Origin of the sequence: Streptomyces sp. RKND-216 (assembly GCF_004795255.1) — a bacterium.
GTDB lineage: Bacteria > Actinomycetota > Actinomycetes > Streptomycetales > Streptomycetaceae > Streptomyces > Streptomyces hazeniae.
In genome coordinates this window covers 390823-447235 of the sequence record NZ_SSBQ01000002.1, presented here as the reverse complement: position 1 = coordinate 447235, position 56413 = coordinate 390823, and the positions used below count along the sequence as shown (strand labels likewise).

Annotated in this window: 55 protein-coding genes, 1 tRNA gene and 1 pseudogene (2 of these 57 running past the window's edge); 42 read left to right on the top strand and 15 right to left on the bottom strand. The window is 73.2% G+C overall.

Annotation, left to right across the window (positions count from 1 at the left end):
- Together E4198_RS02220 and E4198_RS02215 are read left to right on the top strand one after the other, a co-directional pair.
- Positions 1–299, top strand: partial view of a hypothetical protein gene (locus E4198_RS02220; RefSeq protein WP_136181634.1) — the 3' end only. It extends 1579 nt beyond the left edge of the window; only the last 299 of its 1878 coding nucleotides appear in the window; its start codon lies beyond the left edge, outside the window; the stop codon is at positions 297–299.
- Positions 299–703, top strand: coding sequence for a hypothetical protein (locus E4198_RS02215; RefSeq protein ID WP_136181633.1), 405 nt, complete (start codon positions 299–301; stop codon positions 701–703). The genes E4198_RS02220 and E4198_RS02215 overlap by 1 nt, the downstream gene beginning before the upstream one ends.
- A gap of 53 nt (positions 704–756) precedes the next feature.
- Here E4198_RS02215 and E4198_RS02210 read toward each other — a convergent pair whose 3' ends face one another.
- Positions 757–1236: an ATP-binding protein gene (locus E4198_RS02210; RefSeq protein WP_247597515.1), complete on the bottom strand. Its 480-nt coding sequence runs from the start codon at positions 1234–1236 to the stop codon at positions 757–759.
- A gap of 163 nt (positions 1237–1399) precedes the next feature.
- On the opposite strand from E4198_RS02210, the gene E4198_RS02205 reads away from it, so the two are divergent.
- The 5 genes from E4198_RS02205 (at position 1400) to E4198_RS02185 (ending at position 5356) form a co-directional block, all read left to right on the top strand.
- Positions 1400–2245, top strand: coding sequence for a helix-turn-helix transcriptional regulator (locus tag E4198_RS02205; protein WP_136181632.1), 846 nt, complete (start codon positions 1400–1402; stop codon positions 2243–2245).
- Entirely contained in the window at positions 2242–2454 is a 213-nt protein-coding gene (locus tag E4198_RS02200; RefSeq protein WP_136181631.1) for a DUF397 domain-containing protein, read from the top strand. The genes E4198_RS02205 and E4198_RS02200 overlap by 4 nt, the downstream gene beginning before the upstream one ends.
- Before the next feature lie 5 nt (positions 2455–2459).
- The gene (locus E4198_RS02195; RefSeq protein WP_136181630.1) at positions 2460–2963 is read left to right on the top strand and encodes a GNAT family N-acetyltransferase; all 504 of its coding nucleotides are present in this window, start codon (positions 2460–2462) and stop codon (positions 2961–2963) included.
- Between the two features lie 142 nt (positions 2964–3105).
- A complete protein-coding gene (locus E4198_RS02190) occupies positions 3106–4389 on the top strand; it encodes a wax ester/triacylglycerol synthase domain-containing protein (RefSeq protein ID WP_136181629.1) in 1284 nt (427 codons plus the stop codon).
- A gap of 511 nt (positions 4390–4900) precedes the next feature.
- Positions 4901–5356, top strand: coding sequence for a hypothetical protein (locus E4198_RS02185; protein WP_136181628.1), 456 nt, complete (start codon positions 4901–4903; stop codon positions 5354–5356).
- 285 nt (positions 5357–5641) lie between these two features.
- Here E4198_RS02185 and E4198_RS02180 read toward each other — a convergent pair whose 3' ends face one another.
- Positions 5642–7219, bottom strand: a complete 1578-nt coding sequence (locus E4198_RS02180; RefSeq protein ID WP_136181627.1) for a Na+/H+ antiporter — start codon at positions 7217–7219, stop codon at positions 5642–5644.
- A 42-nt stretch (positions 7220–7261) separates the two neighbouring features.
- On the opposite strand from E4198_RS02180, the gene E4198_RS02175 reads away from it, so the two are divergent.
- The 10 genes from E4198_RS02175 (at position 7262) to E4198_RS02130 (ending at position 17975) form a co-directional block, all read left to right on the top strand.
- Positions 7262–7528 (top strand): UBP-type zinc finger domain-containing protein, encoded by a 267-nt coding sequence (locus tag E4198_RS02175; RefSeq protein ID WP_136181626.1) that lies wholly within the window; start codon positions 7262–7264, stop codon positions 7526–7528.
- Positions 7525–8547 (top strand): P1 family peptidase, encoded by a 1023-nt coding sequence (locus E4198_RS02170; protein WP_136181625.1) that lies wholly within the window; start codon positions 7525–7527, stop codon positions 8545–8547. Before E4198_RS02175 ends, E4198_RS02170 begins: the two co-directional genes overlap by 4 nt.
- Before the next feature lie 281 nt (positions 8548–8828).
- Complete coding sequence (locus E4198_RS02165) at positions 8829–9983, top strand: glutathione-independent formaldehyde dehydrogenase (RefSeq protein ID WP_136181624.1); 1155 nt, start codon at positions 8829–8831, stop codon at positions 9981–9983.
- A 182-nt stretch (positions 9984–10165) separates the two neighbouring features.
- Positions 10166–10741 (top strand): (2Fe-2S)-binding protein, encoded by a 576-nt coding sequence (locus E4198_RS02160; RefSeq protein ID WP_136181623.1) that lies wholly within the window; start codon positions 10166–10168, stop codon positions 10739–10741.
- Entirely contained in the window at positions 10738–13152 is a 2415-nt protein-coding gene (locus E4198_RS02155; RefSeq protein ID WP_136181622.1) for a xanthine dehydrogenase family protein molybdopterin-binding subunit, read from the top strand. Before E4198_RS02160 ends, E4198_RS02155 begins: the two co-directional genes overlap by 4 nt.
- Complete coding sequence (locus E4198_RS02150; RefSeq protein WP_136181621.1) at positions 13149–14006, top strand: xanthine dehydrogenase family protein subunit M; 858 nt, start codon at positions 13149–13151, stop codon at positions 14004–14006. Before E4198_RS02155 ends, E4198_RS02150 begins: the two co-directional genes overlap by 4 nt.
- Positions 14003–14977 carry a MoxR family ATPase gene (locus E4198_RS02145; protein ID WP_136181620.1) on the top strand — a complete coding sequence of 325 codons (975 nt, stop codon included), beginning with the start codon at positions 14003–14005 and terminating at the stop codon, positions 14975–14977. Before E4198_RS02150 ends, E4198_RS02145 begins: the two co-directional genes overlap by 4 nt.
- A gap of 5 nt (positions 14978–14982) precedes the next feature.
- Positions 14983–16158 (top strand): VWA domain-containing protein, encoded by a 1176-nt coding sequence (locus E4198_RS02140; protein WP_136185138.1) that lies wholly within the window; start codon positions 14983–14985, stop codon positions 16156–16158.
- Positions 16151–17254, top strand: a complete 1104-nt coding sequence (locus tag E4198_RS02135) for an XdhC/CoxI family protein (RefSeq protein WP_136181619.1) — start codon at positions 16151–16153, stop codon at positions 17252–17254. The genes E4198_RS02140 and E4198_RS02135 overlap by 8 nt, the downstream gene beginning before the upstream one ends.
- 7 nt (positions 17255–17261) lie before the next feature.
- The gene (locus tag E4198_RS02130) at positions 17262–17975 is read left to right on the top strand and encodes an SRPBCC family protein (RefSeq protein WP_136181618.1); all 714 of its coding nucleotides are present in this window, start codon (positions 17262–17264) and stop codon (positions 17973–17975) included.
- Between the two features lie 104 nt (positions 17976–18079).
- Here E4198_RS02130 and E4198_RS02125 read toward each other — a convergent pair whose 3' ends face one another.
- A complete protein-coding gene (locus E4198_RS02125; protein ID WP_136181617.1) occupies positions 18080–19048 on the bottom strand; it encodes an NADPH:quinone oxidoreductase family protein in 969 nt (322 codons plus the stop codon).
- A gap of 174 nt (positions 19049–19222) precedes the next feature.
- Between E4198_RS02125 and E4198_RS02120 the strand changes: the two genes are divergently transcribed.
- Positions 19223–19297: transfer RNA gene (locus tag E4198_RS02120), tRNA-Trp, on the top strand.
- A 15-nt stretch (positions 19298–19312) separates the two neighbouring features.
- On the opposite strand, the gene E4198_RS02115 is transcribed toward E4198_RS02120, so the two are convergent.
- Both E4198_RS02115 and E4198_RS02110 read right to left on the bottom strand, forming a co-directional pair.
- Positions 19313–21670 carry an excinuclease ABC subunit UvrA gene (locus E4198_RS02115; protein WP_136181616.1) on the bottom strand — a complete coding sequence of 786 codons (2358 nt, stop codon included), beginning with the start codon at positions 21668–21670 and terminating at the stop codon, positions 19313–19315.
- 187 nt (positions 21671–21857) lie between these two features.
- Positions 21858–22403: an MOSC domain-containing protein gene (locus E4198_RS02110; RefSeq protein WP_136181615.1), complete on the bottom strand. Its 546-nt coding sequence runs from the start codon at positions 22401–22403 to the stop codon at positions 21858–21860.
- A gap of 225 nt (positions 22404–22628) precedes the next feature.
- Between E4198_RS02110 and E4198_RS02105 the strand changes: the two genes are divergently transcribed.
- From E4198_RS02105 to E4198_RS02095, 3 genes are read left to right on the top strand one after another with little or no spacing between them, the layout of a single operon-like run.
- Entirely contained in the window at positions 22629–23156 is a 528-nt protein-coding gene (locus E4198_RS02105; protein ID WP_136185137.1) for a toxin-antitoxin system, toxin component, read from the top strand.
- Between the two features lie 4 nt (positions 23157–23160).
- Positions 23161–24348 carry an MAB_1171c family putative transporter gene (locus E4198_RS02100; protein ID WP_136181614.1) on the top strand — a complete coding sequence of 396 codons (1188 nt, stop codon included), beginning with the start codon at positions 23161–23163 and terminating at the stop codon, positions 24346–24348.
- Positions 24345–25787, top strand: a complete 1443-nt coding sequence (locus E4198_RS02095; RefSeq protein WP_136181613.1) for an FAD-dependent monooxygenase — start codon at positions 24345–24347, stop codon at positions 25785–25787. Before E4198_RS02100 ends, E4198_RS02095 begins: the two co-directional genes overlap by 4 nt.
- Here E4198_RS02095 and E4198_RS02090 read toward each other — a convergent pair.
- Positions 25759–26271 (bottom strand): helix-turn-helix transcriptional regulator, encoded by a 513-nt coding sequence (locus E4198_RS02090; RefSeq protein ID WP_136181612.1) that lies wholly within the window; start codon positions 26269–26271, stop codon positions 25759–25761. The two genes, E4198_RS02095 and E4198_RS02090, sit on opposite strands and share 29 nt — an antisense overlap.
- 225 nt (positions 26272–26496) lie before the next feature.
- Here E4198_RS02090 and E4198_RS02085 point away from each other — a divergent pair, with 225 nt between their 5' ends.
- Complete coding sequence (locus E4198_RS02085) at positions 26497–27381, top strand: GGDEF domain-containing protein (protein ID WP_168711351.1); 885 nt, start codon at positions 26497–26499, stop codon at positions 27379–27381.
- A gap of 252 nt (positions 27382–27633) precedes the next feature.
- Here the strand turns inward: E4198_RS02085 and E4198_RS02080 are convergent, their stop codons facing one another.
- From E4198_RS02080 to E4198_RS24750, 4 genes are read right to left on the bottom strand one after another with little or no spacing between them, the layout of a single operon-like run.
- A complete protein-coding gene (locus E4198_RS02080) occupies positions 27634–28044 on the bottom strand; it encodes a VOC family protein (protein WP_136181610.1) in 411 nt (136 codons plus the stop codon).
- Positions 28045–28051: 7 nt separating this feature from the next.
- Positions 28052–28552: a hypothetical protein gene (locus E4198_RS02075; protein WP_136181609.1), complete on the bottom strand. Its 501-nt coding sequence runs from the start codon at positions 28550–28552 to the stop codon at positions 28052–28054.
- Entirely contained in the window at positions 28552–29127 is a 576-nt protein-coding gene (locus E4198_RS02070) for a PRC-barrel domain-containing protein (RefSeq protein WP_136181608.1), read from the bottom strand. Before E4198_RS02070 ends, E4198_RS02075 begins: the two co-directional genes overlap by 1 nt.
- Positions 29124–29267, bottom strand: coding sequence for a hypothetical protein (locus E4198_RS24750; protein WP_168711350.1), 144 nt, complete (start codon positions 29265–29267; stop codon positions 29124–29126). Before E4198_RS24750 ends, E4198_RS02070 begins: the two co-directional genes overlap by 4 nt.
- A 183-nt stretch (positions 29268–29450) precedes the next feature.
- Between E4198_RS24750 and E4198_RS02065 the strand changes: the two genes are divergently transcribed.
- Positions 29451–31193: a pyruvate dehydrogenase gene (locus tag E4198_RS02065; RefSeq protein ID WP_136181607.1), complete on the top strand. Its 1743-nt coding sequence runs from the start codon at positions 29451–29453 to the stop codon at positions 31191–31193.
- Between the two features lie 70 nt (positions 31194–31263).
- Here the strand turns inward: E4198_RS02065 and E4198_RS02060 are convergent, their stop codons facing one another.
- Together E4198_RS02060 and E4198_RS02055 are read right to left on the bottom strand one after the other, a co-directional pair.
- Positions 31264–32157 (bottom strand): DNA-formamidopyrimidine glycosylase family protein, encoded by an 894-nt coding sequence (locus tag E4198_RS02060; RefSeq protein WP_136181606.1) that lies wholly within the window; start codon positions 32155–32157, stop codon positions 31264–31266.
- A 27-nt stretch (positions 32158–32184) separates the two neighbouring features.
- Positions 32185–32610, bottom strand: coding sequence for an OsmC family protein (locus E4198_RS02055; RefSeq protein ID WP_136181605.1), 426 nt, complete (start codon positions 32608–32610; stop codon positions 32185–32187).
- Positions 32611–32860: 250 nt separating this feature from the next.
- Between E4198_RS02055 and E4198_RS02050 the strand changes: the two genes are divergently transcribed.
- The 5 genes from E4198_RS02050 to E4198_RS02030 all read left to right on the top strand — a co-directional run bounded on the left by E4198_RS02050 (position 32861) and on the right by E4198_RS02030 (position 37185).
- The gene (locus tag E4198_RS02050) at positions 32861–33631 is read left to right on the top strand and encodes a GNAT family N-acyltransferase (RefSeq protein ID WP_136181604.1); all 771 of its coding nucleotides are present in this window, start codon (positions 32861–32863) and stop codon (positions 33629–33631) included.
- Between the two features lie 80 nt (positions 33632–33711).
- Positions 33712–34692 (top strand): lysophospholipid acyltransferase family protein, encoded by a 981-nt coding sequence (locus tag E4198_RS02045; RefSeq protein WP_247597514.1) that lies wholly within the window; start codon positions 33712–33714, stop codon positions 34690–34692.
- Positions 34693–34832: 140 nt separating this feature from the next.
- The gene (locus E4198_RS02040; RefSeq protein ID WP_136185135.1) at positions 34833–35087 is read left to right on the top strand and encodes a hypothetical protein; all 255 of its coding nucleotides are present in this window, start codon (positions 34833–34835) and stop codon (positions 35085–35087) included.
- 79 nt (positions 35088–35166) lie between these two features.
- The gene (locus tag E4198_RS02035; protein WP_136181603.1) at positions 35167–36291 is read left to right on the top strand and encodes an oxidoreductase; all 1125 of its coding nucleotides are present in this window, start codon (positions 35167–35169) and stop codon (positions 36289–36291) included.
- A 102-nt stretch (positions 36292–36393) separates the two neighbouring features.
- The gene (locus E4198_RS02030) at positions 36394–37185 is read left to right on the top strand and encodes an arylamine N-acetyltransferase (protein WP_136181602.1); all 792 of its coding nucleotides are present in this window, start codon (positions 36394–36396) and stop codon (positions 37183–37185) included.
- Here the strand turns inward: E4198_RS02030 and E4198_RS02025 are convergent.
- Positions 37166–39253: a hypothetical protein gene (locus tag E4198_RS02025; protein WP_136181601.1), complete on the bottom strand. Its 2088-nt coding sequence runs from the start codon at positions 39251–39253 to the stop codon at positions 37166–37168. The two genes, E4198_RS02030 and E4198_RS02025, sit on opposite strands and share 20 nt — an antisense overlap.
- A 255-nt stretch (positions 39254–39508) precedes the next feature.
- On the opposite strand from E4198_RS02025, the gene E4198_RS02020 reads away from it, so the two are divergent.
- The 13 genes and pseudogenes from E4198_RS02020 (at position 39509) to E4198_RS01960 (ending at position 53977) form a co-directional block, all read left to right on the top strand.
- The gene (locus E4198_RS02020) at positions 39509–40621 is read left to right on the top strand and encodes a LacI family DNA-binding transcriptional regulator (protein WP_136181600.1); all 1113 of its coding nucleotides are present in this window, start codon (positions 39509–39511) and stop codon (positions 40619–40621) included.
- On the top strand, positions 40618–41907 hold the full coding sequence (locus E4198_RS02015; RefSeq protein ID WP_136181599.1) for an extracellular solute-binding protein: 1290 nt from the start codon (positions 40618–40620) through the stop codon (positions 41905–41907). Before E4198_RS02020 ends, E4198_RS02015 begins: the two co-directional genes overlap by 4 nt.
- A 23-nt stretch (positions 41908–41930) precedes the next feature.
- Entirely contained in the window at positions 41931–42821 is an 891-nt protein-coding gene (locus E4198_RS02010) for a sugar ABC transporter permease (protein ID WP_247597513.1), read from the top strand.
- A gap of 6 nt (positions 42822–42827) precedes the next feature.
- Positions 42828–43703 (top strand): carbohydrate ABC transporter permease, encoded by an 876-nt coding sequence (locus E4198_RS02005; RefSeq protein ID WP_210732765.1) that lies wholly within the window; start codon positions 42828–42830, stop codon positions 43701–43703.
- Positions 43704–43770: 67 nt separating this feature from the next.
- Entirely contained in the window at positions 43771–44796 is a 1026-nt protein-coding gene (locus tag E4198_RS02000) for a glycosidase (RefSeq protein WP_136185132.1), read from the top strand.
- A gap of 29 nt (positions 44797–44825) precedes the next feature.
- Positions 44826–45029, top strand: a pseudogene (locus tag E4198_RS01995) (hypothetical protein); the annotation flags it as partial.
- A 76-nt stretch (positions 45030–45105) separates the two neighbouring features.
- Complete coding sequence (locus E4198_RS01990; RefSeq protein ID WP_247597512.1) at positions 45106–45513, top strand: MmcQ/YjbR family DNA-binding protein; 408 nt, start codon at positions 45106–45108, stop codon at positions 45511–45513.
- Positions 45514–45581: 68 nt separating this feature from the next.
- Positions 45582–46931 (top strand): FAD-dependent monooxygenase, encoded by a 1350-nt coding sequence (locus tag E4198_RS01985; protein ID WP_136181597.1) that lies wholly within the window; start codon positions 45582–45584, stop codon positions 46929–46931.
- Between the two features lie 162 nt (positions 46932–47093).
- A complete protein-coding gene (locus tag E4198_RS01980; protein WP_136181596.1) occupies positions 47094–47933 on the top strand; it encodes a S1 family peptidase in 840 nt (279 codons plus the stop codon).
- Between the two features lie 181 nt (positions 47934–48114).
- Positions 48115–49284, top strand: coding sequence for a CaiB/BaiF CoA-transferase family protein (locus tag E4198_RS01975; RefSeq protein ID WP_136181595.1), 1170 nt, complete (start codon positions 48115–48117; stop codon positions 49282–49284).
- Positions 49284–50426, top strand: a complete 1143-nt coding sequence (locus tag E4198_RS01970; RefSeq protein WP_136181594.1) for an acyl-CoA dehydrogenase family protein — start codon at positions 49284–49286, stop codon at positions 50424–50426. The genes E4198_RS01975 and E4198_RS01970 overlap by 1 nt, the downstream gene beginning before the upstream one ends.
- 93 nt (positions 50427–50519) lie before the next feature.
- Entirely contained in the window at positions 50520–51734 is a 1215-nt protein-coding gene (locus E4198_RS01965; protein WP_136181593.1) for an acetyl-CoA C-acetyltransferase, read from the top strand.
- A 47-nt stretch (positions 51735–51781) separates the two neighbouring features.
- Positions 51782–53977 carry a 3-hydroxyacyl-CoA dehydrogenase NAD-binding domain-containing protein gene (locus tag E4198_RS01960; RefSeq protein WP_136181592.1) on the top strand — a complete coding sequence of 732 codons (2196 nt, stop codon included), beginning with the start codon at positions 51782–51784 and terminating at the stop codon, positions 53975–53977.
- 15 nt (positions 53978–53992) lie between these two features.
- Here E4198_RS01960 and E4198_RS01955 read toward each other — a convergent pair whose 3' ends face one another.
- Positions 53993–54823 carry a MerR family transcriptional regulator gene (locus E4198_RS01955; RefSeq protein WP_136181591.1) on the bottom strand — a complete coding sequence of 277 codons (831 nt, stop codon included), beginning with the start codon at positions 54821–54823 and terminating at the stop codon, positions 53993–53995.
- Between the two features lie 110 nt (positions 54824–54933).
- Between E4198_RS01955 and E4198_RS01950 the strand changes: the two genes are divergently transcribed.
- Positions 54934–55830, top strand: a complete 897-nt coding sequence (locus E4198_RS01950; RefSeq protein WP_247597511.1) for an oxygenase MpaB family protein — start codon at positions 54934–54936, stop codon at positions 55828–55830.
- Between the two features lie 17 nt (positions 55831–55847).
- Here E4198_RS01950 and E4198_RS01945 read toward each other — a convergent pair whose 3' ends face one another.
- Positions 55848–56413, bottom strand: partial view of a M1 family metallopeptidase gene (locus E4198_RS01945; protein WP_136185129.1) — the 3' end only. It continues 898 nt past the right edge of the window; only the last 566 of its 1464 coding nucleotides appear in the window; its start codon lies off the right edge, out of view; it ends in the stop codon at positions 55848–55850.

The following is a 56413-nucleotide window of genomic DNA, read 5'->3' as shown; positions in this document are numbered from 1 at the left end:
GGGAGGACCCCGCAAGCCTGCGAGAGGCATACTCCTGTAGTCGCATGGACGACATGCTGCAGTACGACGACGCCAGGCGTCATGTCGCGTGGATGGAGCGCTGCGTCTTCCGAGCCGTCCTCGATTTCCTCCAGAAGAAGGGGGTTGATGTCAGCGCCTTCCTGAATCAAGCCACCTACATCCTCCAGAACTCCGGCGTCGTCAACACCGGAGCCATGGGCGACGTGCAGAACCGACCCGGAGAATTCCACCCGACAGCGACGATGAACTCCTCCCCCTTGCCCGAAGGAGGCGCCTGATGAGCATCTTCAACCGCCGCTCAGCCGATCCCGCATCGCGCGGATTCCATAACTCCGGAGTGGTGAACTCCGGATCGATGGGCAACGTTCAGAACCAGCCGGGAGCTGTCGGCTCCCACCAACGCCAGATTGACGTCGCCGCCGCTGAGGACGCTGTGGCGAAGTGGCCTCAGCTCATGGAGAACCTCGAGCAGGCCCTGACGGATGGGCAGGATCACGTCACCGATCCTGAGGTGTGCCGTTCCCTGCTCACGATCCTCCGCGAGCAGGACCTCTCCCGTGCGGAGGACCAGCAGATGGCGCGATCACTTCTCGGCAGACTCTCCGAGAGGTGTGGAGGGGCTCCCGGCATCTCGACCCTGATCGCTTCGGGAATGTCCCTGCTGAGCGTGGCTATGGGGTGAGATCCAGCTTGGCCTGCACGGGGAATCCCTCCTGGAGCACCCCGAGCCAACTGTCACTCTGGATGGTTCACGTCGTACTCCGCCCAGACCGTTTTGCCGGGCGCGCCGACGCGGCGGCGGTAGTCCCAGCGCGACGCAAGGCCGTTGACCAGGACGAGGCCGCGGCCCCGGGTGGAGTCGGTGGGCGGGGTCAGGGCGACCGGGATGCGTTCGGAACGGGTGTCCGTCACCTCGACACGGACGGTCGCCGGTCCCACCGTCGAGAGGTCGAGGCGGAAGTCCCGCCCGGCCACGCGGCCATGGCACGCGGCGTTGTTGCACAGCTCCGCGACGATCAGCGTGAGCGCGTCGTGTGCGGTGCCGCCGTAGGGAAGCCCCCACGTGTCGAGCCATTCCCCGGCAAGGCGCCGGGCGAGCCGCACCCCGCGCGGAGTGGAGCTGAAAAGCATGCTGAAGTGCCGTGCGGGCCGCAGGACGTCGCTCCTGCGGTCCGAGAGGCCAGGGCGAACGGGGGAGGTGAACTCACTGGTCATGCCTTCATCGTTCCGCCCGACGGCGTAGCGTGACCAGGGGTGACCCGCTGCACATGAGCCTTTGTGTGCGGTGCCCTGCGCCCTGTGTGCGGTGAGCGGCGTGACGGGCCGTCACCTCCGGGTGTTGGCCGGTAGAGGCGGTTGCGTGGGGACGAGAGGTGCCATGGCGAACGGTGAGTACGAAGGCGCGGGAGACGGTCCCGACGACGAGGGCGGGACGGGCGTCGTCACCGCCTTCGGGCGGCAGTTGAAGCTGCTCCGGACGCGTGCGGGCCTGGACCGCTCCGAGTTCGGCAGCAGCACAGGCTATGCGGCCCCGACCATCGCGGCGTTCGAGCAGGGACGCCGCATCCCGCCGGCCCGGTTCATCGACCGGGCCGACGAAGTCTTGGACGCCGGGGGAGTGCTCAAGGCCCTGAGGGAAGAGGTGCTCCGGGCCCAGTACCCGTCGTACTTCCGGGACGCGGCAAGGCTGGAGGCGGGTGCTGTCGGAGTGTGCGTCTACGCGGCACATCTCGTTCCCGGACTGCTGCAAACGGAGGACTACGCCAGGGCGGTCTTCCAGTGGCAGCGGCCATTGCTGGAGGAGGACGTGATCGAGCAGCGGCTCGCTGCCCGCATGGCACGCAAGGAGGTCTTGAGCCGTCACCCGGCTCCACTGCTGAGCTTCGTGATCGAGGAAGCAGTCCTGTACAGGACCGTCGGTGGCTCTGCGGTACTCGACGGGCAGTGCGACCACCTTCTCGACCTCGGACAGGCCCGCAACGTCGAGATCCAGGTCATGCCGACCACCTGCAAGGATCATGCAGGTCTCGGAGGCCCGTTCAACCTGATCCAGACCGAGGACGGGCGGCGCATCGCCTACACGGAGGTTCAGGACGACAGCCGTCTCTACACGGACCGACGCAAGGTCCACGAACTGGAGGCGCGCTATAACCTGTTGAGGTCGCAGGCACTCACTCCCAGTGAGTCGCTGGCCTTCGTCGAGAAACTGCGGGGAGACGCATGACACTTCAGGGCGCCGAGCCGACCGTGCCCGAGTCTGCTTGGTCGAAGAGCAGTTACAGCAGTGGCGGGGGCGGCGAATGCGTGGAGGTCGCCGCCGCTCTCGCCACCGTGCACGTGCGTGACTCGAAGAACCCTGACGGGCAGGTACTCACTGTCAGCCCGGCGGCCTGGAGCCCTTTCGTCCGGCTGGTCGGCGATCGGCTCGGCTGAGGAACATGCCCGCGTACGCGACGATGCCGTTCCATCTGGAGACCGAGCGGCTGCTTCTGCGGCCGTGGGCCGAGTCGGACGCCGAACCGCTCCGCGACCTCCAGTCCGAGCGCGGCAACGGGACGCCGACCCTTGAGCACACCCGGGCGGTCATCGCGAAGCAGCTCGCTGCAGCGGCGACGACAGGGATCGCCCTGCTGCCCATCGAGCGCCGCGACGAAGGCGACTTCATCGGCTACTGCGGGCTGATCGTCGGCCGTACCACGGTGGAGGAGCCCGAGATCGCGTACGAGCTGTTCCGGCGCGTGCACGGGCGCGGCTACGCCACCGAGGCGGCCACCGCGGTGCTCGGCGCCGCCACGGCGACCGGGCGGCAACGCCTCTGGTCCACCGTCGGCACGTGGAACACGCCGTCGCTCCGTGTCCTGGAGAAGCTGGGGTTCGCGCGGGACCACGTCTCCACCGAGGACCGCGGCGACATCGTATGGCTCACCCGCGCACTGTCGTGACGTGGGCCGGAGGCCCGGGGCAACGGTGACCGCCGCTCCGGGGCAGCGTGTACGGGCTCGCGGGCCGGTGACGGCGAAGCGCGGAGCCGTCGCCAGCCGTGACGAAGTGGCCGGCCCCTGTGAACCGCCTTATGGTCGATGCGTGGCGGAACCGAAGCGGCTCAGCCCCGACGACGCCCGGCTCCTTGCCCTCGAGTCGGCGGCGATCGCCGGCCACACGCTGAAGATGATCGTGGTCGAGCCCGGCCACGACGCGATGGACCTCGATCGGCTGCGCGCCCACGTCGACGCACGCCTCGGCTCCGGGTCACGCGGCCGCGAGCGGGTGGCGCTGCCCGAACCGCACTGGATCACCGACGACGCGTTCGACGTCGCCGCCCATGTGCGCCGCCGCGACGGCACGGCCGGGATCGACGAGCGCGGCGCGTGGGCGGTGGCGGGTGAGCTGATGTCCGAGCGCCTGGATCACCGTCGCCCGCTGTGGGCGTTCGACCTCGTCGGTCCGCTCGCCGACGGCCGTGAGGTGATCGTCTCGCGGATTCACCACGCGATGGCCGACGGCATCAGCTGTCTCCGGTTCCTCGACGAGGTCCTGTGGGAGCAGGCAAGCGGCGCCCCGCCTTCGCGCCGAACCGCGCCCGCCCCGTCGGCTCAGGAGGCGGTCCGCACGCGCCGTCATGAACTGCGACGGCTCCCGGCCACCCTGGTGCGCGAGTTCGGCCACCGGGTGAGGAGGTCCGCCCTCGACCGCGAGATCGGTGCCGCGCGCGAACTCGCCGTGACCTCCGTGCCGCTCGCCGAACTGAAGGCGATCGGCACCTCGCGACCGACCCGGGCCACGGTCAACGACGTCCTGCTCGCCTCCGTCTGCGGCGGTCTGCGCGCCTGGCTGGGCACCGTCGGAGGCCATGCAGTCCGGCTCCGCGCCCAGGTCCCGGTCAGCCTCCACCACCGCGAAGAGGACCCGGCCGACCTGGGCAACCGCGACTCGTTCCTGAACGTCGACCTGCCGCTCGCCGAGCACGATCCGCTGGCCCGGCTCGACCGGATCAGCGGCGAGACCGCAGTCCGCAAGGCGGCAGGTGACGCTCAGGAGCTCTACGACCTGTTCCACGCGCTCGCCCGCTGCTCGCCGTTGGAGCGTGCCGCCGGACGCATCGCCGCCGGCCCGCACGAGTTCAGCCTCGCGATCTCCAACGTGCCCGGCCCGCGCGGCGCGCTCACGGTGGTCGGGCGGCCGGTGGGAGCCCTGCACTCGGTCGCCGAACCCGCGCAACGGCACGCCCTGCGGGTCTCGGCGCTCTCCTACGCGGGAACCGTCGCCGTCGGCGTGTGCACCGACCCCGAGGCACTGCCCGGCATCTCGGGCCTGGCCGACGCCATCGGCGCCTCCCTCACCGAACTGCGTCACGCCGTCTCCGGCTGACACCCGCCGGCCCCTAGGAGCCCCACCGGGCCCAGGCGTAGCTACGCCGGAGACTTTCCAGCGCACACCGACGTGGGGGAAGGCGTCCGGGAAGAGGAGCAGCCCCTCGGCGAATGCGCTAGACCGGGGGGCGGCAACAGGTTGTGATCGCACGATACGATCGGCGTGATTTTTCCATTCGAGGATCGCGGTGTGTGCTGCGGTCCGGCTGGGCCAGTGCTGTTTGTCGATGAATTCGTTCTTCAGCGTCGAGAAGAAGACGCGGCCAGTGCGTTGTTTCAGCACTGAGCAGAGGTAAGCACGGGGGAACGGACACAGGCCGTGGCGGGGAACCGTGGAGTGGGCCGAGAGGTTCGCCATGCACAGAAAGGGCACGATGGACAGCAGGATCTGGCGGGTGGGAGCGGTCACTGGAGCGTGTCTGGCCCTGACAGCAGGTGGATACGCCGTCGGCGAGTACCGTGGATCGCACGCGTCGTTCGAAGGGTCTGCCGGAGGCGCGTGCACTCGCTTGACGGATGCCCGCAACCTCGACGAGATGAACGTCATCGCTCCTACCGGGCAGATTTTCTCGGTCCATGAATCCGTCCTGAGCAGCCGAGGCCGCTACAGCGGCTACTGCGCGGTGAGCGCTGGGGGAGACCAGGTGCTCTCGATCGTGGTCGAGTTCATGGCGCTGGGGAGCTTCGATGCCTGGAAGAAGAAGATGGGTGACGATTGGGTCCCACCGCAGGGACGCAGTCGGCTGAATGCGGCGGGCGGCGGATGGACGGGCCCCTCGGACGCGGCTGTGTTCGTCCCGTGCACCTTGGCCAACCCGAGCAGCATGGCAAGGGACGGCGGGATCTCCGTTACCGTCAGGACGAACGACGGCGCCAACTACCAGGAGCAGGTGACCACGATAGTCGAGCGCGCGGCCAAGGTGGCGGCTTCGTCGAGTGGGCCTTGCGTTACATCGACTGACTGAACCTTGCGACGAGAGCGTCGGCACCGATACTCAGACGCTCCGGGCGCACGGCGAAGGAAGAGCCGGAGGGGCGGCCCCAGGTGTCGGGGCCGCCCCTCCGCGTATGAGCCGCCGTCCTCAGGACTGGGGGCGGCTGCCGTGGTTGGCGCCGTTCTTGCGGCGAGCCTTCTTCTTGCGGCGACGCTTCGAGGACATCGCGACCTCCTGTTCCACTGGACTGATCGGTGCTGGATCAGGGGTATCACGTGGGGGCGTGCCCGCGCGAAACCCGGGCCCCACAGGGGGCTACTCGCGTTCCAGGGCGGCTTCCTCGAGGTCGAGTTCGCGCATGACGCGGCGCATGACCTCCTCGTCGATGCGGCGCTCGTTCCGGAGACGGACGAAGACCTCGCGTTCGGCGGCGAGCATCTCGCGGCGCAGGCGGCGGTGGACGACGCTGGGGCGTTCGACCCCTTCGGGGTCGGGGCGGCCGAGGCGTTCCCATGCGGCGTTGCTGCGGTCTTCCGCCTGGCGCCGCAGGCTGTCCAGGACGGGCTGGTGGGCGGGGGTGTCGTCGGAGAGGGCGTCGAGGCGTGCGAGCGCGGCGCGGGCCGCGTTGTGCTGGGCCTCCGCCTCGTGCAGACGGTCCAGGTAGTCCTCGCCGCCCTGGACGCCCAGGCGCCGGATGAGGGCGGGCAGCGTGGTGCCGTGCAGCAGCAGGGTGGCGACGGTGACGAAGAAGGCGAGGAAGACGATCTCCTCGCGGGCCGGGAAGGGCGCACCGGAGTCGACGGTCCGCGGGATCGCGAACGCGGCGGCCAGCGACACCACGCCCCGCATCCCGGCCCAGGACAGCACGGTCGGGTACTGCCACGGAGGCGCCGGGTCGCGGGCGCGGAGCCGTGCGGAGAGCCGACGGGGCAGGTAGGTGGCGGGGAAGACCCAGGCGAAGCGGGTCAGCACGATGACGACGGTGAGCAGCGCGCCGGCCACGAGGAGGTGCGGGAGGCCGGTGTCGAGGTCCTCGACGATGCCGCGGAGCTGGAGGCCGATCAGTGCGAAGACGAACGCCTCCAGGACGGTGTCCGCGGCCTTCCACACGGCCGCGTCCTGGAGCCGGGAGGCGGCCGCGACCTCCGGTGCCCGGTGACCCAGGTAGAGCCCGGCGACGACGACGGCGAGCACGCCCGAGGCGTGCACCTCCTCCGCGACGAGGTAGGACCCGAACGGCACCAGCAGGCCGAGCGCGCCGGCCAGGTCGCCGGGCAGGACCCGGCGGAGGCGGTGCACCGTCCAGCCGACGGCCCAGCCGATCGCCGCCCCGCCCAGCGCCGCCAGCGCGAACACGCCCAGGCCGGACAGCAGCGTGTACCCGGCGCCGACGACGGAGGCGACCGCGACCCGGAACGCGGTGAGCGCGGTGGCGTCGTTGACCAGGCTCTCGCCGCTCAGCACGGTCATCACGCGGCGCGGCAGCCCCAGCCGGCGGCCGATCGCCGTGGCGGCCACCGCGTCCGGCGGGGAGAGGACGGCGCCGAGGACGAGCGCGGGACCGAGCGGCATCCCCGGCACGATCCACCACGCCGCCAGGCCGATCATCAGCGTGGTGAACAGCACCAGGCCCACCGCCAGCAGGCCGATGGGCCGCAGGTTGTCGCGGAAGCGCAGGTAGGAGCTGTCCAGTGCGGCCGAGTACAGCAGTGGCGGGAGGACGAGCAGGAGGACCAGTTCCGGTTCGATCCGGTAGTCCGGGATGCCGGGCAGGAACGACAGCGCGAGTCCGACGGCGACGAGCAGCAGCGGAGCGGACACGCCGAGGCGGCGGGCCAGCGCGGAGACGGCCAGCGCTCCGGTCAGCAGCGCGATCAGCGCGGGGCCTTCCACGTCACGATCCTCCCGACGGCGCGTTCGTCGTACCGTTACAGCATGGCCGCCTGCCACGATCTCGCCGACGCGCCGGAGGACACCGCCCCGGCGCCGCCCACCGACGGCTGTGCGGACTGCCTCGCCGAGGGCCGCCGCGACTGGGTGCACCTCCGGCTCTGCCTCGCCTGCGGGCGCATCGGCTGCTGCGACAGCTCGCCGGGCCGGCACGCCTCGGCGCACTACAGAGCGGCCGGGCATCCCGTCGTACGGTCGTACGAGCCGGGTGAGGCCTGGCGCTGGTGCTTCACCCACGCGGCGATGGGATGAGCCCGGCAGCGGGGGAGCGCCCGGCGCGGGCGCGCGACCTCGGCCTGCTGGCGGACGCCGGCACACCGGGGCCGCTCGGCGCGATCACCGACGTGCCCGGCGTGGCCGTCGGGCACCGCACGCTGCGCGAGCCGCCGAACGTGCACACCGGTGTGACCGCGCTCGTGCCTGCCGGGATCGGACCGGTCCCCGGCGGCCGGCGCCCGGCCGGGCTGTTCGCGGGAAACGGCTACGGGAAGCTGATCGGCGCCACGCAGGTCGCGGAGCTGGGCGAGATCGAGTCGCCCGTCGTCCTCACCTCCACGCTGTCCGCCTTCCGTGCGGCGGACGCCGTGGTCGGCTGGATGCTGGACCGGTCCGACTGCGCCGACGTGCTGTCGTTCAACCCGTTCGTCGGGGAGTGTAACGACGGCCACCTCTCCGACATCCGGCGCCGTCCCGTCCACCAGGAGCACGTGCGGGACGCGCTGGCCGCAGCGCGCGGCGGCCCGGTCGAGGAGGGGTGCGTCGGCGCCGGGACGGGCACCTGCGCGCTCGGCTTCAAGGCCGGTGTCGGCACCGCCTCCCGCCTCGCGCGGGTCGACGGCGAGCAGGTCACGCTGGGCGTGCTCGTCCAGGCGAACTTCGGCGGCACGCTGCGCGTCGGCGGCGTGCCGGTCCGTCCGGAGGCGGAGCCGCCGCCGGACGACGGCTCCTGCATGATCGTCGTGGCCACGGACGCCCCGCTCGACGCCCGGCAGCTCACCCGGCTGGCGCGTCGCGCCGTGTTCGGACTCGCCCGCGTTGGGGCGTCCTACGGGCACGGCAGCGGCGACTACGCGCTCGCGTTCACCGTCCGCGAGAGCCCCCGGCCGGTCCCGGACCGGCACCTCGACCCGCTGTTCGTCGCCGCGCTGGAGGCCGTCGAGGAGTCGGTGCTCAACGCCCTGGGCGCGGCCGTCACCACGACGGGACGTCTCGGCCGGGTCGCCCGGGCCGTGCCTCACGCCCGCCTGCGGGCGGCCGTGGGCGGGTCCTGAGCACTCCCCGGTCCCGTTCGGGCGCGGGGGCGGCACGCGAGGTGCGCGGGACGGACCGGTCGCCTCGGCGGCACTCTCTGGACTCTGGCCCGCGCACCGGCCGCTGGGCCCTTCCCGGAAATCGCGGGTGCACCCGGCGGACGGCGGGGTACTCGGCGGCGCGCCAGGGTCCGGGGCGGACGTCCCGGAGGGGGCCAGGCCGGCTGAGCGAGGGCGGTCTCACCGGGAGACGCACCACGTGCAGCGGGCCGTAGCCGACAAGCCACCGCAGGAGGTGTGCCGTGAAAGCAGTCGTCTACAAGGAGCCGTTCGACGTCGCCGTGGAGGAGGTGCCGGACGCGAGGATCGAGCAGCCGACCGACGTGCTCGTCAAGGTCACCACGTCCTGCATCTGCGGCTCCGACCTGCACATGTACGAGGGGCGCACAGGCGCCGAGCCGGGCATCGTGTTCGGCCACGAGAACATGGGTGTCGTCGAGGAGGTCGGCTCCGGCGTCGCCACCGTGCGCAAGGGGGATCGCGTGGTGATGCCCTTCAACGTCGCCTGTGGCTTCTGCAAGAACTGCCTGGCGGGCCGGACGGGCTTCTGCCTCACCGTGAACGAGGGGTTCGCCGGCGGGGCGTACGGCTATGTCTCGATGGGGCCCTACCGGGGAGGGCAGGCGGAGTACCTGCGCGTGCCGTTCGCGGACTTCAACTGCCTCCAGTTGCCTCGTGGCGAGGAACACGAGAACGACTTCGCACTGCTCGCCGACATCTTCCCCACCGGTTATCACGCCACCGAACTGGCGCAGGTGTCGCCGGGCGAGACCGTGTGCGTCTTCGGTGCCGGGCCTGTGGGCCTCATGGCTGCCTACTCGGCGATGCTCCGTGGTGCCTCCCGCGTGTTCGTCGTCGACAGGCAGCCCGACCGGTTGGGGCTGGCCGAGCGCATCGGTGCCACACCGATCGACTACAGCAGGAGGGACGCTGCCGAGCAGATCAAGGAACACACCGGTGGCGAGGGCACCGACAAGGGCATCGACGCCGTCGGCTACCAGGCCACCGTGCCCAGTGGCGAGGAACAGCCCGCCATGGTGCTCAACACCCTGGTGGAGTCCGTGCGGCCGACGGGCATGCTGGGGGTGGTCGGGCTCTACGTCCCCGCCGATCCCGGCGGCCCCACCGAGGCCGCGCAGCACGGCCAACTGCTCTTCGACGTGGGCCGGTTCTTCGAGAAGGGCCTGCGGATGGGTACCGGCCAGGCCAACGTCAAGGCCTACAACCGGCAGCTCCGCGACATGATCATCAGCGGCCGGGCGGAGCCGGGGTTCGTCGTCTCCCACCGCGTGCCCCTGGCTGAGGCTCCCGACGCGTACCGGCACTTCGACCACCGTGACGACGGGTGGACCAAGGTGCTGCTAGCGCCGGGCACCAACGGCGCGACGGCGGCCTGACCGCCCACGGCCCGGGACGGCGACGGTCCTCGCCCACCGCTCCGGGCCCCGGCGACCGTACGGGTGATCCCCCGTACGGTCGCGCGGCCGCTGCACCGGCTCTAGAGTTGAGTGGCGCATAGCACACAATTCGGGCGTCGACTCGGTCGCGCCGCGCCTCGCTCGTCCCCCAGGGAGGGCACATGAACCACATCTCGGTGAAGGTGGACGGCACCACGTACGAGGACGAGGTCGAGCCGCGGCTGCTGCTCGTGCACTACCTGCGCGACCGCCTCGGCCTGACCGGCACCCCCATCGGCTGCGACACCGGCAACTGCGGGGCCTGCACCGTCGATGTCGACGGCGAGAGCGTCAAGAGCTGCTCGGTGCTCGCCGTGCAGACCGACGGGTCCACCGTGACGACCATCCAGGGCCTGGAGTCGGCCGGCGAACAGCACCCGCTCCAGGACGCCTTCCACCGGCAGCACGCCCTCCAGTGCGGCTACTGCACCCCCGGCATGATCATGGCCGCACGCGACCTGCTCGCGGAGAACCCCGACCCCTCGCCCGACGACGTCCGGCAGGCCCTCGAGGGCAACCTGTGCCGCTGCACGGGCTACCAGAACATCGTCCGCGCCGTGCTCGCGGCAGCCGGCGAGCTGCGCCGCCGCAAGGCGCCGCCCGCGCCCGAGGACGGCGCCTCGCGCGACGTCGCGCCGGCCGGCACCGCTGCGACCGCCGCGCAGAGCGACACACGCGGAAAGAAGGCGTCGGTATGACCACGCAGGAACGCCCCGCCGAGGCGCCGGAACACGAGGTCGGCCGAGCCCGCACGCGTCGCGAGGACGCCCGCCTGGTCACCGGCCGCACCACGTGGACGGACAACATCGCCCTCCCCGGCATGCTCCACATGACGCTGCTGCGCAGCCCCATGGCGCACGCGCGCATCGACCGCCTCGACGTCGCCCCCGCCCGGGAGATGCCCGGCGTGGTGGCCGCGTTCAGCGGCCGGGACCTCGCTGCCGAACTGGGCTCGCTGCCCTGCGCCTGGCCGGTCACCGAGGACATCGTGCTGCCCGACCACCCGCCGCTCGCCGTGGACGAGGTGCGGCACGTCGGCGACCCGGTCGCCGTCGTCATCGCGCGCGACCGCTACGAGGCGGCCGACGCGCTGGAGGCCGTCGAGGTCGACTACACCCCGCTGCCGCCCGTCCTGGACATGGAGGCAGCGCTCGCCGAGGGTTCCCCGCTGGTCCACACCGAAAAAGGCACCAACCGCTGCTTCGACTGGCCGCTGGCCGCCGGCGACTACGACGACGCCCGCAACCGTGCCGACGTGGTCGTCCGGCGCCGCTTCCGACAGCAGCGGCTCATCCCGAACGCCATGGAGCCGCGGGCCGTGGTCGTCACACCCCCGACCGCATCGGAGGAGTACACCGTCCACTCCGCGACCCAGGTGCCGCACATCCTGCGCGTCATGCTGGCCATGGTCACCGGAATCCCCGAGCAGAAGCTGCGCGTCGTCGCCCCCGACGTCGGCGGCGGATTCGGCTCCAAGCTCCAGGTGTACGGGGAGGAGGCGCTCGCACTGGTCCTCGCACGGCGCCTGGGCCGCCCCGTGAAGTGGACCGAGTCCCGCTCCGAGGGCTACCAGGCCACCCACCACGGCCGTGACCAGATCCAGGACATCGAGATCGCGGCGACCTCCGAGGGCAAGCTGCTCGGACTCAAGGTCGACCTGCTCGCCGACATGGGCGCCTACCTGATGCTCGTCACCCCGGGCATCCCCATCCTCGGCGCCTTCATGTACCCCGCCATCTACAAGATGGACAGCTACGCCTTCCACTGCACCGGTGTCTTCACCACCAAGACCCCCACCGACGCCTACCGCGGCGCCGGCCGCCCCGAGGCGACGTACGCCATCGAACGGATCATGGACGAACTCGCCGCCGAACTCGGCCTCGACCCCGTCGAGCTGCGCCGCCGCAACTGGATCGGCCGCGAGGAGTTCCCCTACACCACCGTCGCCGGGCTCACCTACGACAGCGGCGACTACGAGGCCGCCACCGACAAGGCCCTCGGCCTCTTCGACTACCGCCGCCTGCGCGACGAGCAGCGCGAACGCCACGACCGCGACGACCCGGTGCGCCTGGGCATCGGCGTCTCCACGTACACCGAGATGTGCGGACTGGCGCCCAGCCGGGTGCTGCGCGACCTGCGGTACGCGGCCGGCGGCTGGGAGGCGGCGAGCATCCGCATGCTGCCCACCGGCAAGGTCGAGGTCGTCACCGGCACCAGCCCGCACGGGCAGGGCCACGTCACCTCCTGGAGCCAGATCGCCGCCGACGTGCTCGGCGTGCCCTTCGAGGACGTCGAGGTCGCGCACGGCGACACCCGCATCGCCCCCCAGGGCATGGACACCTACGGCTCCCGTTCCCTGGTCGTCGGCGGCGTCGCCGTGCACCACGCCGCGCGGAAGGTCGTCGAGAAGGCCCGGCGGGTCGCCGCCCACCTCCTGGAGGCCAACGAGGACGACCTGGAGTTCTCCGGCGGCGCCTTCACCGTACGGGGCTCCCCGGAGGCGCGGAAGACGATCCAGGAGGTCGCCTTCGAGGCCTTCTCCTCCCACGACCTCCCCGACGGCATGGAACCCACCATCAACGCCGAACACGTCCTCGACCCCGACAACTTCTCCTACCCGCACGGCACCCACCTGTGCGCCGCCGAGGTCGACACCGAGACCGGACGCGTCCGCATCCGCTCCTACGTGTGCGTCGACGACGTCGGCAAGGTGATCAACCCGATGATCGTCGAAGGGCAGGTGCACGGCGGACTCGCCCAGGGCATCGCCCAGGCACTGTACGAGGAGGCCGTCTACGACACCGACGGCAACCTCGTCTCCGGCACCCTCGCCGACTACCTGGTGCCCTCCCCGCCGGACCTCCCGGACTTCGTCACCGACCGCACCGAGACCCCGGCGACCTCCAACCCGCTGGGCGTCAAGGGCGTCGGCGAGGCGGGCACCATCGCCTCCACCCCCGCCGTCGTCAACGCCGTGGTGGACGCGCTGCGCCCGCTCGGCGTGACCGGCATCGACATGCCCTGCACGCCGGAACGCGTCTGGCGGGCCGTCCAGGAAGCCCGCCGCGGCGCCCCTGAGGCGTCCGGCACCGAGGGAGGAACGGCATGATCCCCGCCGCGTTCGACTACGCACGGCCCGAGACCCTCGACGAGGCCGTCACCACCCTGGCCGAGGGCGGCGAGGACGCGAAGGCCCTCGCGGGCGGCCAGAGCCTGCTGCCGATGCTTCGGCTGCGCCTCGCCTTCCCGGAACTGATGGTCGACCTGTGCCGGGTCCCCGGCCTGCGGGGCGTCCGCGACGAGGGCGACCACCTCGCCATCGGCGCCATGACCACCCATCACGACGTGCTGACCGACCCGCTGGTACGGCGGCACGCCGCGCTGCTCGCGAAGGCCACGGCCACCGTCGCCGACCCGGCGGTGCGGCACCGCGGCACCCTCGGCGGCTCCCTGGCGCACGCCGACCCGGCGGGGGACCTGCCCTCGGTGGCTCTCGCCATGGACGCCGAACTCGTCGCCGTCGGCCCGCGCGGCCGCCGTACCCTCCCCGCCCGCGACTTCTTCGACGACTACCTCCAGACCGTCCTCGAACCCGACGAACTGCTCGTCGAGATCAGGGTGCCGAAGACCGCCGGCTGGGGCTTCCACTACGAGAAGTTCCACCTTTCCGCCCAGGCCTGGGCCGTCGTCGGGGTCGCCGCCCTGGTCCGGCGCGACGACGGGCACATCGCCGAGGCACGGGTCGGGCTGACCAATATGGGCCCCACCCCGCTGCGCGCGGCTGCCGCGGAGGCAGCCCTGACCGGCGCCGACGCCACACCCAACGCCGTCGCCCGGGCCGCGGACCTGGCCGCGGAGGACACCAGCCCCGCCGCCGACCTGGGCGCCACCCCCGAGTACCGCGCCCACCTGGCCCGCGTCCTCACCCGCCGCGCGGTACTCGCGGCAGCGGGAGTGGAATGAGGCGGCCCCCTGACGACGGCCCCCCGGCGGCACGGGAACCGGCCCACGCGCCGGACGGCCCGCCGCCCGACCCGGCCCCGGCACCGTCGATCCCCGGCGGGCCGGACGGCGTACGGGCGCGGCTGGCGGAGACCGGGTACCTCGTCGACGAAGGGCTCGCCATCGCCTGCCACCTCGCGCTCACGCTGCACCGTCCGCTGTTCTGCGAGGGCGACGCCGGGGTCGGTAAGACGGCCCTCGCCGCAGCCCTCGCCCGCGCTTTGGACGCCGAACTGATCCGCCTCCAGTGCTACGAGGGCATCGACGTCTCCCAGGCCCTCTACGACTGGGACTTCCCCCGCCAACTCCTCCACCTGCGCGCCGCCGAAGCAGTCGGCGCCACCGACGCCGACCGGCTGGAGAACGAGCTGTACGCCCGCCGGTTCCTCATCGCCCGCCCCCTGCTGCGGGCGCTGGAGACCCGGCCCGCCGTGCTGCTCGTCGACGAAATCGACCGCGCCGACGACGAGTTCGAGGCGTACCTGCTGGAACTCCTCTCCGACTACGCCGTCACCGTCCCCGAACTCGGCACGCTGCGCGCCGAGACCCCGCCGGTCGTCGTCCTCACCTCCAACCGCACCCGCGAGGTGCACGACGCGCTCAAACGCCGCTGCCTGTACCACTGGTTCGACCATCCCGGCTTCCACCGCGAGCTCGCCATCGTCCGCAGCCGCCTGCCGCGCGTCAGCGCACGCCTCTCCGCCCAGGTGACCGCCGCCGTGCAGGCCCTGCGCCGGGAGGACCTGTTCAAGCCGCCCGGCGTCGCCGAGACCATCGACTGGGCCGAAGCCCTCGACGCCCTCGGCGCCGACGAACTCGACGCCGAACTCGCCGTCACCACCCTCGGGTCGGTCCTCAAATACCGCGAGGACATCGACCGGGCGCGTACCCTCGACCTCTCCGCCGTCCTCGCCGCCCCCGGGGGAGCGTGACCGCCGTGCACCGCGAACCGGCAGCCCTCACCGCCGACGCCCCCGCCGTGCTGGTCGGCTTCGCCCGCGCCCTGCGAGCGGCGGGCGTGGACGCCGGACCCGACCGGGTGCAGACCTTCCTCACCGCCGCGGCCCACCTCCGGCCCGAGCACCGCGGCGACGTCTACTGGGCCGGACGCCTCACCCTGTGCGGAGAGCAGGACGACCTCGAACGCTACGACCGGGTCTTCGCCGCCTACTTCGCCCCGCGCGGCGACCGGCCCGGCCCCGTCCGCCGCACGCCGCCGCCCACCCGCCTGCGCGTCGCGGACGACTCCGGCCCCGGACCCCGCGCCGACGGCGGGACCGACGACGCGCCCGGGCCGCCCGCAGCGGCCCTGGCCAGCACCGCCGAAGTCCTCCGCCACCGCGACGTCGCCGCCCTCGACCGTGCCGAACGCGCCGCCCTGCGCCGCCTGCTCGCCGCGTTCGCCCTCCCCGGCGCCCAGCGCCGCACGCCCCGTCGCCGCCCGGCCGCGCGCGGCGACGTCGACCCCGGGCGCACCGTCCGCGAGCTGCTGCGCGCCGGCGGGGAACCCGCCCGGCTGCGGCACCGTGCACGAACCCGCACGCCGCGCCGCGTCGTCCTCCTCATCGACGTCAGCGGCTCGATGACGCCCTACGCCGACGCGTTGCTGCGCTTCGCGCACGCCGCCTCGCACAGCGGGCGGCCCGGCCCCCGGGGCGCCGCCCGGGGCCGGGCCCGCGCCGAGGTCTTCACCCTCGGCACCCGCCTCACCCGGGTGACCCGCGAGATGAGCCACCGCGACCCGGACACCGCGCTCGCGGCGGTGGGAGCGGCCGTGCCCGACTGGAGCGGCGGGACCCGGCTCGGCCGCATGCTCCGCGGCTTCCTCGACCGCTGGGGTCAGCGCGGCACGGCACGCGGCGCCGTCGTCGTCGTGCTCTCCGACGGCTGGGAACGTGACGACCCCGCGCTGCTCGCGGCACAGATGAGCCGCCTGCACCGGCTCGCGCACCGCGTGGTGTGGGCCAACCCCCGCAAGGCCAGGCCCGGTTACGCACCTCTGGCCGCCGGGATGGCCGCTGCCCTGCCCCACGTCGACGCCTTCGTCGAAGGGCACAGCCTGGCCGCTCTGGAACACCTCGCGGCCGTCGTGAGGGGAGCCGTCGATGCGTGAGATCCTGCCCGCCCTCCACCGCTGGTACGCCGCCGGCGAGGTGTTCGGGCTGGCCACCGTCGTGGACATCAGCCGCAGCGCACCCCGCGGGCCCGGAGCCGCGATGGCCGTGGGCCCTGACGACGAGGTGGTCGGCTCTGTCTCCGGCGGCTGCGTCGAGGGCGCCGTCTTCGAACTCGCCAAGGACGTCGTCGAGACCGGCGAGGCACGCCTGGAGACCTTCGGCTACAGCGACGACGACGCGTTCGCCGTCGGCCTCACCTGCGGCGGTGAGATCACGCTGCTGGTGCGCCGGGTCTCCGCCGCCGACGACCCCGCGCTCGGCGATGTCGCCGCGTCCGTCGCCGCGCACGAACCGGTCGCCGTCGCCACCACCCTGGACGGGCCCGCCCCCCGCGGCGCGGCCCTCGCCGTCTGGCCCGACCGGACCGCGGGGACGCTCGGTGCCGAAGGACTCGACGCCGCCGTCACCGACGACGCCCGCGGCGAACTCGCCCAGGGCGCCACCGGCCGCCGCCACTACGGTCCGGAAGGCGAGCGCCGCCGCGACGACGTCGCGGTCTTCCTGCATTCCTTCGCCCCGCCGCCGCGGATGCTGGTCTTCGGCGCCATCGACTTCGCCGCCGCCGTCGCCCGCATCGGCGTCTTCCTCGGCTACCGGGTCACCGTGTGCGACGCGCGACCGGTGTTCGCCACCCCCCGGCGCTTCCCCGAGGGCGTGGAAGTCGTCGTGGAGTGGCCGCACCGCTACCTGGAGCGGACCGAGACCGACGCCCGCACGGTCGTCTGCGTCCTCACCCACGACCCCAAGTTCGACGTGCCGCTGCTGGACGTCGCGCTGCGCGCGCCCGCCGCCTACATCGGCGCCATGGGCAGCCGCCGCACCCACGACGACCGCACCGCCCGGCTCCGTGACGCCGGGCTCGGGCCGGACGCGCTGGGACGGCTGCGCTCGCCCATCGGCCTGGACCTGGGTGCCCGTACCCCCGAGGAGGTCGCCGTCTCGGTGGCGGCCGAGATCGTCGCCCTGCGCTGGGCCGGGAGCGGCGTGCCATTGACCGAGACCGGCGGCGCCATCCACGAGACGAGGAGCTGAGGACACGATGGAACTGCGGCACGAGTTCACCGTTCCGGTGCCGGCCGACGAGGCGTGGCGCGTGCTGCTCGACATCGAGCGGGTCGCGCCCTGCATGCCCGGCGCCACGGTGAACAGCTTCGACGGCGAGACGATCGACGGCATGGTCAAGGTCAAGGTCGGCCCCATGTCGGTCACCTACCGGGGTACGGCTGCCTTCCGGGAGCGCGACGAGGCCCGGCGCCGGATCGTGCTGGCCGCCGATGGCAAGGAGGCACGCGGGCAGGGCACCGTACGCGCCACCGTGACTGGCTCCCTCCTCCAGGAGGGCGAGGGCGACGACGCCGTCACCACGGTGACCGTGACGACAGACCTGACGGTGACCGGGCGGCCCGCGCAGTTCGGGCGCGGCGTCATGGCCGAGGTGGGGGACCGGCTCATCGGGCGGTTCGCGGACTGCCTGGCCGGCGAGGTCGCCGGAACGCGGCCCCCACGGAACGAGGCGGCGGTGCACGGCACGGCCGTACCCGCAGCGGGGGAGCCGCACCCGAACGGCGGGGCTCCGGCCGCGGTCGCCGGGGCGGCGGGCGACGAGGAACCGCTCGACCTGCTGCGCCTGGCCGGGATGCCCGTCGCCAAACGGGCCGCCACGGCCCTCGCCGGCATGGCCGGGCTCGCCGCTCTGCTGTCCTATCTGCGCCGGCGCCGGAAGCCGCACCGCCTGGCCCGCGCCCGCCGCTGAACGTCACCCCCGCCGACGGGGCCGCCCGCCGGGCCGAGCGCGGCGTGGACTTCGCGTACGGGCCGCCGCCCGACCGACCGGAGGAGCAGCGGCCCGGCTGCGCCTCAGCGGACGGTGAGGACCAGCTTGCCCCGGGCGCGGCGCTCGTCCAGCTCCCGGAGGGCCTCGGCGGCGCCGTCCAGCGGGTACGTCGCACCGAGCAGCGGATCGAGGCGGCCCGCCTCCAGATGCGGCATCAGGTCGTCCCACTGCTCGCGCAGGTACGCCGGGCGCGGCAGCCAGAAGGCGCCCCAACCGACCCCCACGACCTCGATGTTGTTCAGCAGCAGCCGGTTGACCTTCACCGTCGGGATCTCGCCGCCGGTGAAGCCGATGACGAGCATCCGCCCCTCGGGTGCCAGGCTGCGCAGCGAATCCGTGAACCGGTCGCCGCCCACCGGGTCGACCACCACGTCCACGCCGCGGCCGTCCGTGAGCGCCGACACGGCCGAACGGAACCCCTCGGCAGGCACCGTCTCGTGCGCCCCGGCCCGGCGGGCGGTCTCCGCCTTCGCGTCGGAGGACACCACCGCGATCACCCGCGCGCCCAGCGCCCGCGCCAACTGCACCGCGGCCGTGCCGACGCCGCCCGCCGCTCCCTGCACGAGCACCGTCTCGCCGGCCCGCAGCCGTCCGCGCCGCACCAGGCCGAAGTGCACGGTCAGGTAGTTCATCGGCAGCCCCGCCCCCGCCGCGTACGACATGCCGTCCGGCAGGGGGAAGACCATCGCCGGGTCCACGGCGGCCTGTTCGGCGAAGCCGCCGAAGGCGGGGAACGCCGCCACCCGATCCCCGGGCGAGAAGCCGGACCCCTCGGGTGCGCTGCGCACCGTCCCGGCGACCTCCGACCCGGGCACGAACGGCAGGTCCGGCTTGATCTGGTACTGACCGCGGGTCAGCAGCACGTCGGGGAAGGTCACTCCGGCGGCGTGCACGTCGATCACGACCCGGCCTGCGCCTGCCCCCGGGTCCTCGACGTCCGTGACGCCCACGTCGTCCGGGCCGGTCAGGGCGGTCACCTGCACTGCGCGCATCTGGGCGTTCCTCTCGTCACTCAGGTCGGCGGGCCGGTCCGGGGGCCGGTCCTTCCCGGACCCTAGCCCGAGGTCCGTGGTCGCCCAACCAGTCCTCGCCCTGTTGTCCGGCGCCGGGTCCGCCGCAAAATCCGTGGCACGGCCCCGGTCCCGGATGCGAGGGTGTCCGCACCGAGGGGTGTAGCTCAGCCCGGTCAGAGCAGCGGACTCCAAACCCGCGAGCCGCAGGTTCGAATCCTGCCGCCCCTGCTTCCGGCTCGCCCGTCAGGCGTCGGCGCCCACGTAGCTGCGCAGGTGACGGGCCGTGAGGGTGTCGCCGTGTGCGACGAGCTCCGCCGGGGTGCCGGTGAAGACGACCTCGCCGCCGTCGTGGCCGCCGCCCGGTCCCAGGTCGATGAGCCAGTCCGCGTGTGCCATCACCGCTTGGTGGTGCTCGATGACGACCACCGTGTTCCCCGCGTCGACCAGCCGGTCCAGCAACGCCAGCAGCTGGTCCACGTCGGCCAGGTGCAGCCCGGTCGTCGGCTCGTCCAGCACGTACGTCGCCGCCTCGGACGCCATGTGGATGGCGAGCTTGACCCGCTGCCGCTCGCCGCCGGACAGCGTCGTGAGCGGCTGGCCCAGGTGCAGGTAGCCCAGGCCCACGTCCATCAGCCGGCCCAGGATGGTGTGCGCCTTCCCCGAGGGGAAGAAGTCGTGCGCCTCGGCGACCGACATGCCCAGCACCTCGCTGATGTTGCGGCCGCGCAGCGTGTAGCCCAGCACCTCGGGGGTGAAGCGCCTGCCCTCGCACTGCTCGCACACCGAGGCCACACCCGCCATCATCGCCAGGTCGGTGTAGACCAGCCCGATACCGTTACACTTCGGGCAGGCGCCCTCCGAATTGGCGCTGAACAGGGCGGGCTTGACGCCGTTCGCCTTCCCGAAGGCGGTGCGGATGTGGTTGAGCAGCCCGGTGTATGTCGCCGGGTTGCTGCGCCGGGAGCCACGGATCGGCGACTGGTCGGCCACGACCACTCCGTCCCGCCCGGGCAGCGAGCCGTGGATCAGCGAACTCTTGCCCGACCCGGCCACACCGGTCACGACGGTCAGCACACCCAGCGGGACGTCCACGCTCACGTTTTTCAGGTTGTGCAGCGAGGCGCCCTCGATCGACAGCTGCCCGGTGGGCTTGCGCACCTCCTCACGCAGCCGCACCCGGTGTCCGAGGTGCTCGCCCGTCAGCGTGCCGGACCGGCGCAGCCCCGCCACGTCACCCGTGTAGCAGATCCGGCCGCCCTCGCTGCCCGCGCCCGGGCCGAGATCGACGACGTGGTCGGCCATGGCGACGACCTCCGGCTTGTGCTCCACCACCAGCACGGTGTTGCCCTTGTCGCGCAGCCGCAGCAGCAGGCCGTTCATCCGCTGGATGTCGTGCGGGTGCAGGCCGATGGTCGGCTCGTCGAAGACGTAGGTGACGTCGGTGATGCTGGAGCCGAGGTGGCGCACCATCTTCACCCGCTGCGCCTCGCCGCCCGACAGGCTGGCCGAGGCCCGGTCCAGGCTGAGGTAGCCCAGGCCGATCTCCACCAGCGACTCCAGCAGGTGCCGCAGACTCGCCAGCATCGGCGCCACGGACGGACCGTCGACGCCGCGCAGGAACGCGGTGAGGTCGCTGATCTGCATCGCCGAGCACGCGGCGATGTTCACCCCGCCGATCCGGGACGAGAGCGCGGCAGCGTTCAGCCGGGTGCCGCCGCAGGCGCGGCAGGCCGTGAACTTCACGGCACGGTCGACAAAGGCACGGATGTGGGACTGCATCGAGTCCCGGTCCTTGCTGAGGTAGACCCGCTGCACCTTCGTCAGCAGGCCCTCGTAGGTGATGTTGTGAGACCCGATCTTCAGCTTGGTGGCCGGCTTGTGCAGGAAGTCCTCCCACTCGGTCTCGGTGAAGTCCTGGAGCCGGGTGTCCGGGTCGTACAGGCCGGACTCCGCCAGCACCTGCCAGTACCAGGAGCCGACCGAGAAGCCGGGAGCCCTCACCGCGCCCTCGTTCAGCGACAGTCTCCGGTCCAGCAGCTCGTCCAGGTCGATGTCGGAGACCTCGCCGACGCCCTCGCAGTCCGGGCACATCCCGTCGGGGGTGTTGAAGCTGAAGGCGGTGGACGGGCCGACGTAGGGGGTGCCGAGGCGGCTGAAGACGATCCGCAGCATGGTGTACGCGTCGGTCGCGGTGCCGACCGTGGAGCGGGAGTTGGCACCCATCCGCTCCTGGTCCACCACGATCGCCGCGCTGAGGTTGTGCAGGCCGTCCACGTCCGGACGGCCCAGACTGGGCATGAAGGACTGGATGAACGCGGTGTACGTCTCATTGATCAGCCGCTGCGACTCGGCGGCGATGGTCCCGAACACCAGCGACGACTTCCCGGACCCGGAGACGCCGGTGAACACGGTGAGCCGGCGCTTGGGCAGGTCCAGCGACACGTCCCGCAGGTTGTTCTCCCGCGCCCCGCGTACCTGGATGAACCCGTGCCCGTCCGCGGGATGGACGGGGCCCGACGACCCGGACTGCGGGGCGGGCCCGGAGGGCCCGGGGTCTGCGGACGGTACGGGCAGTCCGGGCTCGGCGGGTGCGGACGGCATGGGCGGATCCCCCTGACGGTGGCGGCTGAGCGGTGCTGCGGCGGACCGGCGCGGCGCGTCCCGGCCCGCACCCCGCAGCGTCGCCCAACCTACCGACCGCCACTGACAACATCCCCTGACGTGCGGTTCCACCGACCGCGCTCCATCCGCTGCCGCAGCCGTCCGGCCGGTGCGGACAGCCGTCTGCTCAGACCTTCTCGAGCGGCCGGTGCGGTGCGGCGGGGAGCTCGACGGCGATCGGGTCGCCGGGGCGCACCACACCGCCGGCCCGGACCACGCCCATGATCCCCGACTTGCGCACCAGCCCGCCGTCCTCGTCCCGGTGGACCATGCGCTTGAGCAGGCCGTCCTGGAAGCCGTCGATCTGGACGCACGGGTTGCGCAGCCCGGTCACCTCCACGACGGCGTCCGCACCGAGGCGCAGCAGCGTGCCGGTCGGGAGGGCGAGCAGGTCGACGCCCACCGTCGTGATGTTCTCCCCGAGATCGCCGGGACGCACCGCGAAGCCCTCGGCGGCCACCTCGGCGAAGAGCTCCTCGTGGATGAGGTGGACCTGCCGCAGGTTCGGCTGCGTCGGGTCCTTCGCCACCCGGGAGCGGTGTTTGACGGTCTCCCCGGCGTGCACGTCGCCCTCCACACCGAGCCCGGCCAGGAGTGTGACGCTCGCCCGGTTCGGTTTGGTGAACGAGTACTCCGGGTTGCTGCTGACCGCCCTGACCGTTCCGCCCGTCATCCGGACCCCCTCGCATCGCGGTGCCTGAAGGCACATGACCGCCTCCGACCCTAGTCCCGCGCGCCGGGGCGTCACGGAATGCGGCGGGCTCCTGCACGCGCGCCGGAGACACGGAGCACCCCGCCGAACCGTTAACGCGGTGTCATGGAATTGCTACAGTCGGATATCATGTCGCCTCACGACACGGCCCGGGGGTGGGGAAGAGACGTGAGCATCGACAGGGAGATGCGGCGGCAGTGCGGCACAGTGCTCCGCCTGTCGGGAATCGACCGGCTGCCCGACCCCGTCACGCCGGCGGACCTGTTCGGCGCCCTCTGCGCCGGGATGACCGCCCAGCGCGGCCGGCCGGTGCAGTTCCGGCTGGTGCCCTTTCCCGCCGGCACCGTCAGCGGGCTGTGGCTGGCGACGGACGACCGGGACCTCGTCGTGGTCGAGGAACGCACCGATCCGGACCACCAACTCCTCATCCTCGCGCATGAGTTCGGCCACATGGTGCGCGGCCACGCCGGACACCGTCTGGACGGGGCGGCGGTCGCTGCGAGGCTGCTCGCCGACGAGGTCGACCTGCGGCAGACGGTGGCCCGGGTCGCCGCCCGCACCCACCTGGGCGAGCCGGAGGAGCGGGAGGCCGAAGCGTTCGGACTGCTGCTGAGCACCCGCTGCCGCGCCGTGCTCCAGGGCCGGGGGCAGCGTGGCGACGGACCCGGCGGTCGCATCGGCACCTCGCTGGGCTATCGCGCCCGGCTGGACTGACGGCGTGCACGCCCTCGCGTACTACGTCCCGGCCGCTGTCGCCGCCGTCGCGTTCCTCTGCCGGCTGCCCGGACTCGTCCGCGACCGGCGCGATCCGCTGATGCTCTCCGTCGGCGGCCTGCTGCTCATCGCCGCCGCCGTGTTCTGCCTCGCCGCACCGCCGACCATCGCCGCAGTCAACGACGTCACCGGCATCCCCAACTTCTCCGCCCCGCTGGTGTACTCGGTGCTCACCGCGTTCTGCGCGAGCTGCCTGATCCTCGTCGTCAACTGGCGCGGCGGGGACCCGCGGGCCGTCCGCCGCGCGACGCGCTGGTGCCTCGGCGTCTACAGCGCGGTCGTCGTGGCCCTGGTGGTGCTGTTCGCACTCGCGGAGGCCCCCGTCGAACGGCTCCGCGACCTCGACACCTACTACGCGCGCACGCCCTTCATGCGCGAGATGATCGTGCTGTACCTCACCGCGCACTGCGTCGCCGTCGTCGCCACCACCGTGCTGTGCTGGCGCTGGGTGCGGCACATCCACGGCTGGCTGCGCGCCGGCGTCGTCCTGATGGTCCTCGGCTACCTGCTGAACATCGTCTACGACTCGGTCAAGTTCGCCGCCGTCCTCGCCCGCTGGACCGGCCGCGACTGGGACTGGCTGAGCACCGACGTTGCGCCGCCCGTGGCCTCGCTTTCCGGCGTGGTCATCGGAATGGGCTTCCTGCTGCCGATGACCGGCCAGCGGGCCTCCGCACGGTGGCGGGCGCACCGCACCTACCGGCGGCTGGAGCCGCTGTGGCGGGAGCTGCGCGACGCCGTGCCCGGCACGGGAGTGGTCCGCATGCCCCGCTGGTCCCCGCCCGAACTGCTGCTGACCCAGCGCCGCGCCGACATCCACGACGGACTGCTGCTGCTCACGCCGTACTTCGACGCGGACCTCCGGCGCCGCGCGCACGCGACCGCCCTGCGGTACGGGGCGACGCCGCAGGAGGCCGACGCCATCGCCGACGCCGCGGTCACGGTGGTCGCCGTCCAGGCCAAGACCGGCCGCCCGCCACCGTTCCCCGCGGCCGCGCAGGGGGGAGCGCCCCAGCCCTTTGCGCCCGAGCGCCCGTTCGACCTCGTCGAGGTGTCAGGGGCGCTGCGCCACCCCGTCGTTGCAGATCTCCGTCATCGCGCGGACCGGCAAGAAAGCGTCGCCGCCTCATGAACGTGACCCCGGCCCCCGGACCCCCCGGAGAGAGAACCGGCCCCGGCAGGGCGGTCGTCGTGGGCGGCAGCATCGCCGGCATGCTCGCCGCCGCCGCCCTCGCCGGACGGGCCGACGAGATCACCGTCGTGGAACGCGACACCCTGCCCCGGCACCCGCAGCCCCGCCGGGGGCTGCCACAGGCCGCACACGTGCACCTGTTCATGCCGGGTGGCGTGCGGGCGATGGAGCGGCTGCTCCCCGGCGTGACGGAGCGTCTGGAGGAGCGCGGGGCACGGAGCCTGGCGATGCCCACGGACATGCTCGTGCAGTCGCCGCAGGGCTGGTTCCCCCGCTGGCCGCAGACCCACCGCATCCTGCTGTGCAGCCGCGACCTGCTCGACCACGTGGTGCGCCGTGAACTGGCCCGGCAGCACCCCCACGTGACCGTGCTCGACGGCGCGGAGGCGCTCGGCCCCACCGGGGACGCACGTCGCGTCACCGGCCTTCGGCTGCGCACCGCCGGCGGCGAACGCACCCTCGGCGCCGACCTCGTGGTGGACGCCTGCGGGCGCGGGTCCCGCGCCCCCGCCTGGCTCGCCGGGCTGGGGGCCGCGGTCCCGCGGGAGACCCTGCTGGACACCGGCCTGGTCTACGCCACCCGCTGCTACCGGGCACCCGGGGGCACCGAACCCTTCCCCGTCGTCTTCGTCCAGGCCGACCCTCGCTCCGGCGTCCCCGGGCGGGGTGCCGTCCTCGAACCGGTGGAGGGTGGGCGCTGGCTGGTGACGCTCTCCGGGACCCGTGGCGGCGAGCCGACGGCCGATCCGGACGCCTTCGTGGACTTCGCCCGCTCCCTGCGCCATCCCGTCGTGGGAGACCTGATCGCCGGCGCGGAACCGCTCACCGGCGTGGTCGTCACCCGCACCACCGCCAACCGTCGCCGGTACTTCGAGCGGCTGTCCGCGTGGCCCGACGGGTTCGTGGTCGTCGGCGACGCGGTGGCCGCGTACAACCCGGTCTACGGGCACGGCATGGCGGTCGCCGCGCAGGGCGCGGCCGCGCTCGGCGACACGGTCTCCGCGTGGGGCCTGCACGCCCGCGGTACGGCGCGGCGGGCCCAGCGGGCCGTCGCCCGGCACGCCTCCGCCGCCTGGGACCTGGCCGTCGGCCAGGACGTGTTCTACCCGGGCGCCACCGGGGGGCGTCCCACGGTCCGGGAACGGCTCGCCGCCCGCTTCGTCAGACGTCTGATGTACACCTCCACCGGTTCCGGCGAGACGGCCCGGGCTGTCAACGACGTGATGACACTGGAGAAGCCTCCCGCCAGCCTGCTCCGGCCGGGGGTGCTGGCTGCCGCGCTGCACGGCCCGCGTGCGCCCGCCCCACCGGGGCCTCCGCTGACCGCACGGGAGCGGGCCGCCGCGCGGCTCACTCCCGGTCCCCGGTCCGCCGCCTGACCTGGCGCGGCGGCAGCTGCGGGCGTGGCGCCGGCTCCGCTCCGGGAGCCGCCGTGCCGTCGGGCGGTTGCGGCTCCCCCTCCAGCACGTTCTCGACGATCCGGGTCACCGCGGCCAGGCCCTCGGGCGACAACTCCAGTGCGCGCAGCGCGAGGTGGCGCACGCCCAGGTTGTGCGCCACCCGGGCGAGCTGGATCTCGGCGTCCGCGCCCGCGGCCGTGGGGTCGTCGAGGAAGTACGCGACGGGTACGCCGAAGAACCGTGCCAGCGCGGCGAGCAGTTCGGTGGCGGGATTCCGCTTGGTGCCCTTGCGGAGCGCCGACAGGTAGGCGCCGCCCACCCGGATGCCCGGGTTGGCCCCGCGGATCGCCGTGGCGACCTCCTCGTTGGTGTAACGGCGGCCCCCGGCGCCGTGCGGTCGGATGTCCTCGAACAGCCGGTCCAGGTGCTCGGCCAGCGTCGGTCGCCCCTCCTGCTCGGGCACCGCTCCCTCACCTCCACGACGCACCGCTCGATCTCCCGACGATCTCACCTCGTCATTTTCAACCAGTGGTTGACATGAGCGGTCGTCACAAGTCTAGACTCACACAGTGCGACTACTCAACTACGGGTTGAGTGGGACGGGTTGATGCACCAGACGGAAGTTGTTGCCGTTCACGGGGCGACGCGCAGCAGACCCGCGCTTCCCTCACGTCGGGAGAGGCCATCGATGACCACCGCTCACCGGACGGCCGAGGAACACCCGGCGCCGTCCTCCGCCGACGCGTACTGCGAGACGTGCCGCAAACCCCTCGTCGACGGGCTCACCGGGGTGCTCGACCGGCACGAGTGGGACCGGCGCGCGACGGAGGCCGTCGCGGCCGCGCGGAGCGACGGCCTGCCGGTCGCGCTGATACTCGTCGACCTCGACTCCTTCAAGAGCGTGAACGACACCTACGGCCACCTCGCCGGTGACGCGGTGCTGCGCGCCGTCGCCGGCGTCCTCGCGGACGTCGAGGGCGGCATCGTCGGCCGCTACGGCGGCCACGCGGGCGACGAGTTCCTGATCCTGCTGCCCGGCGCCACGGCCGCCCAGGCTGTCGTCACGGCCCGTCGTACACAGGCCGCGGTACGGACGCTGGTGATCCCGGCGCGTGCCAGCCGCAGCGCGACCGTCACCATCGACGGGCAGACCGTCTCCATGGGCATCGCCGCCGAGCAGCCCGCCGCCCGTGCAGCGGTGCGCACAGGCGCCGACGCCGTCTGCGACCTGCTGCTGGACGCCGACGTCGGCCTGCGGGCCGCGAAGCGGGCCGGCGGCGACCTCGTCTGCGGCGCGGACGGCGCCCCGGGGGAGGCGGCCGGATCGTCGCTGCCGCGGCCCCGGCGCTCCCGTGTCCGGCGGCCGGCGCGACCCGTGCGCGGCGGTGGGGCGGGCGTTCCGGGGGGCGGCCCCGGTGCCGACGAGGTGCGGATACCCCTCGCCTCGTTCGGGCAGGACGCCCGTGGCGGGCCTGACGAACTCGTGCTCAGCTCCGCCGCGGCGGAGCACCTGCACCGGGTGCTCACCGAGGCGCTGGGGCGGCCACCGTCGCCACGCGTCGGGTTACCGTGAAGTGACCTCAGTCGGGCCGCGGATTCCACGAACGGAGACACCGTGCCCCACCCCGACCGTACGGCGCGCCGCCTGGCGGCGCTCTTCGCGGCCGTCTTCCCGGCCAACGTCCGCATGGCCCGGGACTGGCGGGACCGCCCGGCGCCCTCCGGTACGGCGCCTACGCCCGCCTCCCGCTGCAGGCTCCCCTGGTCCTTTGGGCCCTCCACGTCGCCCACCACGCGGAGCGCTGAGGCGCCCGCGAGCGAGGGGTCAGACGTCGACGTACAGGCAGAACGGGTGGCCGGCGGGGTCGAGCAGGACCCGCACGTTCGGCTGGGGCTGGTGGAAGGCCGGTTCGGCGCCGAGCGCGAGTGCGTGGGCCACGGCCGCGCCGAGGTCGGACACCTCGAAGTCGAGGTGCATCGTGATGTGCGGCTCGCCCTCCCGCGCCGGCCAGACGGGCCGCACATACCCCGGGGCGTGCTGGAAGCCGAGATAGGCGACCCCGTCCGGCGGGATCAGCGCCGCGCCGTCCGTGTCCTCCTTGGCCAGTTCCCAGCCGAGAAGTTCGGCGTAGAAGCGGGCCAGGGCGTGCGGGTCCGGGCACTCCAGGACCGGCCCCCAGTAGTCGGCCCGTGCCGCCCGCGGCGCGCCCGGCGCCGCGACCCGCCGTCCGCGCATACCCCCGTCACCCCTCCCCGGCGCCTGCCACCCCAGTGTCCGCGTCCGGCGATGTCCCGGCCGCGCGCAGCACCAGCGCGTACGAACCCAGCCCCGTCATCCGGCCCGCGTCCAGCGTCTGTTCGCCGACCAGGACGGTGAGCAGCGCGCCGGACTCCGGGTCGAACTCGGCGTCGGTCGCCTCGCCCACCTCCTCGCCCCGGTCGGTCAGCACCCGTTTCCCGAGCACCTCGCCGTGCTTGACGGCGTGCTTGCTCAGCGCGGGCCCCTCGGCCTTCTCCGTGCCCTCCGCGGCGTCCGCGGGGGCGGCCACCGCCATCACGGCGTCGGCGCCCACCGCCCGCACGCGCGCCCACGGCAGCACCGCGCCACGCCCTCCGGGGCGCCGCAGCCGCAGCGCGGCGAGCCTCGGTTCGTCCGGGCGCACCACGAAGCCGGACACCGTGCCCAGCGTCGACGCGTCGTCGACGCACACCACCTTCCGGCCCAGCGCCAGCGTCAGCAGCATCACGGTGCTCCCTTCCGGAGCCGTTCACGGAAGGCCCGGACCGTCTCGGCGAAACCCGGCAGGTCCTCGGCGACGAACTCGGCCGCGACGGCCGGCACCACCAGCGACTCGCCGGAGACGGCGAGCGTGTCGGGCAGCGACAGGTAGACGCGGCGCTCCTGGCGCCCCAGCGCCGCTGTCGAGGCGATCTCGTACCCCACCGCCTTCGCGACCCCGGCACCCGTCTCAAGGACCACGTCAACGACCTCGCCCAGATCGGTGCCGTCGTCGGTCAGCACGCGCGCGCCCAGCACGTCCCCGCCCCGGGCCTCCGCCCGCGCCACGACGTCGCCCCGGCTCTCGAACACGTCTTCGTCCCGGATCATCACCGCGTCCCGGCCCAGGGCGTGGACGCCGGACCACGGCAGGCTCCTCCGCTTGGGGCCGGAGAACAGACCGCGCCCGCTGAGCGTGAAACCGGCGACCACGCCCGCCGCGCGGTCGAACACGGTGTCCTTGATCTGCGCCACCGCCTCGCCGCCCAGGGTCACCACCGGCCGCTGCGTCAGCTCGCCGGCGAGCAGCAGGGCGTTCACCTCGGACCCCTCCGGCCGCCGCGGCCGCGCCCGGTCGCGATCACGCCGCCCTGCCGCCTCCGAGCCTGCACCCACAGCAGGGAGCCGGCGACGACGGCCGCGACCACCGCGATCAGGACCACCCAGAGCCACCAGTCCATCGCTCGTCCCTCCGCATCACGGGAAAGGGCCGGCAAGGGCCCGTGCACAAGCCCTTCCCATGATCGGACGCCGGGCGCGCGCTGTCCACGGGGGCGGGGCGCGGCCGCCGTCCCGGCACAGCGCGCGTCTCCCGGCAGCCGCCCCTACGCTCGAGCCCGGGACCGCCCAGCGAAGGGGATGCCATGGCCGCCGCCACCGTTGCCGACCAGCTCATCCAGGTGCTGATCCAGTCGGGTGCCCGCAGGGTCTACGGAATCGTCGGCGACAGCCTCAACCCGCTCGTCGACGCCATCCGCCGCTCGGACGGTGCACTGGAATGGGTGCACGTGCGCAACGAGGAGGCCGGGGCCTTCGCCGCAGCCGCTGAGGCGCAGGTGACCGGCCGGCTGGCGGTGTGCGCCGGTTCCTGCGGCCCGGGCAACACCCACCTCGTCCAGGGCCTGTACGACGCCCGCCGCAGTGCCGCCCCCGTGCTCGCCGTCGCCTCCCACATCCCGGCCGTGCAGATCGGCACCGGCTTCTTCCAGGAGACCCACCCCGAGCAGCTCTTCGGCGAGGCCGCCGACTGGTGCGAGCTGCTCTCCCAGCCGGAGCAGATGCCCCGCCTGGCGCGCATCGCCGCCCAGCACGCGCTGGGCGGCTCCACGGTGTCGGTGCTGGTGCTGCCCGGAGACGTCGCGGCGAAGCCCGCCCCGCTGCCCACCGGGCAGAGCGCGCCCACCCCGGCGTGCGGCACCGTCGTCCCGGCGCCGCACGCCGTGGAGGAGCTGGCCGAGGTGCTCAACGCGTCGCGGAAGGTCGCCCTCTTCTGCGGAGCCGGGGTTCGTGGCGCCCACGGGCAGGTGATGCGGCTGGCGGAGACGCTCCACGCGCCCGTGGGGCACACACTGCGCGGCAAGGAGTGGGTGCAGTACGACAATCCGTACGACGTCGGCATGATCGGTCTGCTCGGCTACGGCGCCTGCCACGACGCCGTGCACGAGGCCGACCTGCTCGTGATGCTGGGCACGGACTTCCCCTACGACGCGTTCCTGCCGCAGGCGAACACCGTGCAGATCGACCACGACGCGCGGCGCCTGGGCCGCCGGACCCCGCTGCGGCTGGCCGTGCACGGGGACGTCGCCGCCACCCTGGAGGCCGTGCTGCCCCTGCTGCGTCCGTCCGCCGACGGGCGGTTCCTGGGGTCGATGCTGCGCCGCCACGAACGGGCCCTGACCACGGCGGTCGACGCGTACACGCGCAACGTCGACCACCACGTGCCGATCCACCCCGAGTATGCCGCCAGTGTCCTGGACCGCCTCGCGGCCGACGACGCGGTGTTCACCGTCGACACCGGCATGAACAACGTGTGGGCGGCCCGGTACCTCACGCCCAACGGCCGTCGGCGCGTTCTCGGTTCGTTCTCGCACGGCAGCATGGCCAACGCCCTCCCGCACGCCGTCGGCGCGGCGTGCGCCGACCCCGCACGGCAGGTGGTCGCCCTCTGCGGGGACGGCGGACTGGCCATGCTGCTCGGCGAGCTGCTGACGGTGCGGCAGTACGACCTGCCGGTGAAGATCGTGGTCTTCAACAACGCGTCGCTCGGCATGGTCCGGCTGGAGATGATGGTCGACGGTTTTCCCGCCTACGGCACCGACAGCCCCGCCGTCGACCACGGCGCCCTGGCGGAGACCGCCGGAATCCCCGCCTGGCGCGTCGAGCAGCCCACCGGCGTGGCCGACGCGCTCCGCGAGGCCTTCGCCACGCCGGGCCCCGCCCTGGTCGAGCTGGTCACCGATCCCAACGCGCTGTCCGTGCCGTCACACGTCAGCCTGCAGCAGGTGCGCGGCTTCGCCCTGGCCGCCGGGCGGACCGTGCTGGAGGGCGGCGTCGGCGACATGCTGAACCTCGCCCGCGCCAACCTGCGCAACATCCCCCGGCCGTAGCGGGCGGAGAGGCTGCGAGGGCGCAGAAGCTGCGAGGGCCCGGCCGAGGTGTCGCGGCGGAGCCGCAGGCTCACTTCAGCAGCCGGGACATGCGCCGGTCCGCCAGCGGCCGGCCTCCCGTCTGGCAGGTGGAGCAGTACTGGAGTGAGGAGTCGCTGAACGCCACTTCCCGCACCGTGTCGCCGCACACCGGGCAGGGCAGCCCAGTACGGCCGTGTACCCGCATGCCGGTCTTCTTCTCCGCCTTCAGGTCGCCGGCCGCCAGTCCCCGGGACCGCTCCACCGCGTCCCGCAGCGTGCCGACGACGGCGTCGTAGAGCCGGTCCGTCTCCTCCTCGGTGAGATCGGCGGCGAGGCGGAACGGCGACATCCGCGCCACGTGCAGGATCTCGTCCGAGTACGCGTTCCCGATGCCGGCGATCGTGCTCTGATCCCGCAACAGCCCCTTGGCCTGACGCCGTTCACCGCACAGCAGTGCGCCGAACGCCTCCCGGGTGAAGCCGTCGCCGAGCGGATCGGGTCCCAGCCGGGCGACGCCCGGTACCTCCTGCGGATCCCGCACCAGGTGGACCGCGAGACCCTTCCGGGTGCCGGCCTCGGTCAGGTCGAACCCGTCGCCCCCGGCGCCCGTCGCCGGATCGTCGGCCAGCGCCAGGCGCAGCGCCAGCGGCCCCCGCCCGGGGCGGGGCGGTGCGGCCGGCAGTCCGTCCTGCCACCGCAGCCACCCCGCCCTTGCCAGGTGCACCACCAGATGGAGCGCGCCGCCGTCCCCCGACCAGGCCAGGTCGAGGAACTTGCCGTGCCGCCCGGCCCCGGAGAAGGTACGGCCGTGCAGCGCCGCCGGCGGCGGGTCGTACGTCTTCAGTACGCTCACCGCCACCGGCAGCACGCGGTCGACCGTGCGGCCCGCGAGCCGTTCGACCAGAAAACCGCGCAGCGCCTCGACCTCGGGCAGCTCCGGCACGGGGAACCTCCGGTGGTGCGCCGGCCGTCAGGCCAGCTTGGCCGACAGGGTGATCTCGGTCCCCGTCAGCGCCTGGCTGACCGGGCAGTTCTTCTTGGCGTCCTCGGCCGCCGATACGAAGGCGCTCTCGTCGATGCCCGGCACCTCGCCCTCGACGGTCAGGTGGACGCCGGTGATGCCGGTGCCCGGCTGCAGGGTCACCTCGGCCTGCGTGGTGAGGCGGGTGGGCGGCGTGCCCGCCTTGCCCAGACCGGCGGACAGCGCCATCGAGAAGCAGCTCGAGTGGGCGGCCGCGATCAGCTCCTCCGGGCTGGTCCTCCCGTTCGGCTCCTCCGCACGTGACGGCCAGGAGACCGGCTGCGAACCGATGCCGGACGAGTCGAAGGTGACGGTTCCCTCGCCGTCCTGCAGAGCGCCGTTCCATACGGTGTGCGCGGTGCGCGTGGTGGCCACGATCAGTCCTTCCGTCTCATCCGTCCGTCTACGGGGCGCGGCAGGCGCCGCGACGTCCCGTGCCCCCGATCCTCTGCCCCGACGGGCACGAAGTCGAGCGCGGCGCGCGGCCGGAGCGTTCCCGCGCCGCCCTCGCGTCTTCCCCCTCCGGTCACCGGGGAAGCGGCCGGCGGGGGAGTTCAGGGGGCCCACACCCCGGGTCCCCTGTCCTGTCACGTCGAATCCAGACCGGTCCGGCATCAACGGGGGCATGACCACCACCGTTCAGCCCCAGCCCTCCGCCGCACCCACCCGCTACACCGTCTCCCTGGCCCGGGACGAGGCGCAGGTACGCGCCGCGCAGCGCCTGCGCCACGACGTCTTCGCCGGTGAGCTGGGGGCCCGGCTGACCGGCCCGGAACCGGGCCTCGACATCGACCCGTTCGACGCCTACTGCGACCATCTGCTGGTGAACGACACCCTCACCGGGGAAGCCGTCGGCACCTACCGGCTGCTGCCGCCCGAACGCGCCCGGATCGCGGGACGCCTCTACGCCGAGACCGAGTTCGACCTCTCCGCGCACGCGGGCCTGCGGCCGGACCTGGTCGAAGTGGGCCGCTCCTGCGTGCACCCCGGCCACCGCGACGGCGGTGTGATCTCCCTGATGTGGGCCGGCATCGCCCGCTACCTCACCGACCGCGGACTCGACTGGCTGGCCGGCTGCTGCTCGCTGCCGCTCGCCGACGGCGGCGCGGAGGCCGCCGCCGTCTGGCGCACCGTCGCCGCACGCCACCTCGCTCCCGAGACGTACCGCGTGCGCCCACACCTGCCGTGGCTGCCGCCGCGGAACCACGACACGGCCTCCGTCGCGGCGCACCGGCTGCCGCCGCTGCTCCGGGGCTACCTGCGACTCGGCGCCCAGGTGTGCGGCCCGCCCGCGCACGACTCCGCGTTCGGCGTGGCCGACCTGTACGTGCTGCTCGACGTGCGCCGCATCAACCCCCGCTACCTGCGGCGCTTCCTCTCCCTGGTCCCCGCGTGACCGGCGCGGGCGTGACCGGCGCGGGCGGGTACGGCTGCCGGGGGAGTGGCACCCGCGCCGGGCCGCACCCTTGGCTGCCCGTGCCGGCGTGCACCACCGCCCGCTGCCTGCCCGCCGCCGCGCCCGTCGTCGGCACGGCCCGGCGCCTGGCCCGGTGGGGCGCGCTGGCCGCCGTCCTCGCCGCCGGTCTCGTCTGCGCCCCCGCGGTCCGCGGGCGGCCCGTGGCACCGGCCGTCGCCCGCCTCTGGGCCCGGACCCTGCTGCGCGCCCTCGGCGTCCACCTGCGGCCGTCCGCCGTCCCGCCCCCAGCCGGGCCGGTGCTGGTGGTCGCGAACCACATCTCATGGCTGGACGTCGTGCTGCTCGCGGCCGTACGGCCCGGGCGGATGCTGGCCAAGGCGGAGATCGCGGGCTACCCGGTGCTCGGCCGGCTGGCCGCCTGGGGCGGCACGGTGTTCGTTGACCGGGCACGTCTGCGGGCGCTGCCCGGCACGATCGCCGCACTGGCGCGGCTCCTGCGCGCGGGGTCCACCGTGGTGGCCTTTCCCGAGGGCGGCACGTGGTGCGGCCGCGGCCGGGGAGGCCGGTACCGGAACGCCGTCTTTCAGGCGGCCCTGGACGCCGGGGTCCCGGTGCAGCCCGTCGCCGTCCGCTACCTCGGGCGCCCGCCCGGCGGCGGGAGTCGTTCGCCGCGGGGCGGCGGGCGCCCGGACGACGCCGCGGCCGTCGCCGCGTTCGTCGGCGACGACACCCTGCTCGCCTCCCTCCGCCGGGTGATCGCCGCGCGGGGACTGGCCGCCGAGGTCGCGGTGCTGCCGGCGATACCGGCCGGCGCGCACCACTCCCGTGCCGCACTCGCCGGGGCGGCCGGGCGGGCGATCATCCGTGCGGGTAACCTCCCCTTCCCGGGCCACCGCAGGGGGCCGGGGGAAGGGGAAGGTGAGGTTCGGCGATGGCCGCGCACGGGGACGACCAGGTGGACGGCTCGGAGGAGCGCCGGGGTGAGGACCGTACTGGCGGGGAGCCCGCGGGTGCCGGCGCCGCGCCGCCCGTCTCGCTGACCACGAAGAGCCCGCCGGCGCCCCCCGGCACCGCATCCCAGGACGGGCCGGGCGACGCGTCCGACGGGGACCGCGAGCTCGACGGGGGCGTTGCGGAAGGCGACGAGGACGAGGCCGAAGCCCCGGAACCGCGCACGGGAATGACGCCGCGTCAGGCGCGCAGGGTGCGCGCGGTGGTGTCGGGTGTGGTGATGTGCGTCGTCGCCGTGGCGCTGGTGCTGCGCCTCGGCAGCGCCCCGTCCCTGCTGACCGTCGGCGGCTACGGCGTCGCCCTCATACTCTCCGGCACCGCGATCGTGCTCAGCCGCCGCGGCCGCACCCGCGTCGCCACGGCCGTTCTGGCGTCCGGATTCGTCACCATCATCCTCGCCGAGCGGGCCCTGGCCGGCGCCTGAGGTGAGGTCCCTCCCCGCCCGGGAACCGTCCGGACGGGACGCTGGCGCGGTGCCACCGCGTGGGCTAGGTTCCGTGCCCATGACAGGCATGGGCAAGCTGAGGCGTACGGTGTCGGCCGCGGTGTGCGGGGCGGTGACGGTCGCGCTGCTCGGCACGGGCGCGGCCACCGCGGGCGAGCGGGGCGCACGCGAGGCGCGCGGCGACGTCGCGAGGCTGTTGGGCGGCGCGGATTCGGGCTCCGTCTGGTCGTTGAAGGACACCGGTACCGATTCCCGCTTCCGCGGCCTGGACGCGGTCGACCGCCGTACCGCCTGGGTGGCGGGCAGCGGCGGCACGGTGCTGCGCACCACGGACGGCGGCCGCGGCTGGCAGGACGTCTCTCCGCCCGGGCAGGAACTGGAGTTCCGCGACGTGGAGGCCTTCGGCGCGCGCAGCGCCGTGGTGCTGGCGATCGGGGCGGGAGAGGACTCCCGGGTCTTCCGCACCGACGACGGCGGCGCCACATGGACGGAGACCTTCCGCAACGACACGCCAACGGCGTTCTACAACTGCATGACCTTCTTCGACCGGCGACACGGACTGGCCGTGAGTGATCCCGTCGACGGCCGTTTCCGCATCCTGTCCACCCACGACGGCGGCCGGAGCTGGGAGGTGCTCCCCGACGACGGCATGCCGCCAGCGCAGACCGACGAGTACAACTTCGCCGCCAGCGGCCAGTGCCTGGTCGGTCACGGCACCCGCGACGTGTGGATGGCCGGCGGAGGCGCGGAGAAGGCCCGGATCTACCACTCCGCCGACCGCGGCCGCACCTGGACCGTCTCCGACGCCGCGATCCCGGCCGGCGAACCGGCCCGGGGCGTCTTCGCCCTCGCCTTCCGCGACCGGCGGCACGGCATCGCGGTGGGCGGCGACTACGAGCCGGGCGAGCAGTCGCCGAACGCCTCCGCCGTCAGCGTCGACGGCGGCGCCACCTGGCGGGTCAGCGACCGTCCGGTGCCCGAGTACCGTTCCGGCGCCGCGTGGCTGCCGTACTCCCGTCACCTCGCGCTGGCCGTCGGTCCCACCGGCACCGACCTCACCCTGACCGGCGGCCGCACCTGGCACACCGTCGACGACGGCTCGTTCGACACGGTCGACTGCACCGCCGACCTCGCCTGCTGGGCGTCCGGCGAGGACGGCCGCGTCGCCCGGCTGGGCTGGTAGCACGCTCACCGCGGCGCGCTCCCGCCGGACGCCGGAACGCCGGGACTGCCCCGGGTCCGGGTCCGGCGTCCGGCGTCCGCGTTGAGCGGGGATACTGGATGGATGGACAATGCGGCGGTGGCGGCGTACCTGCAGCGGATCGGAGCCGAGCGCCCGGAGGGCGCGACGGCGGAAGCACTGCGGGACCTGCACCGCCGTCACCTGACCTCCGTCCCCTTCGAGAACCTGTCGATCCACCTGGGTGAGGACATCGTCCTCGCCGACGAGGCGCTGGTGGACAAGATCGTCGGTGGTCGGCGGGGCGGCTTCTGCTACGAGCTCAACGGGGCCTTCGCCGCGCTGCTGGACGCCCTCGGCTACCGGGTGACCCGGCTCGCCGCGCGGGTGTTCTCCGACGGGCGCCCCGGCATCCCGTACGACCACCTGGCGCTGCGCGTCGAGGCCGCCGACGGATCGGCGTGGCTGGCCGACGTCGGGTTCGGCAAGCACAGCCACCACCCGCTCGACCTGGCCGGGACCGGTGACCAGCACGACCCCGGCGGGACGTTCCGGCTGGTCCCGGCCGCCGAAGGCGACCTGGACGTGCTCCAGGACGGCAGCCCGCAGTACCGGCTGGAGCAACGGGCCCGCGAGCTCCGGGACTTCGAGGTCGGCTGCTGGTACAACCGGACCTCGCCGCGGTCGCACTTCACCCGCTCCCTGGTCTGCTCCCGGCTCACAGAGGAGGGCGGACGGGCCACCCTCAGCGGCCGGAACCTGGTCCTCAGCGCGCCCGACGGCCGCCGGGAGGAACGCGAACTCGCGGACCAGGACGAGGTGCTGGCCGCCTACCGCGACCACTTCGGCCTCGCCCTGGACCGCGAACCCGTGCTGCTCAGCGCGTCACGACCGTGAAACCGCCGGGAGCCACGGTCACCCTCACGTCCGTACCGGGCCGGGTGTGCGACCGGTCCACGAGACGGCCGGACGCGTCGTGGACGCGCACGGTCGCCGGGCCGTCGCCGGGCACGGCGAGGGTCACCGTGCGGCGGTCGGCGGCGAAGCTGCGCAGCAGGGCGCGGCCGTGCCGGCCGTTCTCGCTCGCCGTCACCACGTGCTCGACCAGCGGTTGCAGCACGACCGCGTCGATCCGTGCCTGCGCGCCGCCCATGCTGCGCGCTGTGACCGTCAACTCCGCCTCGCCGTCGGCCAGTACGCGGGGCAGGGTGACCATCTCCAGGGCTCCCGGTGCGGCGGTGACGCCCTGCGCTCCGGCGCCGTCGTGCCGCACCGTGCCCAGCGTCCGCCCGTCGCCGTCGCGCCAGCGCGTGTTGACACCCGTGCGGTTCTCCGACCGGTGAGCGACGGGGAGCACGAGCCGGTCCTGCCCGCCGGCTTCGCCCGCGCCGACGCGCAGTCGCCCGCCGTCGGCCAGGGCCACGTAGGCGCCGCCGCTCCACTGGCTCTCGCCGGTCCAGGCGGACTCGGGCGTCACGACCCGGGCGCCGTCGCCGGGACGGGCGTCCTCGGCCTCGACCGTCCGTCCCGTCTCCCGCGCCGTCACCCGGGCGATCCGGGCGCCGTCGCGCACGCCCGGGGCGTCGTCCAGGGCGAGCATCGTCAGCAGTCCGTGGATGGTCGACTCGGCACCGGAGTTGCGGTTCACCGTGCCGTCGGCGTTCACCCCGTCGTAGGTGCGGCCGGTCGCCGGGTCGTACATCCGGGCGCCGGCCGGGTTGGCCCCGAAGTACCAGGACGCCGCCGCGGCCGCGACGTCGCGCAGGCCGGGGCGTCCGGTTTCCTCGGCGACGGCCAGCAACGTCTGCACCCGTGAGTCGGCGCCGTAGGCGATCTGCGAACGGTCGCCCGGGGTGGGGAGCCACCCGTTGTCCGGCCCGCCGGCGACCAGCAGGTGCGGGGTGAAGGAGGCGGCGTCCCGGACGGCGGGCCGCAGCAGCGTGCGGTCGTCCAGCACGTCGGCGGCGCGGGCCAGCCCGGCGGGGGCGAGGCCGCCCCAGCCGTGCCACATCGTGCGGGACTTCGCCCACGGCAGGACCGCGCCGAACGGCCACGTGCGGGTGCCGCCGGCGGACTGCTCGGCGACCCCGCGGGCGAACCGCAGCAGCGCGCGCCGTACCGCGCGGACCTCCCCGCCCTCGCCGCCACTTCCGTCCTCCGCGGCCTTGACGTACGCCGACAGGCCCAGCAGTGCCTCGCCCGTGGCGTCCGCGCCGTCCGCAATGAGCCAGGCCGGCACCCGCCGTCCGTCGGCCCGCAGGTACGTGCCGTAGTGCGGGGCGAGCACCTGGCGGTCCAGCGCGTCCACGGCCAGCAGCAGCCGTTCACGCAGGAAGCGGGCGAAGTCCGGGTCGGAGTCCTTCAGCGCCGCGTAGCCCTCGCCGAGCGCCCACACCGTGCGGGCCAGCCAGTACGAGGGTGCCGAGTCGGAGGGGTCGGGCTCCTCCTTCGGCTCGGCGCTGCGGTTGAGGGTGCCGTCCGGCTGCATCCAGAGCACCACGTTCCCGGCGTCCGGGCCGGTGGTGGTCTGGAGGTAGGCCAGGCCGCGCAGCAGGTCGCGGGCGGCGCGGCGGCTGTGCTCGTCGCCGTGGGCCCGGTAGTGCCGCAGGTGGACGACGGCCGCGCGGGAGACGTCGTCCGCGTTGAAGGCGCCCTGCGACCAGGTGCCGGCCTTCTCGTCGTGCGTACCGCCGCCGATCCTGCGGTACGGGCCGTCCGGATGGTCCGGGTCCGGTTCCGCGTAGGTCCACAGCACGCCGATCGGCTCCTCGGCGGGCCCGTACGTGGAGTGACCGTCCTGGACGGGCGGAGTGACCGAGTCCCGCAGGAAGTCCAGGTGCGCCAGGTTGGTGAGACGGTCGTGCTTCCCGGCCGCCGAGCCGGCCGGGCGCGGTTCGGGAATGGCCGCCGGGGCGACCGCGACGCCGGTCACCAGGCCCAGCGCCACCAGCAGCGACACCGTCACGCCGCGCCCTCGCGCGGCTCTTGCTGAACGTACCCTCATGCCCGGCCTCCGCAGTCCTCGGGGCAGATCGTGTCGGGGTAGGTCCTATCTTCAAACCGGTTTGAAAACAAGGCGCGGAACGTCTTGACAGGGAATCGTTCAAACCGGTTTGGTAATCCACGAGCACCACGCAGCGTGACCGCCGCCCGAGGCCCGCCACGGCCCTCCGGCGCTGCGCAGACCGCCCACACCGACCTCGGCCGCCCTGGAGAGCCCGTGCGCAGAAGCCCGACGATCGCCGACGTAGCCCGCGCCGCGGGCGTCTCCAAGGGCACGGTGTCCTTCGCGCTCAACGACCGGCCCGGCGTCGCCCCGGCCACCAAGGCCCGCATCCTCGCCGCCGCCGAGGAGCTGGGCTTCCGCCCCAGCCACCGGGCCCGGGCGCTTTCCCATTCCCGCGCCTTCGCGCTCGGCCTGGTGATGGCCCGCCCGCCCGAACTGCTCGGCGCCGACCCGTTCTTCCCCGCCTTCATCGCCGGCGTCGAGACCGAACTGGCCGAGGCTGGGCACGCCCTGCTGCTGCGCGTGGTCACCGGCGGGTGGGAGGAGGAGGCCGAGGGCTACCGGCGGCTTGCCGCCGACGGCCGCGTCGACGGCGTGTTCCTCACCGACCTGCGCGTCGGGACCGACCCGCGGCTGAAGCTCCTGACCGATCTGCGGCTTCCCGCTGTCACGCTGCAGCTCCCCGACGCCGACTCGCCGTTCCCGGCCGTCACGCTGGACGAGCGCAGCGGCGTCGGGGCTGTCGTCGAGCACCTCGCCGGGCTCGGCCACCGGCGGATCGCGCACGTCGCCGGACCGCAGGAGTTCGTGCACGGCAGCGGCCGTCGCACCGCCTTCCGGGAGGCGATGACGGGCCTCGGCCTGCCGCCCGGCGCGGAGGTCGTCGGCGACTTCACCGCGGCCGGCGGCGCCACCGCCACCCGCGGGCTCCTCGCATCCCCCGAGGCACCCACCGCCATCGTCTACGCCAACGACCTGATGGCCATCGCCGGCATCACGGTCGCCCACGAGCGGGGCCTGCGCATCCCCGACGACCTCTCCGTCACCGGCTTCGACGACACCGAACTCGCCGGCCACGTCCATCCGCCGCTGACGACCGTGCGGGTGGACGCGCTCGGCATGGGCCGGGCCGCCGCCCGCCTGCTCCTGCGCCACGTGGAGCAGCCGGACGGCGGCACCACGGAACACGTCGCGCTGCCGCCCGCCGAGCTCGTCCCGCGGCGCTCCACGGCACCGCCGCCGCGCACCCCCGGCCCGCCCGCCTCCCCGCGCCCGCTCTCCCCACCCCCCGCGCCCACCGCACCCGAACCAGGGAGTCCCGCATGAAACGCGCCCGCGCCCTTCCCCTCGCCGCCGCACTGCTGGTCCTGCCACTGGCGGCCTGCGGCACCGGTTCCGGACAGAGCAGCGACGAGGCCGCGAAGTCCCGGGGGCCGATCAAGATCTGGTACGCCAACAACCCGGAGGAGATCGCCTGGGCCGAGCAGATGGTGACGGCGTGGAACGCCGACCATCCGGACCAGAAGGTCACCGCCCAGGAGATCCCCGCCGGCAAGTCCTCCGAGGAGGTCATCGGCGCCGCCATCACCGCCGGCAACGCGCCCTGCCTGGTCTTCAACACCGCCCCGGCCGCCGTGCCGAAGTTCCACAAGCAGGGCGGGCTGGTGCCGCTGAACGACTTCCCCGGCGCCGCCGAGCACATCGAGAAGCGTTCCGGGGCGCTCGCCGGCCAGTACACCTCCGAGGACGGCAGCTACCACCAGCTGCCGTGGAAGTCCAACCCGGTGATGATCTCCTACAACAAGAAGGTCTTCGAGAAGGCCGGGCTGGACCCCTCAAACCCGCGCCTCGCCACCTACGACGACTTCCACGCCGCCTCGAAGAAGCTGGTGGAGGACGGTGGCGTCAAGGCCGCCATCTGGCCCGCTCCCAGTTCCGAGTTCTTCCAGCCCTGGTTCGACTTCTACCCGCTGTTCGCCGCGGAGAGCGGCGGCAGGCAGCTCCTGGAGGACGGCGAGGCCGCCTTCGACGGCCCCGAGGGGCGGCGCGTCGCCGACTTCTGGCACACCATGTACGCCGAGGGGTACTCGCAGAAGGAGAAGTACAACGGCGACGCCTTCGCCGATGGCGAGGCCGCGATGACCATCGCCGGCCCGTGGGCGCTCAAGGTGTACGACGGCAAGGTCGACTTCGGCACGGTGCCCGTCCCCACCTCGAAGGGCGTTCCGGCCGAGCAGACCCGCACCTTCAGCGACGCCAAGTCCGTCGGCATGTACACCTCCTGCCAGAACCGGGCCACCGCCTGGGACGTGCTGAAATTCGCCACCGGTGAGCAGCAGGACGGCAAGCTGCTGGAGCTGACCGGGCAGATGCCCGTGCGCGAGGACCTCACCACCGCGTACGCGGACTTCTTCGAGAAGAAGCCGCAGTACACCCCGTATGCCGAGGCCGCGTCCCGCACCGTCGAGGTGCCCGGCGTGCCCAACTCGATCACGATCTGGCAGACCTTCCGCGACGCCTACTCGCGCTCGGTGATCTTCGGCAAGGAGGACCCGTCCGACGCGCTGCGGAAGGCTGCGGACGAGGCCGAGAAGCTGGCGGCCCGGCAGTGACGCGCGGCGGAGCCCGGCCCGGGGTGGCGCGGCGGTCCACGGGGGGCGCCCTGGGCCGCAACCTCCTCGGGCTGGGGTTCGTCGGCCCCTACCTCGCCTTCGTGGCCGTGGTGTTCGCCTATCCCTTCGGCTTCGCGGTGTGGATGTCCTTCCACGACTACTTCTTCGCCGCGCCCACCGCGGTCGTCGAACACCCCTTCGTGGGTCTGGACAACTACGCGACGGTGCTGACGGACCCCGGCGTCCGGCAGGCGTTCGGCAACGTGATCGTCTTCCTGCTCATCAACGTCCCGCTGACGGCCGGTCTCTCCCTCGTGCTGGCCGCAGCCCTGAACGCCAAGCTGCCGCTGCGCGGCTTCTTCCGCGCCGCCTACTACGTCCCCTACATCACGGCCTCGGTCGCGGTGGTGGGCGTGTGGCTCTGGCTGTTCAGCACCGGCGGGCTGGTCAACAAGGTGCTCGGCCCGCTCGCCCCCGAGCCGTCCTGGCTGGTCAACAGCACCCTGGCCATGCCGCTGATCGCCGTGTTCGTCGCCTGGAAGCAGCTCGGGTTCTTCATCATGCTCTACCTCGCCGCGCTGCAGAACGTCCCGAAGGAGCTGTACGAGTCCGCGGGCATCGACGGCGCCTCGCGGCTGCGCACGTTCTGGGCGGTGACCGTCCCCGGCGTACGGCCCGCCACCACGCTGGTCGTCATCGTCGCGACCATCACCGGCGCCAACCTGTTCACCGAGCCCTACCTGCTCACCGGGGGCGGCGGCCCGGACGGCGCCTCCGCCTCGCCGGTGCTGCTGATGTACCAGCGCGGCATCGAGCAGGGGGAGCCGGACGTGGCGGCCGCGATCGGCGTGCTGCTCGTGCTCTTCGTGCTGCTGGTGTCGCTGGTCAACCGCAAGCTGCTGGAGAGGGGCTGACACGGCATGCACGCCACCACCACCGCCGCCACCACCGGGCCCGTCCAGCGTCGCGGCAGGAGCCGGACCGTACGCCTGCTGCTGCTGACCGCCGGCGCAGTCGTCTTCCTCTTCCCCTTCGCCTATATGGTGATCGGCTCGCTGCAGCCCGAGCCCAGCTCCGACCCGTCGGCGATCCTGCCCGACCCGTCGGCCCTGACCTTCGCCAACTACGCGGCCATCAACGAACGGGTGCCGCTGCTGCGGGCGCTGGCCAACTCCGGCGTCTTCACCGGGGGAGTGCTGCTGTGCACCGTCGTGTTCGGTCTGATGGCGGGATACGCCCTGGCCCAACTGCACTTCCGTGGGCGCGGGGCGGTCTTCGGCACGGTACTGCTGGTGCAGCTCGTGCCGTTCCACCTGCTGATGATCCCGCTGTACGTCCTGATCGTGCGCGGCTACGGCCTTGCCGACACCCACCTCGGGGTGATCCTGCCGTTCGCGATCAACTCCACCGCGGTGTTCGTCTTCCGGCAGTTCTTTCTCCAGCTCCCGCGCGAGCTGTTCGAGGCCGCCCGGATCGACGGTGCGAGCGAGCTGAAGATCATGCTGCGGATCGCCGTCCCGCTCTGCAGGCCCGCGCTGCTGACGACCGTGCTGCTCACCTTCATCGGTCCGTGGAACGAGTTCCTGTGGCCGTTCCTGGTCACCAAGGACCCGGACATGCAGCCGCTCGCGGTCGCCCTCGCCAACTACATCTCCAACGTCGCCGGGCGGGCAGCCAACCCGTACGGCGCGATCCTCGCCGGGGCGTGCGTCCTCGCCGGCCCGGCTGTGGCGCTGTTCCTCGCGTTCCAGCGCCGCTTCCTGTCCACCGACATCGGCTCAGGCGTGAAGGGTTGACCTCTTGAGCACCGACATCCCCACTCGCACCGACATCCCCTACACCCTCACCCGCCTCGGCATCGTCATGGCGCCCGACCCCGCGGACCCGAACGAGGCCGAAGGCGTCCTCAACCCGGCCAGCGGCCGCACCCCCGACGGCCGGCTCCACCTGCTGCCCCGCATCGTGGCCGAGGGCAACGTCTCCCGTGTGGGCCTCGCGGAGGTGACTCTCACGGACGGCGTGCCCTCGGGCGTCGAGCGGCGCGGCGTCGTCCTCGCCCCCGACGAGGGCTGGGAGCGCGGGCTGAACAACGCGGGCACCGAGGACCCGCGCATCACCTGGGTGCCGCGCCTCGGCCTGCACGTGATGACGTACGTCGCCTACGGGCCGCTCGGCCCGCGGCTGGCCCTCGCCGTGTCCGAGGACCTGCGCGACTGGCGGCGCCTGGGGCCCATGCACTTCGCCTACCAGGCCGGCCTGGACACCGACCTGAACCTCTTCCCGAACAAGGACGCCGTTCTCTTCCCCGAGCCGGTGCCCGGCCCCGACGGCGAACCCGCCTACGCCATGCTGCACCGTCCGATGTGGGACCTCGGCTGGTTCCGCGACGGCGAGGGTGTCCACCTCCCGGCCGGGGTCACGGACGACCGCCCCGGCATCTGGGTGTCGTACGTGCCCGCCGCCGAAGTGGAGCGCGACGTCACCGCGCTGGTGCGGCTGCGCGACCACCGGCTGGTGGCGCTGTCCGAACACCCCTGGGAGGAGCTGAAGATCGGCGCCGGCCCGGCACCGATCCGGGTCGAGGTGGGCTGGCTGCTCCTCCACCACGGCGTCGCCGGGGCGATGGCCGACAGCCACGACCCGCAGGACCAGCAGCGGCTCACCTACTCCGCCGGCGCGATGATCCTCGACCCCGAGGACGTCAGCCGGGTCCTGGCCCGCAGCGACGCGCCGATGCTCGCCCCGGAGACCGAGGAGGAGAAGTCCGGCACCGTGCCCAACGTGGTCTTCCCCACGGCGATCGAGGAGGTCGACGGCGTCCGGTACGTGTTCTACGGCATGGCCGACGCGCACATCGGTGTCGCCCGGCTGGACCGCGTCGGCGGCTGACCGCGGCCACAGCACTGGGGTGCGCGGTCATGGACGTGATCACCGGCCGCGGGGCGCCGCCCGGCGCTCCCTGGCCGCGCACCGAGGCGGAGGCGCTCGCCGTGCAGGACGCGCTGCGGGCGCGGATCGAGCGCGCGGACCGGACGCCGGCCCCCGGCGCCCCCGGGGCGCTCGTCACCGGCGTCGACGTCGCCTACGACGACGACCGGGACGCCGTGGCCGCCGCGGCCGTCACGGACCGAGGTCGGACCGAGGGGAAGGAAGCCCAAGCCGGGGGCGCATGTCGGCGGGGGCGCGTACCGTGAGGGCGTGAGCCCCAAGAAGGAGACGCCCGGACCCCCGCCGAAGGCGGCGGTGCGCGCACGCGACGCGGTGCGGGACTTCGCGCTCGGCCTGCCCGGTGCGGCCGAGGAGTTCCCGTGGGAGGACGACGCGGTCGTCAAGGTCAACAAGAAGATCTTCGTCTTCCTCGGCAGCGACGGCGGCGGCTACCCCCTCGGCGTCACCCTCAAGCTCCGGGATCCGGACCTCCACGAGCACGCGCTGTCCTTCCCCGGAGCGGCGCCCGCCGGTTACGGCCTGGGCCGGTCGGGATGGGTGTCCGTGCCGCTGGAGGAGAAGGGTGCGCCCGCCGCGGAGCTGCTGTGCGAGTGGACCGAGGAGAGCTACCGCCTCATCGCGCCCAAGAAACTGGTGGCACTTCTCGACTCCAGGTGAGGCGGGGGACCGAAACCGGCCGCGCGGCCTAATCTGTGCGCCTCCACAGCGCGAACAGGGAGGCGCACGTGACGGACGGGCAGAGCAGCGCAGGCGGGGTCGCCGTCGTACTGGGCGGGAGCATCGCGGGGCTGCTGGCTGCGCAGGCGCTCACCGAGGCGTACGGCGAAGTGATCGTGTGCGACAGGGACGCACTCCGTACCGAGACGAGTTCCCAGCCGCGGCGCGGCGTACCGCAGGGACGCCATGCGCACGGCCTGCTCGCCGCGGGCCGGGAGGCCATCGAGGAGTTGCTGCCCGGCTCCACCGACGCACTCGTGGCGGCCGGTGTGCCGACCGGCGACGTCCTCGGCGACCTGCGGTTCTTCACCATGGGCCGCCGCCTCAAACAGACCCCGATCGGGCTGACGGGCCTCGCCGCGAGCCGCCCGTTCCTGGAGAGCTACGTGCGCCGTCGTCTCGCCGCCCACCCCGGCGTCCGGCTGCGCGAACGCACCGAGGTGGTGGGCCTGGAGGCCTCGGGCGACCGCACCCGGGTGACCGGCGTACGGGTGCGGCCGCTCGCCGAGAGCGCCGTGGAGGAGAGCCTCGCCGCCGACCTGGTCGTGGACGCGACCGGCCGCGGCTCGCGCACGCCGCACCGGATCGCCGAACTGGGCTACGACGAGCCCGTCGAGGAGCGGGTGGGCGTCGACCTGGCGTATGTCACCCGGCACTACCGCCGGGAGCCGGGCATGCTCGACGGCGACGTGGCGGTGATCCTCGGGCCCACACAGGACAGCCTGCGTGGCGCGTTCGTGCAGGTCGTCGAAGGCGAGCGGTTCGTCGTCACGCTCTTCGGGCTGCTGGGCGACCACCCGCCCACCGACGACCAGGGCTACCGCAACTTCGCCAAGTCGCTGTCCCGGCCGGACGTGCATGAGGTGGTGGAGGCCGCGGAGCCGCTCGACGACCCCGTGCTGCACCGCTTCCCGTACAGCGTGCGCCGCCGGTACGAGCGGCTGCGCCGGTTCCCGGCCGGGCTGCTGGTGGTCGGCGACGCCGTGTGCAGCTTCAACCCGCTCTACGGGCAGGGCATGAGCGTCGCCGCCCTCCAGGCGCGGGTGTTGCGACGGCAGCTGGCCGGAGGGGCGGTGCCGGATTCGAAACGCTTCTTCTCGGACATTCGGCCGGTTGTGGACGCCCCGTGGCAGATGGCCGCCGGGGCGGACCTCGCCTTCCCGGGCGTTGAGGGGCGGCGGACCGCCGTGAACGGACTGGTCAACCGCTATGTGGCCCGCCTGCAGGCGGCGGCCGAGCACGATGCCTCAGTGGCCCGGACCTTCACCCGTGTGTCCAATCTGCTCGATCCGCCGAGCCGGCTCATGCGGCCCGACATGGCACTCCGTGCCCTGGTGGGAGGCCGGTCGCGGACGTGACCGGAAACACACCTTGCCGCCGCTTTGCCATTCCGTGATGCTGGCGAATGCCTGGCGCAGACATGTCAATGTAGCGCTGGGCAGCGGCCGTCCCCACCGGCCGTTCCCCCACAGCACCGGAGGATTTCCGTGAGGATCAGATTCGCAGGACGTGCGCGCACCATGGCAGTGGCCACCGGACTCCTGGCGGTCGGCGCGCTCGTCACCCCCACCGCCGCAGCGGTCGAGAACGACGGCCCCAAGGCCACGGCGGCTCAGCTCAAGGCGGTTGACAGCGCCGTGCTGAAGTCGGACATCGCGGGTACCGCCTGGTACACCGACGCGAAGTCCGGCAAGGTCGTCGTCACCGTCGACAGCACCGTGAGCAAGGCGGAGATCGCCAAGATCAAGCAGACCGTCAAGACCGACTCCGCCCTCGAGATCAACCGCACCAAGGGCGAGTTCACCAAGCTGATCGCCGGCGGCGAGGCCATCACCACCGGCGGCGCCCGCTGCTCGCTCGGCTTCAACGTGCAGAACGGCAGCGGCACCAAGTACGCGCTCACCGCGGGTCACTGCACCAACATCGGCAGCTCGTGGTCCATCGGCACCCGCGCCGGCACCAGCTTCCCGGGCAACGACTACGGCATCATCCAGCACTCCAACCCGGGTGCCGCGGACGGCCGCGTCTACCTGTACAACGGCAGCTACCAGGAGATCACCGGGGCCGGAAACGCCTCGGTCGGTCAGTCCGTCCAGCGCAGCGGCTCCACCACCGGCCTGCACGGCGGCTCCGTCACCGGCCTCAACGCGACCGTCAACTACGGTGCCGACGGCATCGTGTACGGCATGATCCAGACCAACGTCTGCGCCGAGCCCGGCGACAGCGGCGGCGCCCTGTTCTCCGGCAGCACCGCCCTGGGTCTGACCTCCGGCGGCAGCGGCAACTGCTCCTCCGGCGGCACCACCTTCTACCAGCCGGTCACCGAGGCGCTCAGCGCCTACGGCGTCAGCATCATCTGACGGGCAGTACACCAGCACCTCCGCACCACACGGCGGGCCGTCCCTCGGGGCGGCCCGCCCTCCTGTGTCCGGCGGGGCTTGTGCGAGGGCAAGCGACTGCTTAGCATCATCGGTGTTACATCATTGGTGTCATACAGATGGTCGACGGGCATGCCGCCGCCCGGAACCGACTGGGGGTTCGATGACTGCGGAGCACGGCACGGCCCGGGACACCCGCGAAGGCGGTCCGCTGGCGGGTGTCCGGGTGGTGGAACTGGCCGGAATCGGCCCCGGCCCGTTCGCCGCCATGCTGCTCGCCGACCTCGGGGCCGACGTGGTCCGCGTCGACCGGCCGGGCGGGCCCCTCCTCGGCATCGACCCGGCCGCCGACCTGACCAACCGCAACAAGCGGTCCGTCGTCCTCGACCTCAAGACCCAGGCAGGCGTCGCCGCCGTGCTGGACCTGGCCGAACGCGCCGACCTGCTCGTCGAGGGCAACCGGCCCGGCGTGGCCGAGCGCCTCGGCGTCGGTCCCGACGAGTGCCTCGCCCGCAATCCTCGCCTGGTCTACGGCCGGATGACCGGCTGGGGACAGGACGGGCCGCTCGCCCCGCGCGCCGGACACGACCTCGGCTACATCGCCGTCACCGGCGCCCTCGGCCTCGCCGGACCGGCCGGCGGACCGCCGTACGCCCCGGCCAATCTGCTCGGCGACTACGCCGGCGGCTCGCTCTACCTGGTGATCGGCCTGCTCGCCGCCCTCCAGCACGCCCGTACCCCCGGCGGCGCCGGCCAGGTCGTCGACGCCGCCATCGTCGACGGCACCAGCCACCTCACGACCATGATCCACGGCATGATGGGCGCCGGCAGCTGGCAGGACGCCCGCGGCGCCAACCTGCTCGACGGCGGTGCACCGTTCTACGGCACCTATGCCACAGCGGATGGCGGGCACATGGCCGTCGGAGCCCTGGAGCCCGCCTTCTACGCCGAGTTCCTGGACCGCCTGGGTCTCAGCCCCGACGAGCTGCCGCCGCGCGAGGACCCCACCCGGTGGGCGGAGCTGCGTGAGCGGATCGCCGCCCGTTTCCGCACCCGCACCCGCGACGAGTGGAGCGAAGACTTCGCCGGTTCGGACGCCTGCGTGGCACCCGTCCTCTCCCTCACCGAGGCCCCCCGGCACCCGCACCTCGCCGCCCGCGGCACCTTCGTCGAGCACGACGGCCGCGTCCAGCCCGCCCCGGCACCCCGGTTCTCCGCCACGCCCGGAGCCGTGCGCACCCCGCCCGCCCGGCCCGGTGCGCACGCCGCCGAAGTGGCCCGCGACTGGGACCTGCCGGCACACGCCACCCCGTGGAAGGAAGCCACCGCCTGATGCAGCGACAGATCTTCACCCCGGATCACGAGGCGTTCCGGCAGACCGTGCGCACCTTCCTCGCCAAGGAGGTCGAGCCGCACTACGCGCAGTGGGAGCGGGACGGCATCGTCTCCCGCGACGCCTGGCTCGCCGCAGGACGGCAGGGGCTGCTCGGCCTCGCCGTGCCCGAGGAGTACGGCGGCGGCGGGGAGCCCGACTTCCGCTACGCCGCCGTGCTCGCCGAGGAGTTCGCCCGCGCGGGAGCCCCCGGCCTCGCGATCGGCCTGCACAACGATGTCATCGGCCCCTACCTGACCTCGCTGGCCACCGACGAGCAGAAGCAGCGCTGGCTTCCCGGGTTCTGCACCGGTGAGAGGATCACTGCCGTCGCCATGACCGAACCCGGCGCCGGTTCCGACCTCCAGGGCATCCGCACCACCGCCGAGGACCGCGGCGACCACTGGCTGCTCAACGGCGCAAAGACCTTCATCTCCAACGGTATCCTCGCCGACCTCGTCGTCGTGGTCGCCAGGACCACTCCGGAGGGCGGCGCCAAGGGCCTGAGCCTGCTCGTCGTCGAACGCGGTGCGCCGGGCTTCGCCCGCGGCCGCAACCTCGACAAGGTCGGCCAGAAGTCCCAGGACACCGCGGAGCTGTTCTTCGACGACGTCCGCGTGCCCAAGGAGAACCTGCTGGGCGAGCTCCACGGCGCCTTCGTCCACCTGATGACCAACCTGGCGCAGGAGCGGCTGACCATCGCGGTCTCCGCCGCGGCGGCCGCCGAGCACGTGCTGGACCTCACCACGGCCTACGTGAAGGAGCGCCAGGCGTTCGGCCGTCCGCTGGCGAAGCTCCAGCACGTCCGGTTCCAGATCGCCGAGATGGCCACCGAGTGCGCCGTCACCCGGGCGTTCGTCGACCGGTGCATCGCCGACCACGCCGCGGGCACCCTGGACGCGGCACACGCCTCCATGGCCAAGTACTGGGCCACCGAACTCCAGGTGCGCGTCACCGACCGCTGCCTCCAGCTCCACGGCGGCTACGGCTACATGAACGAGCAGCCCGTCGCCCGGGCGTACACCGACGCGCGCGTCCAGACCATCTACGGCGGCACCACCGAGATCATGAAGGAGATCATCGGCCGCTCCCTGCTCTCCTGACGATCCGGCGCCCCGCCCCGCCCCGCCTCGACCCGCCCCGCCCCGACCGGATCCCGGACCCCCTTTCCGAGCACGCACGAAAGGCTGCTGACCTTGAGCACCGAAGCGTACGTCTACGACGCCATCCGCACCCCGCGCGGGCGCGGCAAGGCGAACGGCGCCCTGCACGGCACCAAGCCCATCGACCTGGTCGTCGGGCTGATGCACGAGATGCGCCGCCGCAACCCCGGCCTGGACCCGGCCGCCATCGACGACGTGGTGCTCGGCGTGGTCGGGCCCATCGGCGACCAGGGTTCCGACATCGCGAAGATCGCCGCCATCGCCGCCGGGCTGCCCGACACCGTGGCCGGGGTGCAGGAGAACCGCTTCTGTGCCTCCGGCCTGGAAGCCGTCAACCTCGCGGCGGCCAAGGTGCGTTCCGGCTGGGAGGACCTCGTCCTGGCCGGCGGGGTGGAGTCCATGTCCCGCGTGCCGCTCGGCACCGACGGCGGCGCCTGGGCCATGGACCCCATGACCAGCTTCGAGACGGGCTTCGTCCCGCAGGGCATCGGCGCCGACCTCATCGCCACCATCGAGGGCTTCAGCCGCCGCGACGTGGACGAGTTCGCCGCGCTCTCCCAGGAGCGGGCGGTGGACGCGTGGAAGGAGGGCCGCTTCGAGAAGTCCGTCATCCCGGTGAAGGACCGCAGCGGCCTGGTCGTGCTGGACCGCGACGAGCACATCCGCCCCGGCACCACCGCCGACACCCTCGCCGGGCTCAAGCCCTCCTTCGCCGACATCGGCGACCTCGGCGGCTTCGACGCCGTCGCCCTTCAGAAGTACCACTGGGTCGAGAGGATCGACCACGTCCATCACGCGGGCAACTCCTCCGGCATCGTGGACGGTTCGTCGCTGGTCGCCATCGGCAACGCCGAGGTCGGCACGCGGTACGGCATGCGGCCGAGGGCGCGCATCGTCTCCGCCGCCGTCTCCGGCGCGGACCCGACGATCATGCTGACCGGACCCGCACCCGCGTCGAAGAAGGCCCTTGCGAAGGCGGGTCTGAGCATTGACGACATCGACCTGGTCGAGATCAACGAGGCGTTCGCCGCGGTCGTGCTCCGCTTCGTCCGCGACATGGGCCTTTCCCTGGACAAGGTCAACGTCAACGGCGGCGCCATCGCGATGGGCCACCCGCTCGGCGCCACCGGCGCGATGATCCTCGGCACGCTCGTGGACGAGCTGGAGCGGCGCGACCAGAGGTACGGCCTCGCCACGCTCTGCGTGGGCGGCGGCATGGGCTGCGCCACCGTCGTCGAACGCCTCTGAAACGCCGCACCGCCCCCTTCGCCCACCCTCACGGAGCTCACACCGCCATGGCAGAAACCGCCGCGTCCTCCACCATCCGCTGGGAGCAGGACGACACCGGAATCGTCACCCTCGTCCTCGACGACCCCGACCAGTCCGCCAACACCATGAACGAGGCGTTCAAGGCCTCGCTCGCCGCGACCGCCGACCGTCTGGAGGCCGAGAAGGACTCCGTCCGCGGCATCGTCGTCACCTCCGCCAAGAAGACCTTCTTCGCCGGCGGCGACCTGCGCGACCTGATCCGGGCCCGCCCCGAGGACGCGCAGCGGGTCTTCGATGCCGGCATGGGCATCAAGCGCGACCTGCGCCGCATCGAGACCCTCGGCAAGCCCGTCGTCGCCGCGATCAACGGTGCCGCGCTCGGCGGCGGTCTGGAGATCGCCCTCGCGTGCCACCACCGGGTCGCCCTCGACGCGCGGGGCTCCAGGATCGGGTGCCCGGAGTCCACCCTCGGCCTGCTGCCCGGAGGTGGCGGCGTGGTCCGCACCGTCCGCCTGCTCGGCATCGCCGACGCGCTGCTGAACGTCCTCCTGCAGGGGCAGCAGCACCGGCCGGAGAAGGCGAGGAAGGTCGGACTGGTGCACGAGGTGGTGCAGACCGAGGAGGAGATGCGGGCCGCCGCCCGCGCCTTCATCGACGCGCACCCGGAGTCTGCCCAGCCCTGGGACACGCCCGGCTACCGCATGCCCGGCGGCACCCCTTCGAACCCGAAGTTCGCCGCCAACCTGCCCGCCTTCCCCGCCAACCTCAGGAAGCAGACCAGCGGCGCCCCCTACCCCGCACAGCGGAACATCCTCGCCGCCGCCGTCGAGGGCGCGCAGGTCGACTTCGAGACCGCGCAGGTCATCGAGAGCCGGTACTTCACCGAACTGGTCACCGGCCAGATCGCGAAGAACATGATCCAGGCCTTCTTCTTCGACCTCCAGGCCATCAACTCCGGCCGCAGCCGCCCCGACGGCGTCGAGGAACGGACCGTGCGCAAGGTCGGTGTGCTGGGTGCGGGCATGATGGGCGCCGGCATTGCCTACACCTGCGCCCGCGCCGGCATCGACGTCGTCCTCAAGGACGTCTCCCGGGAGGCCGCGGAGAAGGGCAAGGGTTACGCGGTGAAGCTGGAGGACAAGGCGCTGTCCCGCGGCCGCACCACCGAGGAGAAGCGCGCGGCGCTCCTCGCCCGTATCACCCCGACCGCCGACCCGCAGGACCTCGCCGGCTGCGACGCCGTCATCGAGGCGGTGTTCGAGGACCCGGCGCTCAAGCACAAGGTTTTCCAGGAGATCGAGGACGTCGTCGCCCCCGACGCACTGCTGTGCTCCAACACCTCCACCCTCCCCATCACCGCTCTCGCCGAGGGCGTGCAGCGGCAGGAGGACTTCGTCGGCCTGCACTTCTTCTCGCCGGTCGACAAGATGCCTCTGGTCGAGATCATCAACGGCGCCCGCACCGGCGACACCGCGCTCGCCCGCGCGTTCGACCTGGTGCGGCAGATCCGGAAGACCCCCATCGTCGTCAACGACTCGCGCGGCTTCTTCACCTCCCGCGTCATCGGCCACTTCATCACCGAGGGCGTGGCCATGCTGGCGGAAGGCGTCGAGCCCGCCACCGTTGAACAGGCCGCCGCCCAGGCCGGCTACCCCGCCAAGGTCCTCTCGCTGATGGACGAGCTGACCCTCACCCTGCCCCGCAGGATCCGCAACGAGACCCGGCAGGCGCTCGAGGCGGAGGGCAGGACCCTGCCGGACCACCCGGCGGACGCGGTGATCGACCGGATGGTCGACGAGTTCGGCCGTACCGGCCGCAGCGGCGGCGCCGGCTTCTACGACTACGACGAGGACGGAAAGCGCCTCGGCCTCTGGCCCGGACTGCGCGAGCACTTCGGCGCCGGCACCCGGGCGGGGGAGCGGACGGACCTCGGCGAACTCCAGGAGCGCATGCTGTTCGTGGAGGCGCTGGACACCGTCCGCTGCGTGGAGGAGGGCGTGCTCACCTCCGTCGCCGACGCGAACATCGGCTCCGTCATGGGTATCGGCTTCCCGCCGTGGACCGGCGGCGTTCTCCAGTACGTCAACGGTTACGCCGGCGGTCTGCCCGGCTTCGTGACCCGCGCCCGCGAGCTGGAGGCCCGCTACGGCGCGCGGTTCGCCGTACCGCCGCTGCTCGCGGCGAAGGCGGAGCAGGGCGAGACCTTCACCGACACGCCGTAGGCCCCGGTCGCCGGTTCAGCGGTCCCGTGCCCCGTCGTCCCCTGCCGGGGCACGGGACGGCGCGCCCTCCGGTGCGGCCTCGGCGGGGAACACCTCGCGCAGCTCCTCGTTCATCGAGCGCTGGAAGGCGGTGACCAGCGCCTGCACCACCATCGGCTGCATGTGCGCGGACAGCGACTTCATCCGGGCGACCTGCTCCGGGTCGTCCTCCCGCTCGCGGTAGGGCTGCCACACCTCGTCGCGGAAGAGCGTGCTCAGCGCACGCGCCGCGGACCGGGTGTGCTCCAGCATCACGTCCCGCGCCGCGAGGATGGCCTGCTGCGAGATGGGCACGTCCAGCAGCCGGACGCCCAGGTGGATCATGCCCGGGTCGACCCGGAACAGGTCCGGGTCGCCGGTCGGCTCCAGCACGCTCAGCGCTTCCAGCCGCCGTAGGTCGTCGTCCGTCAGCGCCCTGCCGACACGGCTCTCCAGCTGTCCGCGCGTCGCCTCGTCGACGGTGTCGGGCATCCAGGAGGCGACCATCGCCCGGTGCAGGGCCAGCTCGTGCGGGGAGATGTCGTCCGGCAGGCGTTGGAGGTAGCGCTCGATCGCGGCGAGGGTCATGCCCTGCGCCTGCAGCTCCTCGATGAGCGCCAGCCGGGACAGGTGGTCCGGGCCGTACCGGCCCACCCTGCGGGGCCCGATGGTGGGCGGCGGGAGCAGCCCCCGGGTGCTGTAGAAACGGATGGTGCGCACGGTGACCCCGGCGCGCGCCGCCAGCTGGTCGACGGTCAGCGCGTCCGCCTCCGGCGGCGCGTCCCGCGCGGCCCGTGCACGGTCCCGGCCGTCCTCGTGGTCGTCCATCGCCGGCGCCTCTCCGTTCCTCGCTGACCGTCCGTGGTGTAACAGTATGGCTGTCTCACCATCACTGTAAAAGCCTGCGGGAACCGGTCGCGCAGGCGCATCATGGGAACGTGCACAAGGACACCGCCGCCCCACGGCCGGTGCGGCACCCGCCGCAGGAGCCCGGGCCGCCGCCGCCCGGCGGCCTCCTCTGGGACCTGACCGGCGACGTGCGCACCGTGCTCACGCTGCCCCCTGCAATGGCCCTCCAGGTCGCCCACCCCGCCGTCGGCGCGGGCGTCGACGATCACTCCGTCTTCCGCACCGACCCGTGGGGCCGCGCCCGGCGGTCCCTGGACAGCGTGCTGCTGTGGGTCTACGGCGGCGATCGGGCGCGGGAGGAGGGGCGCCGGCTGCGCACCCTGCACGCCGGCGTCCGCGGTACGGATGCGCACGGACGGGCCTACCGGGCCCTCGACCCCGCGACGTACGCCTGGGTGCACGCCACCGGCTTCCCGGTGATGCGGCACGCCCGCGGCTACCTGGGCCGCCCGTTCACCGAGGAGGAGGAGCGCCGGCTGTACGCCGAATGGCTCCAAGTGGGCCGTGTGCTGGGCCTCGGGGACCGCGACATGCCGCAGACCCTCGCCGCGTTCTGGCCCTACTACCGGCGGATGCTGGACGACGAGATCGAGAGCACCCCCGTGCTGCGCGAGCTGGTCTCGCTCACGGCCGCCGTACCCGCACCGACCGGTGGTCCGGCGGCGCTGCGGACGCCACTGCGGGTGTTGTGGCCGCTGCTGCGACCGCCGTTCCTCCGGCTGCGGGCGTTCGTCACCGTCGGCCTGCTGCCGCCCGAGGCGCGGCAGGCCGCCGGACTGCCCTGGACGGGCCGTCAGGAGCGGCGGCTGCGCCGGTTCGGGTGGGCCGTGCGCGTGACCGCGGTCGTCCTGCCGGAACGGCTGCGGTACTTCCCCGCGGCCCGGCGTGCCCGCGCGCAGCACCGCGCGGGCACCTACCCCGGCTGACGCCCCGAGGAGCACCCTCAGCGATGGCCGTGGCCTCCCTCGTGGGCGGCCTGGATCTTCTTCCACGACTCCGGCTGGTCCGGCACTCCCGCGGAGGCGGCGCTCCGGTCGACTCCGCCTGCCGCGCCGTTCGGCCCGACGGCCGGCTTCGACGGCTGGAACAGCCAGGTGTCGAACAGCGCGTCGAGCTGTTCGCCGGACTTCCGCTCGGTGTAGGCGACGAACTCGTCGATCGACGCGTCACCGCCGGCGTGCTTGCGCTGCCAGCCCTTCAGTGCGGCGAAGAAGTCCCGGTCCCCGATCTCGGTGCGCAGCGCCTGGAGGGCCATCGCGCCGCGGTTGTAGACCGCGCCGTGGAACTGGTTCTCCGGGCCCGGGTCGCCGGGCTCGACCGTCCAGAAGTCGTCGTCGGCCGGGACGGAGGCGTAGGCGTAGGCCGCCAGTTCCGCGACCGTGCCCTCACCGGCGTGTTCCGACCACATCCACTCCGCGTAGCTGGCGAAGCCCTCGTTGAGCCAGATGTCGCTCCAGCGTTCCAGCGACACGCTGTTGCCGTACCACTGGTGCGCCATCTCGTGCACCA

What these genes read in the sequence shown, in the direction of transcription:
- E4198_RS02075 (WP_136181609.1), bottom strand. Translation starts at nt 28,552, where the DNA reads ATGCTGCTGACGCTGGCGCTGGGCCGGAAGGTGGTGTGCGTCGACGAC.
- E4198_RS02170 (WP_136181625.1), top strand. Translation starts at nt 7,525, where the DNA reads ATGAGCCCGGCAGCGGGGGAGCGCCCGGCGCGGGCGCGCGACCTCGGC.
- E4198_RS02115 (WP_136181616.1), bottom strand. Translation starts at nt 21,670, where the DNA reads ATGCCGTCCGCACCCGCCGAGCCCGGACTGCCCGTACCGTCCGCAGAC.
- E4198_RS02035 (WP_136181603.1), top strand. Translation starts at nt 35,167, where the DNA reads ATGACAGGCATGGGCAAGCTGAGGCGTACGGTGTCGGCCGCGGTGTGC.
- E4198_RS02080 (WP_136181610.1), bottom strand. Translation starts at nt 28,044, where the DNA reads ATGCGCGGACGGCGGGTCGCGGCGCCGGGCGCGCCGCGGGCGGCACGG.
- E4198_RS02175 (WP_136181626.1), top strand. Translation starts at nt 7,262, where the DNA reads ATGGCCGCCTGCCACGATCTCGCCGACGCGCCGGAGGACACCGCCCCG.
- E4198_RS02195 (WP_136181630.1), top strand. Translation starts at nt 2,460, where the DNA reads ATGCCCGCGTACGCGACGATGCCGTTCCATCTGGAGACCGAGCGGCTG.
- E4198_RS24750 (WP_168711350.1), bottom strand. Translation starts at nt 29,267, where the DNA reads ATGGACTGGTGGCTCTGGGTGGTCCTGATCGCGGTGGTCGCGGCCGTC.
- E4198_RS02105 (WP_136185137.1), top strand. Translation starts at nt 22,629, where the DNA reads ATGCGGCGGCAGTGCGGCACAGTGCTCCGCCTGTCGGGAATCGACCGG.
- E4198_RS02015 (WP_136181599.1), top strand. Translation starts at nt 40,618, where the DNA reads ATGAAACGCGCCCGCGCCCTTCCCCTCGCCGCCGCACTGCTGGTCCTG.
- E4198_RS02050 (WP_136181604.1), top strand. Translation starts at nt 32,861, where the DNA reads ATGACCACCACCGTTCAGCCCCAGCCCTCCGCCGCACCCACCCGCTAC.
- E4198_RS01960 (WP_136181592.1), top strand. Translation starts at nt 51,782, where the DNA reads ATGGCAGAAACCGCCGCGTCCTCCACCATCCGCTGGGAGCAGGACGAC.
- E4198_RS02040 (WP_136185135.1), top strand. Translation starts at nt 34,833, where the DNA reads ATGACGCCGCGTCAGGCGCGCAGGGTGCGCGCGGTGGTGTCGGGTGTG.
- E4198_RS02130 (WP_136181618.1), top strand. Translation starts at nt 17,262, where the DNA reads ATGGAACTGCGGCACGAGTTCACCGTTCCGGTGCCGGCCGACGAGGCG.
- E4198_RS02000 (WP_136185132.1), top strand. Translation starts at nt 43,771, where the DNA reads ATGGCGCCCGACCCCGCGGACCCGAACGAGGCCGAAGGCGTCCTCAAC.
- E4198_RS02160 (WP_136181623.1), top strand. Translation starts at nt 10,166, where the DNA reads ATGAACCACATCTCGGTGAAGGTGGACGGCACCACGTACGAGGACGAG.
- E4198_RS02065 (WP_136181607.1), top strand. Translation starts at nt 29,451, where the DNA reads ATGGCCGCCGCCACCGTTGCCGACCAGCTCATCCAGGTGCTGATCCAG.
- E4198_RS01980 (WP_136181596.1), top strand. Translation starts at nt 47,094, where the DNA reads ATGGCAGTGGCCACCGGACTCCTGGCGGTCGGCGCGCTCGTCACCCCC.
- E4198_RS02135 (WP_136181619.1), top strand. Translation starts at nt 16,151, where the DNA reads ATGCGTGAGATCCTGCCCGCCCTCCACCGCTGGTACGCCGCCGGCGAG.
- E4198_RS02095 (WP_136181613.1), top strand. Translation starts at nt 24,345, where the DNA reads ATGAACGTGACCCCGGCCCCCGGACCCCCCGGAGAGAGAACCGGCCCC.
- E4198_RS02200 (WP_136181631.1), top strand. Translation starts at nt 2,242, where the DNA reads ATGACACTTCAGGGCGCCGAGCCGACCGTGCCCGAGTCTGCTTGGTCG.
- E4198_RS02210 (WP_247597515.1), bottom strand. Translation starts at nt 1,236, where the DNA reads ATGACCAGTGAGTTCACCTCCCCCGTTCGCCCTGGCCTCTCGGACCGC.
- E4198_RS02030 (WP_136181602.1), top strand. Translation starts at nt 36,394, where the DNA reads ATGGACAATGCGGCGGTGGCGGCGTACCTGCAGCGGATCGGAGCCGAG.
- E4198_RS02005 (WP_210732765.1), top strand. Translation starts at nt 42,828, where the DNA reads ATGCACGCCACCACCACCGCCGCCACCACCGGGCCCGTCCAGCGTCGC.
- E4198_RS01955 (WP_136181591.1), bottom strand. Translation starts at nt 54,823, where the DNA reads ATGGACGACCACGAGGACGGCCGGGACCGTGCACGGGCCGCGCGGGAC.
- E4198_RS02215 (WP_136181633.1), top strand. Translation starts at nt 299, where the DNA reads ATGAGCATCTTCAACCGCCGCTCAGCCGATCCCGCATCGCGCGGATTC.
- E4198_RS02125 (WP_136181617.1), bottom strand. Translation starts at nt 19,048, where the DNA reads ATGCGCGCAGTGCAGGTGACCGCCCTGACCGGCCCGGACGACGTGGGC.
- E4198_RS02085 (WP_168711351.1), top strand. Translation starts at nt 26,497, where the DNA reads ATGACCACCGCTCACCGGACGGCCGAGGAACACCCGGCGCCGTCCTCC.
- E4198_RS02205 (WP_136181632.1), top strand. Translation starts at nt 1,400, where the DNA reads ATGGCGAACGGTGAGTACGAAGGCGCGGGAGACGGTCCCGACGACGAG.
- E4198_RS01970 (WP_136181594.1), top strand. Translation starts at nt 49,284, where the DNA reads ATGCAGCGACAGATCTTCACCCCGGATCACGAGGCGTTCCGGCAGACC.
- E4198_RS01975 (WP_136181595.1), top strand. Translation starts at nt 48,115, where the DNA reads ATGACTGCGGAGCACGGCACGGCCCGGGACACCCGCGAAGGCGGTCCG.
- E4198_RS02155 (WP_136181622.1), top strand. Translation starts at nt 10,738, where the DNA reads ATGACCACGCAGGAACGCCCCGCCGAGGCGCCGGAACACGAGGTCGGC.
- E4198_RS02150 (WP_136181621.1), top strand. Translation starts at nt 13,149, where the DNA reads ATGATCCCCGCCGCGTTCGACTACGCACGGCCCGAGACCCTCGACGAG.
- E4198_RS02145 (WP_136181620.1), top strand. Translation starts at nt 14,003, where the DNA reads ATGAGGCGGCCCCCTGACGACGGCCCCCCGGCGGCACGGGAACCGGCC.
- E4198_RS02110 (WP_136181615.1), bottom strand. Translation starts at nt 22,403, where the DNA reads ATGACGGGCGGAACGGTCAGGGCGGTCAGCAGCAACCCGGAGTACTCG.